Annotated in this window: 40 protein-coding genes (2 of these 40 running past the window's edge); 14 read left to right on the top strand and 26 right to left on the bottom strand. The window is 43.3% G+C overall.

The features are described from left to right. From ACNOGP_RS04175 to ACNOGP_RS04135, 9 genes are all read right to left on the bottom strand, one after another. Nucleotides 1-2103, bottom strand: partial view of a glycoside hydrolase gene (locus ACNOGP_RS04175; protein WP_418214142.1) — the 5' portion only. 171 nt of this gene lie to the left of the window's left edge; only the first 2103 of its 2274 coding nucleotides appear in the window; the start codon lies at nucleotides 2101-2103; its stop codon lies off the left edge, out of view. A 210-nt stretch (nucleotides 2104-2313) separates the two neighbouring features. Then, nucleotides 2314-5100 (bottom strand): triple tyrosine motif-containing protein, encoded by a 2787-nt coding sequence (locus tag ACNOGP_RS04170; protein ID WP_418214141.1) that lies wholly within the window; start codon nucleotides 5098-5100, stop codon nucleotides 2314-2316. A gap of 220 nt (nucleotides 5101-5320) precedes the next feature. Further along, nucleotides 5321-6553, bottom strand: a complete 1233-nt coding sequence (locus ACNOGP_RS04165) for a BACON domain-containing protein (protein ID WP_418214140.1) — start codon at nucleotides 6551-6553, stop codon at nucleotides 5321-5323. 57 nt (nucleotides 6554-6610) lie between these two features. Beyond that, nucleotides 6611-8269 carry a DUF5597 domain-containing protein gene (locus tag ACNOGP_RS04160; protein WP_418214139.1) on the bottom strand — a complete coding sequence of 553 codons (1659 nt, stop codon included), beginning with the start codon at nucleotides 8267-8269 and terminating at the stop codon, nucleotides 6611-6613. 5 nt (nucleotides 8270-8274) lie between these two features. Next, entirely contained in the window at nucleotides 8275-9894 is a 1620-nt protein-coding gene (locus tag ACNOGP_RS04155) for a glucoamylase family protein (RefSeq protein WP_418214138.1), read from the bottom strand. Between the two features lie 33 nt (nucleotides 9895-9927). Next, nucleotides 9928-11409 (bottom strand): RagB/SusD family nutrient uptake outer membrane protein, encoded by a 1482-nt coding sequence (locus tag ACNOGP_RS04150; RefSeq protein WP_418214137.1) that lies wholly within the window; start codon nucleotides 11407-11409, stop codon nucleotides 9928-9930. 17 nt (nucleotides 11410-11426) lie between these two features. Then, nucleotides 11427-14468 carry a SusC/RagA family TonB-linked outer membrane protein gene (locus ACNOGP_RS04145; protein WP_418214136.1) on the bottom strand — a complete coding sequence of 1014 codons (3042 nt, stop codon included), beginning with the start codon at nucleotides 14466-14468 and terminating at the stop codon, nucleotides 11427-11429. Between the two features lie 722 nt (nucleotides 14469-15190). Then, nucleotides 15191-16624 (bottom strand): sialate O-acetylesterase, encoded by a 1434-nt coding sequence (locus ACNOGP_RS04140; protein WP_418214135.1) that lies wholly within the window; start codon nucleotides 16622-16624, stop codon nucleotides 15191-15193. Nucleotides 16625-16648: 24 nt separating this feature from the next. After that, on the bottom strand, nucleotides 16649-18328 hold the full coding sequence (locus ACNOGP_RS04135; RefSeq protein WP_186966220.1) for a SulP family inorganic anion transporter: 1680 nt from the start codon (nucleotides 18326-18328) through the stop codon (nucleotides 16649-16651). 246 nt (nucleotides 18329-18574) lie between these two features. Between ACNOGP_RS04135 and rbr the strand changes: the two genes are divergently transcribed. Next, a complete protein-coding gene (rbr, locus tag ACNOGP_RS04130; RefSeq protein ID WP_005676804.1) occupies nucleotides 18575-19153 on the top strand; it encodes a rubrerythrin in 579 nt (192 codons plus the stop codon). 60 nt (nucleotides 19154-19213) lie between these two features. Further along, complete coding sequence (locus ACNOGP_RS04125; RefSeq protein ID WP_418214134.1) at nucleotides 19214-19678, top strand: PD-(D/E)XK nuclease domain-containing protein; 465 nt, start codon at nucleotides 19214-19216, stop codon at nucleotides 19676-19678. Nucleotides 19679-19831: 153 nt separating this feature from the next. Here the strand turns inward: ACNOGP_RS04125 and ACNOGP_RS04120 are convergent, their stop codons facing one another. From ACNOGP_RS04120 to nadB, 7 genes are all read right to left on the bottom strand, one after another. Continuing rightward, entirely contained in the window at nucleotides 19832-21073 is a 1242-nt protein-coding gene (locus ACNOGP_RS04120; protein ID WP_418214133.1) for a hypothetical protein, read from the bottom strand. Between the two features lie 28 nt (nucleotides 21074-21101). Then, a complete protein-coding gene (locus ACNOGP_RS04115) occupies nucleotides 21102-21320 on the bottom strand; it encodes a hypothetical protein (RefSeq protein WP_418214132.1) in 219 nt (72 codons plus the stop codon). 16 nt (nucleotides 21321-21336) lie between these two features. Beyond that, the gene (locus ACNOGP_RS04110) at nucleotides 21337-22746 is read right to left on the bottom strand and encodes a RagB/SusD family nutrient uptake outer membrane protein (protein WP_418214131.1); all 1410 of its coding nucleotides are present in this window, start codon (nucleotides 22744-22746) and stop codon (nucleotides 21337-21339) included. A 12-nt stretch (nucleotides 22747-22758) separates the two neighbouring features. Beyond that, on the bottom strand, nucleotides 22759-26082 hold the full coding sequence (locus ACNOGP_RS04105; RefSeq protein ID WP_418214130.1) for a SusC/RagA family TonB-linked outer membrane protein: 3324 nt from the start codon (nucleotides 26080-26082) through the stop codon (nucleotides 22759-22761). An 18-nt stretch (nucleotides 26083-26100) separates the two neighbouring features. Further along, a complete protein-coding gene (locus ACNOGP_RS04100) occupies nucleotides 26101-28404 on the bottom strand; it encodes a S9 family peptidase (protein WP_186966225.1) in 2304 nt (767 codons plus the stop codon). Then, the gene (locus ACNOGP_RS04095; RefSeq protein ID WP_287664509.1) at nucleotides 28401-29957 is read right to left on the bottom strand and encodes a S8 family serine peptidase; all 1557 of its coding nucleotides are present in this window, start codon (nucleotides 29955-29957) and stop codon (nucleotides 28401-28403) included. The genes ACNOGP_RS04100 and ACNOGP_RS04095 overlap by 4 nt, the downstream gene beginning before the upstream one ends. 280 nt (nucleotides 29958-30237) lie before the next feature. After that, complete coding sequence (gene nadB, locus ACNOGP_RS04090) at nucleotides 30238-31809, bottom strand: L-aspartate oxidase (RefSeq protein ID WP_007757178.1); 1572 nt, start codon at nucleotides 31807-31809, stop codon at nucleotides 30238-30240. A gap of 106 nt (nucleotides 31810-31915) precedes the next feature. Between nadB and ACNOGP_RS04085 the strand changes: the two genes are divergently transcribed. Further along, the gene (locus ACNOGP_RS04085; protein WP_022275818.1) at nucleotides 31916-32320 is read left to right on the top strand and encodes a PH domain-containing protein; all 405 of its coding nucleotides are present in this window, start codon (nucleotides 31916-31918) and stop codon (nucleotides 32318-32320) included. Beyond that, complete coding sequence (gene lpdA / locus ACNOGP_RS04080) at nucleotides 32317-33660, top strand: dihydrolipoyl dehydrogenase (RefSeq protein ID WP_418214129.1); 1344 nt, start codon at nucleotides 32317-32319, stop codon at nucleotides 33658-33660. The genes ACNOGP_RS04085 and lpdA overlap by 4 nt, the downstream gene beginning before the upstream one ends. 154 nt (nucleotides 33661-33814) lie before the next feature. Here lpdA and ACNOGP_RS04075 read toward each other — a convergent pair whose 3' ends face one another. From ACNOGP_RS04075 to ACNOGP_RS04050, 6 genes are all read right to left on the bottom strand, one after another. Next, entirely contained in the window at nucleotides 33815-36385 is a 2571-nt protein-coding gene (locus tag ACNOGP_RS04075) for a redoxin domain-containing protein (protein ID WP_418214128.1), read from the bottom strand. A 41-nt stretch (nucleotides 36386-36426) separates the two neighbouring features. Beyond that, entirely contained in the window at nucleotides 36427-37479 is a 1053-nt protein-coding gene (locus tag ACNOGP_RS04070) for a C39 family peptidase (RefSeq protein ID WP_186966229.1), read from the bottom strand. A 33-nt stretch (nucleotides 37480-37512) separates the two neighbouring features. Beyond that, nucleotides 37513-38994, bottom strand: a complete 1482-nt coding sequence (locus ACNOGP_RS04065; RefSeq protein WP_186966230.1) for a RagB/SusD family nutrient uptake outer membrane protein — start codon at nucleotides 38992-38994, stop codon at nucleotides 37513-37515. A gap of 18 nt (nucleotides 38995-39012) precedes the next feature. Continuing rightward, the gene (locus ACNOGP_RS04060) at nucleotides 39013-42492 is read right to left on the bottom strand and encodes a SusC/RagA family TonB-linked outer membrane protein (RefSeq protein ID WP_186966231.1); all 3480 of its coding nucleotides are present in this window, start codon (nucleotides 42490-42492) and stop codon (nucleotides 39013-39015) included. Nucleotides 42493-42523: 31 nt separating this feature from the next. Next, entirely contained in the window at nucleotides 42524-43699 is a 1176-nt protein-coding gene (locus ACNOGP_RS04055) for a FecR family protein (protein WP_186966232.1), read from the bottom strand. A 76-nt stretch (nucleotides 43700-43775) separates the two neighbouring features. After that, complete coding sequence (locus ACNOGP_RS04050) at nucleotides 43776-44339, bottom strand: RNA polymerase sigma-70 factor (RefSeq protein ID WP_186966233.1); 564 nt, start codon at nucleotides 44337-44339, stop codon at nucleotides 43776-43778. 214 nt (nucleotides 44340-44553) lie between these two features. On the opposite strand from ACNOGP_RS04050, the gene dacB reads away from it, so the two are divergent. After that, the gene (gene dacB / locus ACNOGP_RS04045; protein ID WP_186966234.1) at nucleotides 44554-45957 is read left to right on the top strand and encodes a D-alanyl-D-alanine carboxypeptidase/D-alanyl-D-alanine-endopeptidase; all 1404 of its coding nucleotides are present in this window, start codon (nucleotides 44554-44556) and stop codon (nucleotides 45955-45957) included. 25 nt (nucleotides 45958-45982) lie between these two features. Here the strand turns inward: dacB and ACNOGP_RS04040 are convergent, their stop codons facing one another. From ACNOGP_RS04040 to ACNOGP_RS04030, 3 genes are all read right to left on the bottom strand, one after another. Further along, entirely contained in the window at nucleotides 45983-47179 is a 1197-nt protein-coding gene (locus ACNOGP_RS04040; protein ID WP_195475911.1) for an ATP-binding protein, read from the bottom strand. Nucleotides 47180-47310: 131 nt separating this feature from the next. After that, complete coding sequence (locus ACNOGP_RS04035; RefSeq protein ID WP_186966236.1) at nucleotides 47311-48810, bottom strand: acetyl-CoA hydrolase/transferase family protein; 1500 nt, start codon at nucleotides 48808-48810, stop codon at nucleotides 47311-47313. A 54-nt stretch (nucleotides 48811-48864) separates the two neighbouring features. Beyond that, entirely contained in the window at nucleotides 48865-49239 is a 375-nt protein-coding gene (locus tag ACNOGP_RS04030) for a hypothetical protein (RefSeq protein WP_007762700.1), read from the bottom strand. A 335-nt stretch (nucleotides 49240-49574) separates the two neighbouring features. On the opposite strand from ACNOGP_RS04030, the gene miaB reads away from it, so the two are divergent. From miaB to folK, 8 genes are all read left to right on the top strand, one after another. Further along, nucleotides 49575-50957, top strand: a complete 1383-nt coding sequence (miaB, locus tag ACNOGP_RS04025) for a tRNA (N6-isopentenyl adenosine(37)-C2)-methylthiotransferase MiaB (RefSeq protein WP_418214127.1) — start codon at nucleotides 49575-49577, stop codon at nucleotides 50955-50957. An 815-nt stretch (nucleotides 50958-51772) separates the two neighbouring features. After that, nucleotides 51773-52672 (top strand): class I SAM-dependent methyltransferase, encoded by a 900-nt coding sequence (locus ACNOGP_RS04020; RefSeq protein ID WP_007762704.1) that lies wholly within the window; start codon nucleotides 51773-51775, stop codon nucleotides 52670-52672. A gap of 3 nt (nucleotides 52673-52675) precedes the next feature. Continuing rightward, nucleotides 52676-53557, top strand: coding sequence for a cell division protein FtsX (locus ACNOGP_RS04015; RefSeq protein WP_418214126.1), 882 nt, complete (start codon nucleotides 52676-52678; stop codon nucleotides 53555-53557). Nucleotides 53558-53652: 95 nt separating this feature from the next. Continuing rightward, the gene (locus ACNOGP_RS04010; protein ID WP_007757194.1) at nucleotides 53653-53895 is read left to right on the top strand and encodes a DUF3098 domain-containing protein; all 243 of its coding nucleotides are present in this window, start codon (nucleotides 53653-53655) and stop codon (nucleotides 53893-53895) included. Nucleotides 53896-53897: 2 nt separating this feature from the next. Next, on the top strand, nucleotides 53898-54752 hold the full coding sequence (locus tag ACNOGP_RS04005) for an undecaprenyl-diphosphate phosphatase (protein ID WP_186966238.1): 855 nt from the start codon (nucleotides 53898-53900) through the stop codon (nucleotides 54750-54752). Between the two features lie 51 nt (nucleotides 54753-54803). Further along, the gene (gene truB / locus ACNOGP_RS04000) at nucleotides 54804-55526 is read left to right on the top strand and encodes a tRNA pseudouridine(55) synthase TruB (RefSeq protein ID WP_143867246.1); all 723 of its coding nucleotides are present in this window, start codon (nucleotides 54804-54806) and stop codon (nucleotides 55524-55526) included. Nucleotides 55527-55543: 17 nt separating this feature from the next. Then, nucleotides 55544-56602, top strand: coding sequence for a tRNA preQ1(34) S-adenosylmethionine ribosyltransferase-isomerase QueA (gene queA / locus ACNOGP_RS03995; RefSeq protein ID WP_007762712.1), 1059 nt, complete (start codon nucleotides 55544-55546; stop codon nucleotides 56600-56602). Then, nucleotides 56602-57087 (top strand): 2-amino-4-hydroxy-6-hydroxymethyldihydropteridine diphosphokinase, encoded by a 486-nt coding sequence (gene folK / locus ACNOGP_RS03990; RefSeq protein ID WP_007757205.1) that lies wholly within the window; start codon nucleotides 56602-56604, stop codon nucleotides 57085-57087. The genes queA and folK overlap by 1 nt, the downstream gene beginning before the upstream one ends. On the opposite strand, the gene ACNOGP_RS03985 is transcribed toward folK, so the two are convergent. After that, nucleotides 57062-57250: a hypothetical protein gene (locus tag ACNOGP_RS03985; protein ID WP_007757207.1), complete on the bottom strand. Its 189-nt coding sequence runs from the start codon at nucleotides 57248-57250 to the stop codon at nucleotides 57062-57064. The genes folK and ACNOGP_RS03985 overlap by 26 nt on opposite strands. A gap of 230 nt (nucleotides 57251-57480) precedes the next feature. Here ACNOGP_RS03985 and metK point away from each other — a divergent pair, with 230 nt between their 5' ends. Further along, on the top strand, nucleotides 57481-57671 hold the 5' portion of the coding sequence (metK, locus tag ACNOGP_RS03980) for a methionine adenosyltransferase (RefSeq protein WP_007762720.1). The gene runs 1102 nt beyond the window's last position; the window shows 191 of its 1293 coding nt (coding positions 1-191); it begins with the start codon at nucleotides 57481-57483; its stop codon lies beyond the right edge, outside the window.

The raw sequence follows: 57671 nt of genomic DNA, 5'->3' as shown, positions 1-57671 counted from the left end.
CCAATTCAATTCGAGTAAATCCGGTCGTAAGGTGTATTCTGAAATTTGCTGATCGGACTGTGAAAAGCCATAAATACCGTGCAGTATGGCAATGATCGGAGGTACACCGTTTGCTCCGTGGCAGAGGCTTAGTCCGAACGGGCGTTCATAGAATGTCAGTTGTTTTTCCAATGGACTATTCAATGAGAAGTTTTCGGGAAACCGGGTATTTCCCTGGCGTAGCCAATCGCCCCAGACATCATCCAATAGAGCAAACATCTCTTTGATACGTCCGGCTTTTATGTATGCCAGGTACTCATATCCTTTCTCATAACTGATGTTTTCTTTATAGAATGGGATAGACGGGATTACTTTGTCGAATAAATACGGGTAATTCTCTTCCGGGTAAAGTCCTGTCAGCACTCCCCAATATTGTGCATGGTGCGAGATGCGGTCGTCTTTGCTTCCATCTGTCCGGTAGCCGTTGATGAAAGCCTTCCGTTCATTATCCCAGAAGTAAGTTATAATGTTTTTGCCCAGTTGTCCGGCTTTCTGTTCATAGTGGCGGGCAAGGGAATGTTCTTTCCAGAGACGGGCAAAGTAGGCAGCAATTTTAAAATTCTGATATAACATCATTTGTCCGTATGCGGCTATTCCGAAATCATCCGGTCCCATTTTACGGGACCACCCTGGGATAAAACCTGTGGTGGGAGGTGCAGCCGCTAAAAATCCGTTCTCATCCTGAATGGATTCATAAAGTGCTAGCTGTTGGAGAATACGGTCTTTAAACATCAGTGAAGTACTAAGGTCTCCATAATGTAGATAATCCTGTTTAAGTCCGATAAGAGCGTGTAAAGGATAGTCCACGATTCCCCAATCGGAAATTTTCGGATTGAAGGGCATCAGGGCAATGGAGATTCCATTGCGGGCTACTTGCCGGTCGCCAAATACATAATCACCACCCAATGCGCTGATTATAGCATCCATTGACCACGGCAGATAATCGCGTTTCACTCCATCCAGATAAAAGTTGTGCATGGATGTGTGTAAAGTAGCTATACCCGCTCTCCAAAGATTGTTGAGAGCTTCGTTGTCACTTTCAAATTGCATCCGGAATTCAACCGGCCACACTTTGGCATCGCAGCGGATAGAAGCCACTGTAGAGGGATGATCGCAGGAAATTTTCAAATACCTCAATGCACGTTCGGGCAATCTGATTTCCTGTATTTTATCAGTCAGAACATAAGTTTTAACAGCTTTCTGTTCAAGACTTCCTACATTCTCATTCAGAGCCTCTTCCGGCGATTCTCCTACACTGAAAGAGATTCTGCCACTACCGGAAGCCTGTAAAATGACACTTCCTACTTCCAAGTGGTGAAAATCTACCAGTAAACAACCATTTTTACCTATTTCTAATATACCATTTTTATGAGTCGCATTTCGTACTATGATGAATTGTTTTGCCGGGATAGATACTGTCAGTTCCTGTTCGTCATCAGGAGATTTTCCCGGTTTATTGTATCTTGCATCTGTTTCGGGCAGGTTCCAGTGCTGGTCGTCCAGGCTTACTTGCCATTTTTCTATATTTTCTGCATTTTCTCCTTTTACGATCAGTGCGGGAAGTTGTTTATCTGTTGTCACATCAAAAAGCAGCAAGTGTTTTCCAGGCATCAGTTTAAATGTTCCGGTTCCTACTGTCTGCCCTTTTCCGGTTGTATTTTGTTTTTTTCCGTTGATAGAAAAAGTTACATTTCCTGTTGCATTCCAACAGATTTCCGTTTCTTCAGAGAGCGTCAGTTCTTTCCGGAAAAACGTCCGGTATGCGTCTTTCGTAAAATTGCCGGGATAGCCTACGTTTACACAACGTTCGGCCGACTTTTCTTTTTGTATTCGCTGAAGATGTGCGCTTAATTGTCCCGGATACCACATATAACTGCTATTCCAGCTCGTGGCTTCTTCTACGGGAAGAATTTTACACGATGCATCCAATAAAGGATCGAATACTGTATTTTGTGCTATTAACGGCAGAAACGTGCAGCTCCATACTCCCAAGTATAGGAGCAAGCGGTTCATTTTTCGTCTACCGGTTGGATTGAATGGATAAGGTAGTCTGTTGTTTTTCATGGATTCCGTTTTAGAGTTCGGAAGCAAATGTAAGACAATCCATGAATACTATTTCTCTGAATCATTACATCAAACATACGTCACTTGTTTGTTTTAACAGAAAAGAAGATGATACAATCATACATCATCTTCTTCTAAGTGATTAATAATCAAAAGACTATTTCTTTAAATGTGGGTATGAGTGTTTAATCATACAGTTTATCCGGCGACCTAAATAGTAAGTATATAAGAAGTCAGACTGCTTTCCTGCTCCAGATTCAGTTTCCGTTTCAACCGGTATTTCTTCAGTTCAACAGACCGTAGAGCAATTCCCATAATAACAGATATTTCTTTGGTAGACAAATTTGCCCGTATCAGACAACAGAATTTTAATTCCGAGGGAGACAAATCGGGATATGCCTTTTGCATACGCAGCATAAATTCATAGTGTACTTCTACGAAATAATTCTCGAAGGACAATAACTTATCTTTCTCTGTGGCTCCTTCCTGAATGATTTTCATAAGCCGGCGGTAGAGTTTGTTGGGATAACGTTCTCCCAATTCATTCTTTTGTGTTTCCACTTCCGTAGAGATGGCATCCAATAGTTCTTGCTTCTGCGTAAGGAAACGCATACGGTTTTTCAGTTCGCTTTCCTGATTTCTTACCTTTTCCTGTAATTGCTCATAAGCCTGTTGCTGCAATTCTTCTGCATGTTTTTTCTGCTCTTCCTCGTATTTCCGGAGAAGTCTCTTCCGTTTGCGTTCACTGATAAACATTACTATACCGGCTGTGATAACCAGCAGTATGAGAACATACAGTGCAATCATCCATGTCCGTTTATAGAGAGGTGGAGAGACGACTATCGGAATAATCAGTGAATTCTGATTACTGTCTTTTATTTCAAGCTGATAAGAACCGGAGGGCAGATTAGTGAAATAAATGGTTCCCGAAGTCTGCCACGAGCTCCATTCATTGGTTACTCCGGGTAGCCGGTAAGAGATGGAAGTAGTGTGTGTACTCAATCCTGTAGTTACCTGAATGGTGATATTGGTGGCTGTATTGGGAAGTTCTATTTCTTGCTGGTGGAAATCTGCATAATGAACGATATTATTATTGTCGGTAAAGCAAAATGTTTCCATCTCCAGAGGAGCCGGATTGGCCGTGCAGCGGCTGACCATCTTATTATTTATAACGACCGTCCCTTCACAAGTGGAAACAAACGTGATGGAATCATTGATAGATTTAAGATTGTAGTGCTTGTCATAAAGCATCAGTTCGTTATCTACAAAAGGCCAGTGCATAACCGGTTCAGCAGATAAGTCTGCTATATGATACAGAAATAACTCTTCATCTGTTGCCACCCAGATATCGTTCTTGTATGCAGTTTTGACAGACTGGAGCTTGTCCAGATACAATATCTCTTTGCTTATGTTTTCCAGCCTGTTGAAATTCTTCCCTGAAATATCGAACTGATAGATTCCTTTCGGGGTGGCAAACAGAATTTTATCTTCAACTTTAAATAAGCTGATTCTGTTGTAATTGGCATATCCGTCAATCTCGGAGAAGTTATCAAATTCCGTAACTTCGGTCAATTCACGGTTGATGCGCAAACGATAAATACCTTTTTCGGGATGAATAGCCCATACAGTATGGAGATTCTCCGGCATGATACTCGCATAATCTCCAGTATTCATGAGCAAAGAACGGTATTTCCAAGTATTGTCTTTGTATTCGAGTAGTGCGATTCCGGAATAAGAACGTAGGAAGATGTATTCGTCCCCGTGGTCGGCTACGTATTCAAATTGCCGTACTCCGTTTATGTTGCAGAACGGTTCGAAACTGGAACGTTGCGGAGTCATTTTAAACAGTTGTGTCGTAGTGCCGCACAATAGTTCGTTTTTCAGATTGCAAAATTGCAGAGGATATATGGAAGTCGGTATTTTCTTTCCGTCTTCCTCATAAAGATAGATGCCCTGATTGGAGGCAACATACGTTTTTCCATTAAAATGAGCTGCATCAAAGAAAGTTCCTATGTCGGTATTGGTTTTCCAGAGGTAGGTTGCCGGTTCGAGGATAATGGATGAGATACCGTTGTCGAGTGAAAGCCAGAGGGAGTTTTCATCGGCAAAACACAGGCCGTGAATGTTGAGATCTTGCAGTTGTGAAGAATGGTAATGTGTCTGTCGGTTATTTTTCAGGTCTATCAGGAACAGTCCGTCACCTATCGTACCGACAGCAAGCAGTTCATCTTTCCAGATACTTCCGCAGTCTATCCGCACAGGAATGTGAGTCTCATTTTCCAATTGCATGAACAAACCTATTTCATTGTTTTTTAATGAATATATCTTTCCGTCAGATTGCCCTATCAGGTACTCGTTATCGGCTATTTGAAACATGAATTTGGTTTCGCCGTTCCCAAAGACTGCCTGATCGCAAAAAGTCTCGAGCTTACCTTTATGAATCAGCATGAGAGCTCCTCCGCACTTCTGGGTAAATAGTTTTTCTTTGACTTGGTAAAGAGAAACACAACAGTCATTCTTAAGCAGGTAATCCATGACTTTGCCGTCATAACAGATGATGTTGCCAAAAGAATGAAAGTAAACTTTGCCCTCGGTTTCACCAATACTCCAGAAAGTCTCTCCTTTCATTCCCAGTTTGTTAACCAGAGGCAAGAGAGAAGTATAAATGATTTTTCCGTTCGTATCGTATTCCCAGTAACCGATGTTGTTGTCGCCAGCCGTATAGACTCTGTTACCGATACAACGTACTGCACGTACGGTACTGCGCTCATCCGGTTCGAGAAGCGTCCAGTCATTTCCGTTATACCTTAGTAATCCATTGTTATTGCTGCTATAAAGAATCTGTTCGGAAGAGATCGTAATTCCCCAGTTCTGAATCCCGCCTTTGTAGTTTTTATAGTTATAGTTTGTGATCTGCACGGGAGTCTGCGCTGTACCCGGAGTGATACAGGCGAAAGGCAATATACAAAGCCAAAGAAAAATCCAGCAGTATTTCATTTGTATTATACTTAGCAGATGTGTACCGGTAACAAAGGTAAAAAGAAATTTTGAGCAGACAATTATCAAGGGTGGTTCTTCTTTGAAAAATATGGCTTGGCAGATTCTTAGAGGAATAGTTTGGTGGACATATAGATTCATTGTACTGTGTATATATGTCCACCGTGCCGGGTATATATGCCTATTGTGCTGAATCTATATGTCCACCAAATCGGGTGTGTTATTCCTCTACCTCGAATGTGCCACAGACATTATTGGTGCCATCCCATATTCCGTTTGTTCCGACGTATGTATAGGCACCCTCATCAATCCTGTAACGGAATGAATAATAGTATGTTCCCGCTTCGGGTATTTCGGAGGTAAAGCCTTGATAATACCATTCATTTCCCCAGTCACCACTCCAAGGGCAAGTAGTCCATATCCATTCGTCACTTGACGGGTCGGAACTTGTGGCAGAGTAGCCGATTTCGCATGTCAGATGCTTATTGCCGGAAGTGGCAGCTTCTTCCAGATCGGTTAGTCCTTTGATTTCAATCTTTGAACCTGCATTGAAAGCTTCCCCTTTCTTGGGAGAGTTGTCCTGACGCCATTGCAGATTTACCCAACTGATAACCAGTTTGCTGTAATCTATACCATCGTCATCATCGCCGTCATCACCCCCTCCGGATGCTTCTTTTACTTCGAATGTCCCGTTTATGTTGTCGATTCCATTCCATAGTCCGCCTGTTCCTGCGTATTTGTAAGGACCGGAGCCGTTACGGATGCGGAAAGTGTAATAGTAAGTACCGGCAGGAAGTCCGCTGATATGTCCCTGATAGTAGAAGTTATCTCCCCAATCTCCATTGAACCAGCAGTCGTCCGTACTTGAAGTCCAAGTCCAGTCCGGTCCGGACGGGTCCGTATCACTCAATGAATAGCCGATATCGGCTATAATTCCTTCTCCGGTAGTACTTTCCATAGCGTTGGTGATACCGTCGGCAAATACACAGGAACCGGCCTCAAAAGATTCTCCCTCGGTGATGGAAGTCGAAGCGGCCCATTGTAGATTAGCCCAGGTAATAGGAAATTCCTCTTCAGGTCTTTCTTCTTCATTTTGCTTGTCCTGCTTGATAATAAGAGTTGCTATTTCTTCATCCTGCAGGAAGAAAGTGATGCGGCCTTCACGTGGTTGTCCGGTTTCGTTGTCACTGACCGTCACTGCTACATTAGCGATAAAATGTTCGTTTGCTCCGGGATAATGATCGGGGCTTACGCTGATCCAGTAGTCGGACGGAATGGCGTTCCAGCGGCGGGTGGCATCCACTTTGACGGCCAGGCTACTTCTGAATCCGGTAAAGGATAACTCGTTATTATTAAGAGTTAAAGACGCCTGTGCTATCTCTTCGGAGTCTTTGCAACTCCATAAAGTAAGAGATACGCATAAGAAGATAAACAGGTTATATATGTGTTTCATACTTTCTAATTGTTTAATGTGAATCTTAGGACCTATTCATATATAAATAAGTCAGTTTTATCGGAGGTAAGTCGTCACACGATAGATGCCCGGACTCCAGATAGCCTGATACGACGAGGGCGAATAAACAAAAATCTCATCCGTATGGTCAGCATTGTAATCGTTAACCTTTTCCGATGTCAGAGTACGGCGTCCTTTGGCTATCAGTACGGCATTGTGGTAAGTCTCATCACCGTTAAGCAAACGGGTTGCTTTCCATTTGCCGTCGGTGTAACCACCTTCCCATACCTGTTTGATATAGCCAATCTTTTTGGGATTGGTAGAAGCAAAGTGCACTTTGAAGTTGATTCCGGCAACTATGAATTCATTCTTTTCATTCTGGATAATCATTCCATAGGCATCTTCGGCATCATAAGTGATACGTAGCTGATAATCTCCCATAGTGACTGTGCGTTCCGATTCATCTGCTGTCTTCATCACACCAATGATACGGTTACTTCCCTGATGTTTGGTGATGAATGGCATTAACTCATCCAATACCTTGTAGGATTGTGCGAAAGTGAAATTGCCTACCCCGTCTTCAATCCCGAAAGGTGAATAGCAAAGTGCACCATGTTCTCCGAACACCCAGAAAGCATTTGCCGGTTTCATGACTGATTCAGGAATCAACAGGGGATTGTCGGCCCGATGATAGTCTGCTACGATATTTTTGAAATCGGAAAGGTAGATATCTGGTGCCAGTACATCGACATGGGGAGCGGCGGCTTTCCATATATCCATTACACGGGATACCGGTCCGCCATTGGGGTAAACTCCCGGCATATCTTCGGCTTTCTGCACCAGCCAGCAGTTGCAAAAAACAGGCAGTGGATAAATCTCCTTTGCACTTGCAGCTACATAATCAATATAAGTCGCATATTGCCAAGTGGTATAGAAACTCTTGCTCCAAGCATTATCTCCAAAAACATCTTTCCAGGAACCTGAAGTTCTAGCTCCGTTTTCTTCCCAAACAGAAAGCAGCTCGCTACGCAGGTTCTTCCGGTTTTTCTTTATATATTGGATAAGTGCTTGCGGTACCTCTTGTTCGTAAACTTTGAGTGATGCTTTCGAGTAGTCCATATCCTGGAAGATACCTACTTCGTTTTCCGGTTGCAGGGCGATGACTGTTCCTGTTCCCCGGTCTACTTTCTTGATGTATTCTACCAATACTTTGAAGGCTTTTGCATCTGCTTTCATGGTGTTTTCGCAGAAAGGGGAAAGCGTTTCAATGTCTTTGCCGTCTGCATTTTTCACGCGGAAGAATCGTTTGGTATCTTCTTTCACCCATGTGGGAGCATAGCTCGATTCACCGTTTTTCCAGCTACCAAACCAAAGGATACCCAGTTTGAGGCCGTTCTTTCGTGCTCCGCTTATCAGGCTGTCTATCAGGGTGTAGTCGAATGTACCTTCTTGTGGCTCAAACTGCTCCCAGGCAATCGGGGCAAGCACCGTATTCAGATTCAGTGTCTTTAATGGCCCCCACAGGCTATTCAGATACTCTGTGGTAGAGGCGGAAGAATTATGCAATTCACCTGCCAGCATGATAAATGGTTTTCCGTTTACTATCAGTTGCCAGCTTCCGTTTTCATTTCTAATTAGTTTGGAGGGAACTTCAGCTTTAATTGAAATTCCTAGTAAAAAGGTAAAATACAGTATTGTTGTTATTAGTTTCTTCATTGTTGTTATCTTAAAGTTACAGGAATAGAATAAGATTGATTTGCACCGTCAGTTACTGTCAATGTATATTTCTTTCCGCGAAGGATGGAGTTATCAAAGAATGAAACGACATTGGTACCTGCTGTCAGCTCGATGTCAGTGTGATAAATCTTTTCATTTTGAGCGTTGGTCAAAAACAGTTGTCCGTTTCCGGAGGCTTTCGTGTAGAAGTCTATTTCATACTTCTCACGGTCGGGATGACGCATCATGTCATAGACACCCGTTGCGGTGTTGACCATTGCCAGATAAAAGCCCGGAGTATAATCGGGAACAGCTTTCATGCCGGCAAGTTGAAGCCCTTTCTGTACGTATTCGTTTTTCATCAGTAGTTTCCAGATAAGTCCCGAACGATAGTTTTCCATCATGATTGCCATTGGAGCGTGTTCCATTGCCAGATAATCCGTACCGACCGATTTATCCGCAGGACAATAAGAAATACTAAAACCGTAGTTGCCGTTGAGTTTAGGATAATTCTTCGACAAGTTCATCAGTACTTGGGCAGAGTAGAACGGAGTGAATGGGAATGCGCTGATAGCTGCAGTCGGTGCGATGATGCCATCATCGCTTTGAGGGTCGCGTGAAAGATATTCGGGGTGTTCACCACAACCACCGCAGGCGGTCAGTCCCCAGTCGGAAACAGAGTACTTGTGCGCTGCCGGAGCTTCATATACGCAGTAGTGACGGTTTATCAGGGTATGACTTAGGTTTTGTGTCCAGTAATAGGCATATTCATCTTCCATCAATCTCGGGTCCAGGCCGAGGAAAGAATACTGGGACAGGAATAACGGTCCACCGTATTCACTGCCTAACGGAAGCGGATAACCATAAGTTTTTCTGTTCGGGGAAGCGAAGTTATATCCTTGCCAGCAGTTCTTATAGATGTCCGTCGGGACTTTGTGGTTGTCCGGTGCTGCCATTGCCAGGATATATACGAGTAATGTTTCGTTCCATCCTACCAGAGGAAGTTCGTAGCGGTTTTCATCCTGATGCCATATCCAGTACAGTTTGCCATCCTTTATGAAATGATTCCATTCGATAGATTCCCAAAATTCCTGTGTTGTCCGGCGGATTTCTTTTTCTGCTTCGCTGTCTCCGGTGAAGTATTCGCAGGCAGTCAGCAGACCGCCCATCATGAAGGCCGTCTCTACAATTTCTCCGGCTTCTTTCTGGTCGCCGAACGGGGTTATTTTTCCATCGGGTTTGTACCAATGTGCCCAGGTCCCTTTGAAACGGTCGGCTTTTTTCAGGAAGCGTACTATCTTGAGGATTTGATTTGTTGCGTCCTCACGACTGATCCAGCCGCGTTCCGTACCTATAATGAGGTTCATAACTCCCATTCCACTGGCTCCGGTGGTCAGGGTTGTTTTATCCGTAGAACTGTTGCAGGCCATTCCGGTAGCTTGATTGGCTCCTTTGACGAAGTAGTTGACTACTTTTTGCTGTTGCTCGTTCATCAGTGATTTCATCGCCAATGGTGAGTAGGTATTATCGTTGACGGTAGTCGTATCTCCTATGGTAGATTCGTCTTCCACACAGTTGCACAGCATCAGAGCTGAAAACAGGGCGGCTGCTATATTTAATATCATCTTTGACATATTTATTTTTATTTGTTGATTCGGTTAATAGTTTGGATTCTGTTTCAGTTTGCCATTAGACTTATCTATCTCGGTTTGCGGGAGAGGATATAGTTCATGCTTGCCGACAACAAAATTGGCAATCTTATCCTTGGCGATTCCCCAGCGTACGAGGTCGAAATAGCGTTCAAACTCCAATGCCAGTTCAATGCGACGTTCGTGGCGTATCTTTTCACGCAATTCGTCTTTGTCGCTGGTGGTTATTTTAGGCAGTACCGACAGGCCGTTGCGTGCCCGTGCCCTTACCATCTCCAGTTTGTCTTTGGCCTCATCGAGATCATTTGTTTCACAGGCGGCTTCAGCGTGCATCAGCAGGATGTCTGCATAGCGGATGATACGCGGATTACACCAGTAACCATAACACCAGTCGGCACGTCCGTAAAGTGAACGTTCACTTTTGGGGCAATAGGTTTTCTTGTTGAAATATTTGTAGTCGCTTGCTACGATTACGTCACCGTCTATACTCTGACCGTTTTCCAGTATGGTGGCATCGAAACGCGGGTCGTTAGCTTCATAGTCGTCCATCAGGTCATCACTGGGAGCATTGTGTCCCCAACCTAAATTCGGGAAGCCACGGACACCATTCATCATACACCATTGATTGCCGTCACCTATGATAGAGACATTCTGGTCTGGTTTGAAGTCAGCGTTAATCTCCCAGATTGATTCGGGACCGAATTCATTCTTTTCCCAGAACATTTCGGCATAAGGAGTGGTGAGGTCATTGTCTTTAGAGTCGATAATCTGATGAGTGTAGACTAAACAGTTGGCATAGTCTTTCTCGTACAGGTAGGTCTTGGCAATGATAGCGCGGGCGGCATTTTGAGTAGCTCGTCCGGTATTACCCGAACTGATCTGTTCCTGACGGGTAGGCAGGTGGTTGATTGCCTGTATTAATTCAGGTAAGTACTTGTTGCGGATGGCTGTTGCGCTTAGCTGGTCGGCCATTTCTTCTTCTTTTCCCATCACTCTGTCCACGTAAGGTACTGCACCGAATGCTTGTGTCAGGCGGAAGTATGCTGTGGCACGGATAAAATATGCTTCGGCTTTCAGTTGTTCGGTATCGGTTGTTTTTCCGCTGTTGGTTTCTATCTCTTCTATTATTTTCAGTGCTTCGTTGGCTTTAGTGATGGCGTTGAACTGAAGGCTGTAATATGAAGAGAACATACCATTGGCTGCGGTGAAAGACATGGTAGGGAATTGATTGAAGTCTACTCCGCCATCGCCGGAAGGTCCTCCGGGATGACTGTTGTCTGCGGCGTGGCAGTGCATAGCTGTGACAGGCCAGCTCTGCTGGGCGAATGTGTTGTAGCCGTCCATCAAGGTGGCAAGGGCGAGAAGTTCCTGGCCGGTACTCATATCATAATTACCGCTATGGTAGGTGCCTTTGGGGGCAGTGTCCAGGAAACTGTCACTACAGGACGTGCAGGCAAATAATGCTGCTATTATATATGTAATTCGTTTCATGATTTGTTGTTATTAGTTTAGAAGTTGATTGATAGTCCTACTGTGTATATGGATGGTAGCGGGTAGGTGTCTCCTTGGTCCATACCACCTTGCAAGGCATTTCCTCCGATTTCCGGTGTGAATCCTGAAGTATGTTTGAAAGTTAGCAGATTTTGTCCGCTTACGTAAACACGTAATCCGGAAATACCCAGTTTGCTCACGGCCGTTTGTGGCAGAGTATAGCCTAACTGTATATTGCGCAGGCGAATATATGAACCGTCTTCCAACAGGTTGGTTGATGACAGATAGTTGTGTCCGCGTGATTTATCCAGAATGGGCTCTTTATTGGAAGTGCCCGGTCCATGCCATCTTTGAAGACTTTTTTCATAGAAATTAGTGGTAGTCCATGCTACGGTTTTCTTCAGGTCAAGGATTTTGTTTCCACTTACGCCATTGAAGTCGATATTCAAATCAAAGTTCTTATAGCCGAATGTGAAGTTAAATCCGTAAGTGAATGTAGGCATCGGGCTTCCGAGGAAAGTACGGTCGGCATCTGTAATTTTGTTGTCACCGTTCAGGTCTTTGTAGCGGATGTCTCCCGGTTTCGCATTCCATGTCATAGGATAATAGTTGTCGATTTCTTCTTGTGTCTGGAAAATTCCATCCTGTACATAGCCATAGTAGGAACCGATAGGATGTCCTACCGATGTACGATGATAATCGCCGGATATAATGTCGGCATTATTGTCGCCCAGTTCCGTTACTTTATTTTTCAATGTACCGCCGTTAACACCTATACCATAGGTAAAATCACCTATTTTATCCTGCCAGGAAAGAGTAAACTCAAAACCTTTGTTGTTGATGGAGCCTGCATTGGTGATGGCATACCCTGCACCGATGGAAGAAGATACGGATACATTGGCTAAAAGGTCGTTGGTTGTTTTGCTATAATAGCCGAGTTCTACTCCCAGACGGTTGTTGAATAGTTGGGCGGAAAGTCCGACGTCGATACCAGTCATTACTTCCCAATGAATATCTTTATCGATATCATAGTTGAGGGTAGGAATGAATTGTGTCACTCCGTTAATGATAACTTGTTTACCTTTTGGGTTAATGGTAGGATAGTACAGGTAATTCCCGATCTTGTCATTCCCCAGTTTACCCCAGCTTACTCTTAATTTGGCAAAGTCCACTACTTCTTTCAGTGGTTTCATAAAAGCCTCTTCACTGATAACCCAGCCCAGACCGACTGACGGGAAATATCCCCAACGGTGTGAGGGAGAGAACTTGGAAGAACCGTCAGCACGAAAAGTTGCTGTTAGTAGATAGCGGTCTTTGAATGCATAATTTACACGTGCAAGATAGGATATAAAGGCCTCTTCGTTCCACCAGTCACCTGCGGAGACGCGCTTTACAGAGCCCATGCTAAGCATCCACAGGTCTTCGGGAACTACTTTCATACCATTGGCCAAACTATCTACTTTTGCATTGAATCCTTCACTGGTGGCTTTGCGGGCGGTATATCCCACTGTTGCGTCGATGCGGTGATCGCTTATCATTTTCTTATAACCTAAAAGGAAATCTGCCTGGAAAGTACGCCCTTCGTCGCTCTTGCGATAGAAAGCTGTAATATCGTTTTTGTGGGCGGAGTGGCTGGTAGAGTTGTTCACGTCATAGCGCGGTGTGTATTGTTCACCACGATAAAGTCCGAGATCCATATAACCGGTAGCCTTGAAGGTAAAGTCTTTCAGGAAATTCCATTCACCGTAGATATTACCGATAATACGGTAGTCACGGTATTTCTCCGTATTTTTATAAAGCTCCATTTGTGCGACAGGATTGCCTACGTTGGACTGTATATCAGCCGATGGATGGAAAACTGAACCGGGATTCTCCGGATCGTAATCTTCTTCCGGGGCATAAGGTACATAAGTAGGGAGCGCCATTACCGCATTTTGAATTTTGGCGGATGCCGGTTTGCTGTCCATACGGGAGAGGTTGATGTTTCCCCCGGCTTTCAGATTCTTGGTAATATCGTAATCTTGTGAGAAACGTATATTGAAACGTTGGTAAGTGTTGTATTTCAATACTCCATCCTGTTTATAATATCCCACAGATAATAAAGATTTGCTGTTTTTCCCGGATTTGGATACGGTCAGGTTGTGATTGGTAACAACAGCTCTTTCTCTAAGTACTTTGCTTTGCCAATCCGTTCCTGTACCCAGCATTTCAGGAACCCATGAAGCAGCATTCGGGTCCTGGTTCTGTAGCATTTCATTATAGAGCATGGTGAATTCCGACGCATTAGTCAGACTTACACGGTCGCGTTTCCATACTGTCTGTGCACCGAAATAGCCGTCATAGCTGACAGATGTTTTTTCTCCTTCGGCACGTTTGGTTGTAATGATAATCACACCGTTAGCTCCTTGTACACCGAAGATGGCAAGGGATGAAGGATCTTTCAGAATTTCCATACTGGCAATGTCGCTGTTGCTCAAGAACTTAATGTCTGACATCAACATCCCATCCACTACATATAAAGGATTACTGCTGGCATTCAGAGTACCAATACCACGAATCTTGATATCCGGCTCTGCTCCTGCCGATCCGGAATTGGTCACCATAAGTCCCGGTACTTTTCCTTGCAGTGAGGACATTACATTATTAGTAGGCGCATTTTTGATATCCTCACCGGATATAGAGACGATGGCACCTGTCAAGTCTCTTTTGCGGGCAGTTCCATATCCGGTTACCACCACTTGATCTAACTGGTAATTGTCATTTTTCAGGTAAACCTTGATTTCCGTAGAACGTTCTTTGTTGGTGATCGGGATAATTTCGGTTTTCATTCCGATAAAGCTAACGGCAAGTTTATCTCCGACTTTCACGCCTTTCAGAGAAAAGCCTCCGCTCATTTCCGTCTGGGCTCCGTTGGTAGTGCCTTGAATCACAACTGCGGCTCCCATTAGTCCCATGCCGGTCTCTTCTTCAAAGACTGTACCGCGGATGGTAAAATCCTGTGCCTGCGCCATACAGGTACAAGATAAAAGGAATAGATACAATACTACATGTTTTATCATTCTCTTAAGATTTTAAAGTTAATGAATCTGCTATCGCCAACAAAAATAGATGCAGAGAATGGGACTTTCTAAAATTCCTCCCCTACAAAGCTTTCAATACTTTTATCTGATACCTGATAGCAGCACATCAAATATACATCATATTTCAAATTTGGAATATAGATGTTTGTATATTAACAATTTACATTATATGTAAATTTACAAATATGTTATATGCTTTTGGGCGGTAACGAGAATTTAATAACTTCTTTATGAATGTTTCTCTACAGTATCAGTTGTTTTGTTTATAGCATATTTTCATTTATTCATAAGGTAGCATTTATAATTTCTTCTGCATAGATTAATAACTTCTCCCCATCAGTTAATCAATTCTTCTATATGTATTCGTTGAATGCACTTGAGCAGCTGTCTTGTTACATAAGTGCAACAAGGCGGCTGCTCAAGTCTGTTCGGGAGAATGCACAAGTGCAAACAAAGATATAAATATGGGGAGCAATATGCCAGTAAATAACATATTGCAAAAAATGCAGTTTTCTCACGGAAAAAAGCAAAAACAACCTATTGTTTTCTGTGAACTTTTCTTAAAATAAGGGCCTTTTTAGGGTTAAGTAATTGATTATTAGTTCTGTGACATTTTTGTTTTTCCCCCTATAATACTTAAAATAAGAGCAAAAATGTGGCGGATGGTTTTTCCTCCTTGTTTCACATAACTTTTCTGTTTTTTATTTCACATCATCCCATGTATCTGTTCTGAATGGGAAAGCACTCAATCCGAAAGTATTCCGTAAGGTAATATTGCCTACATAATTACGGAAAGCATATCGTACGGCTACCGGTTGAGGAACCTGTTCGCTTTGTACTTCTACCTTGTTGCTACGTCCTACAACCTTAGCTTTTGCCGGATAGAATTTTTTGTCAGCTCCTGCTATTTCGAATCCTTCCAATTGTTCGAACGTGGGGAATAGTCCGGCACGGGCATTGTCGAATGCTACTATTGCTTTGCCGTCAGTGTATTCCACGTTAGTCATCATAGGTCCGGTGGATGGCAGTTTGCGTACTCCGTAAGTTTGAGTTAACGCAAGAGTAGCAAGGCGGAGACCCACCGGCTCTTTTTGGGAAGGGTGGATGCAGAACTCGTTGCCGATATCTGTGGTAGGAACAATACCGGAATTCGGGATTGTTTTCAATGCGTTCACTTGAGCTTCGCGCAGTAAGGCAGCTTCTATATCACGACTGTTCTTATATTTATAAGGGGCAATCTGAACGTAATAGAAGGGCATATCCGGTGCTTCCCATACATTACGCCAAAGCTGTACCATAGCTGTCATCATCGGAGCATAGAACTGATAGTTGGATATGTTCGATTCTCCTTGATACCAAAGGAATCCACGTGCAGTGAAATTCTTAACAGGCCATAACATCAAGTTGTATAAACATTCCAAGCGTTGGCGTACATCCCGTTTCGGACTTTTGGCAGCTTCTATATTCATGCCTTCGATGGTACTTAATGTTTGTTCGTCCATCCATGCTTCGATTGCCGAACCTCCCCAACTGTTGATAACCAATCCTACCGGAAGATTGAGACTTTGGGTTAACTGTTTGGCAAAGAAATAGCCTGTGGCACTGCAATCAATAGTTGTTTCCGGTGAAGATACTTCCCATTTTTTTCCTTCGAAATCTGTCCGCTTTTGAATGTCTTTGATTCTTGGTACGGTGATAAAGCGGATACGATCACGATAGTTGCCTGCATTCAGAATCGTTTCGAGCGAGTTGTCAACAGGTTGTGCTGAATTTCCCATCATGCGCATTTCCATATTCGACTGGCCGGAGCAGATCCACACTTCTCCAATCAGTATATCCGAAAGAGTGACTGGAGTTCCATCACTGATTGTTATGGAATAAGGAGTATATCCTCCGGCAGGAGTGTCTACTTTTACCAGCCAGTTTCCGTCTTTATCGGTAGATGTCCGATAAGTCCGGTTATTCCATGAAGTGGTGATAGTTACCTTTTTACCGTCTGCCCGACCCCATAGTTTTACGGAACTATTTTGTTGGAGTACCATGTGGTCTCCCATCATTGCAGGAAGTTTAACTTTACCTTGTGCAAAAGGGAGAAATAACAGTAGTAAGGCGGGAATTAAAAGCTGTCTTTTCATGTTGTTATTTATTAGATAAGATTATTACTCTACAATTTCTTTCGCTCTGTCCAATGCTACATTGATATTCGGACAGATATTTTCCTCTCCCAATAGTTCATAGAATCCGGATTTCTCCAATACTTTATGAACTTTCTCGTTGACTCCGGAAAGGATAACGGTAATCTTCTCCTTCTGCGACATCTCACAAAGAGTGGTCAGGTTATGGATACCCGTAGAGTCGATAAACGGAACTTTACGCATACGGATGATACGTACTTTCGGACGGTCACCCAATTGTGCCATTGTCTCTTCGAACTTTGTGGCGATGCCAAAGAAGTAAGGACCGTTGATTTCATATACTTCCACTCCTTTGGGGATTATCAGATTCTCTTCGTGTACGGCGATATCGAGTTCCGAGTTCGGATCAATCTCGTCCGTGATAACAGAAATCTCGGTAGTCTCCATAACACGCTTCATAAAGAGTACACAAGCGATGATAAGTCCGATTTCGATGGCAACTGTCAAGTCGAAGATAACAGTAAGGAAGAATGTGATCAGAAGTACTGTTACATCCGATTTTGGATTTTTCAGTAAAGCCTTGAATACGCGCCATCCGCTCATATTATAGGAAACAATGACCAATACTCCGGCAAGGCATGCCATCGGGATATATTGTGCAAGCGGCATTAGGAAGAGAAGAATCAGCAGCAGGACGACTGCATGGATGATTCCGGCTATCGGTGTCTTACCTCCGTTGTTGATATTTGTCATAGTACGGGCAATGGCTCCGGTAGCGGGGATACCGCCAAACAAAGGAGCTACGATATTCGCTGCACCTTGTGCAATCAGTTCTGTGTTGGAATCGTGGCGGTCGCCTATCACACCATCGGCAACGGTGGCGGACAACAGTGATTCGATAGCTCCCAACACGGCAATCGTGACGGCAACCGGGAATAAGTTTTTAATGGCTTCCCAATTCAATGTGGGTACAACGGCATCGGGTAGCTCGGAATTGATTGTAAAGCGGTCGCCAATGGTTGGGATGCAGTCAATTCCGCCGTACATCTTCATCAAGTAAACGGCAACTGTCACCACGATGATAGCAATCAGTGAGCCGGGAATTTTCTTGGAAAATTTGGGTGAGATGGCGATGATGATGATACTGATAATGCTTACGATGGTATTCCACCAGTTCACCGTGTCGAAATGGCGGAAATAAATCAACCATTTTCCAATAAAGTCACCCGGAACTTTCTCGTCTCCAAACGACAGGCCGAAGATATCGGCTATCTGTGTGGTGAAGATGGTCACAGCGATACCACTGGTGAAACCTACGATAATCGGGTAAGGAATGAACTTGATAACGGCTCCTAGCTTGAATACTCCTAATAATATAAGGAGAACACCTGCCATGAGCGTTGCTACAATCAGTCCGGCCTCTCCATATTGTTGGATGATTCCGTAGATGATGACGATAAAAGCACCTGTCGGTCCGCCGATCTGGACTTTGCTTCCGCCCAGCAATGAGACGATAAATCCGGCAATAATAGCGGTAATGATACCCTTTTCGGGTGATACGCCCGAAGCAATACCAAAGGCAATGGCTAACGGCAACGCAACGATACCAACGATGATACCTGCCATCAAGTCTGCCATGAATGTTTCTTTTGAATAATTTTTTAGGCAAGAAACCAATTTAGGTTTGAATTCAAATAGTTTCATTTTCTATGAGTTGTTACGTGATCGTTTGTCTTTTGTAAAGTAGAGGTTGCAAAATTATATAAAATAATCGAAAGAAGTATGTTTCTCGACATACTATTTGATTTCTGATAGGTTTTATCAATGAGGGCATAGATTTTATTAATGAGAAAAGTAGGGCGTTTTATGAACAAATAGCTTATATTTGCGTTATAAATAATACGACAAGTTACGTGTGGTAATCAACCAATTTAAAATATAATAAGAATTATGGCTAAGAGTATTAAAGGAACTCAGACAGAGAAGAATCTGCTGACTTCATTCGCTGGAGAATCACAGGCAAGAATGCGTTACACTTATTTTGCAAGTGTGGCTAAAAAAGAAGGTTACGAACAGATTTCGGCTATTTTTACTGAAACGGCCGATCAGGAAAAGGAACATGCGAAACGTATGTTTAAGTTCCTGGAAGGTGGTATGGTAGAAATCACTGCCAGCTATCCGGCAGGTGTAATCGGTACTACACTCGAAAATCTTCGCGCTGCCGCTGCTGGTGAACACGAAGAATGGTCGCTGGATTATCCTCATTTCGCAGATGTGGCAGAACAGGAAGGTTTCCCGATGATTGCCGCTATGTATCGTAATATTTCTATTGCTGAGAAAGGTCACGAAGAAAGATATCTTGCTTTCGTGAACAATATCGAGAATATGACTGTATTCGCTAAAGAAGGTGAAGTAGTATGGCAATGCCGTAACTGCGGTTATATCACTGTAGGTAAGGAAGCTCCGGAAGTTTGCCCGGCTTGTTTGCACCCGCAGGCTTACTTCGAAGTGAAGAAGGAAAACTATTAAAAGAGGATTTCTGATTAGAAGATAGTTGGTTCCACGTCGGGAAGCTTTTCGTTTCCGGACGTGGAACTTTTTGTTCCGGTCTATCGGCGTTTTATTGACGATCGTCAGTTGAAACCTGTTATTGAGAACTATTTCAAGGAGTATCTCGGACAATTTCCTGCTCAGGTATTTGATAAGATCAATGAGAATTTCGTCCGTTGTTCTTGCTATGAGGTGATGAGCCGATATCTAAGCAATTGCTATACCTTTGCTTTGGAACAAAATTTGCCCAATGGGCGTGCAGACCTTGTGTTGACCGGTATTCCAGGCTCTACTTTCCATAATGATTGCCGTGTCGTTGAGTTCAAATATTTCAAGGCTAAGGATGCAAGTATGGTTGAAAGCTTGAATGCTCCACGCGTGGAAGATGTGGAGCAGGTGAACAGTTATGCTGCCGATATTAATCACCAATTTCCCAACTACCGGATACGTACGTATGTCGTATATCTGGCAGCAGGAAAGGTGTGTAAGATATGGGAAACCTAAGAGCCTTAACGTAGGGTATTAATAAGCTACGTTTGAAAATCTCTCTATAAAAGGCAGGAAGAAATTATTAATCCCTTTGTCCCGTATCAAATCAACGGAACAAAGGGATTAATAATAAATTAGGAAAAGCTGCTTTATTGTGCAGCCCTAGTTTTATTCTATTTTGCTAAAGTGAATACGAAGAGGGGCCCATGTCATATCTTCCATCATGCTATAAATCATGGCTCCAAAATCTTCTCCTTGCGGTTCATAATCATCCAATGTGCATTCCAATACTTCTTTGCTATCCACTGTGATTAGTCGGAAACCGACAAGAGCCGGGCGGATGTCTTTGTGGGTAGTAGAGAAATTGACGTTTACATCAGGTATTTCCAGTATGGATATTTTTACGTTTGCACCGTTATTCTCTTGGAACATCTTATTTCCTTCTTCTTTGAAAGTGATTTTACGGGGAGATGTCCCGAAATAATTTTTCAGGTCTCCGGATAGATCGGGAGTGAATGTATATTCTAAGTAAGAGTCACCTTCAAATGTTATTCGGTCTGAAGGTGTCCCTTTGGGTGCTTTGCTGATATCTTCTCCATACATCTCGAACAAATCAAGATTTGTTATTTTATCAAATGCCCAAGTTCCGGTAAATATATCCGGTCCGCTTATAGTGACAGTAAGTGTGCCGTTACTACCTATAGCATACCCGTCTTTATTAGCTAAACGGAGGATAAGTTTATCTTTCCCTTCTTCTTTCTTCAGGTATTTGATAGAGAAACTTCCTGTATTCCTGTTGATAGGAACAACAACTTGGGCTCCATTTACGAATTCATAGTGTACCCCTTCTATTGCGGTAGAACTTTCATCTACTTCAATATCGAAGGTTGTCGCTACTTTTACCTTATATGCTCCTCCTTTCATATTAGTCAGTTTGATAGAGAAGTCAGCACTGAATCCAATTTTTCCTGTACTGTTCTCAAAGGACATTATGATTCCATTATTATTTAATAAGTTTACAGAAGCATAATTCATCAATCCTAACGAGAAACCTTCCGGAGCTTTTTGTAGATTAACATATAATTCTTTATTTTCATCACCGATACTTTCTTCAATACGGGTTAATGTAAAAGTAGCTTCTGTTTCACCTGCTTTCAGTAGGATGGATGATTCCGATGCAGTGAAATCTACACCTTCAACAGCCGTTCCGGCAAACAGAATAGGAATAGAGACGTCCGTTGGAGGAGCTTGGTCAGCCTTTATTTTCAATTCTATACTCCCTTTGGCCAATGTATAAAATGGTTGGTCGATATAGATTTGAGGTAGGCGCTGGTTATCATCAGATGAACAGGAAGCAAAAATCAATGTCATGCTCATCAATATACATAGATAATGCCCTAATTTCTTCATAACATTTCTTGGGTTTTTGTGGTTATTGTTATTGATTTATACTGCTTTCATATTCTGCTTTTATCGCATTATATTCCGCTACTTCTTCAGTAGTCAACACAGTAGGATTGGGTAATTTATAGGTTTTATTTATGAAATTAGTATCTGATTGCGGTGGCAATTCATCTATATCTTCGCAAGCTGTGTAAATTGCTCCGGATAATGCGAGGGAGATCATAAATATCCCGCTATATATTTTCTTTTTCATATTTAAATCCTCCATTTTATTTATTTTGTATCTCTTTATATCCAGGATTTTGTATCAATCCGTTCTCTAAATCCAAATCGTGCAAAGGAATTGGAAAGGTATACATATATTTTTCTGTCACATACTTCAGGCCATTGAGTGCTGTCCAATATTCCGGTGAGCCATTCCGTTTTTGCTCAAAGAAACGGTCTCCTTCCAGAAATAACTCTTTTCTGCGTTCTTGCAGAATGAATCCCATTAGTGGGGTTAGAGCATTACCCTCTACATCCGTTTTTATGACTTCCTTGTCTGAGAGAGCTGGTAGTTTGTCAACTGTCAGGTCGGTATAATTATTGATGCGATGCGCCCGCAGTTCGTTGATGGATTTCAGGGCTTTGTCTTCTTGCTTCATGTGATAATGACATTCCGCTTCCATCAGCTTGAATTCGGCTGCTCTCATACCACAAAAGAAAATCTTTTTTGCTTGCCGTTCGGTGTTTACCCAAAGTGCATAGCGGATATCGCTTGTTTTTTCTTCTTCGGAGAAAGTACTTAAAAAACGCAGGCTGACGGGGCGATATTTAAGGGTGGTATTTACTCCGGACAGATCGTCGCTGCCGGTGGCTGTGACAGCAAGATATGATTTTAAAAGCTGGTTGCCCGTCAATTCGTATGCGTTAGTCATCATAGCTTTGTATGCCTCACCTTCCAATAAGGGATATTTATTCAATAAGTCTTGGGCTATCGGAAGTGCTTTGCTCCATTGCCGTGTCCAGAAATACATACGAGCCTGATATCCTTTTACGACATCTTCCGTGAAGCGGTAGATCTTATCATTGATATGATAGCTGGCAGCCTTTTGCAGATCGGATTCTATCTGATTGATAGTGGCTTGCATGGTACTGCGGAGTGGCTTTTCTTCCATATCAAATGTTGTCACAAGTGGAAGCCCGAGCTGGGTGTCGAATTCTCCCGTACGGGGTACTTCGCAGAATATCCGTAATAATTGATAATATGCCGCACCTCTTATGGCATAGGCTGTCCCTCGAATTTTATTAGATTCTTCTGTATTGCTTTCTTCCATTTCATTCAATACGATATTACAGTCGCGAATAAATTCATAAAGAGATTGGTAGTAATTGGCATATTGATTTTGTCGGATAATATCACCTACGTATGTTGCTAAAGCACGTGCGCCCGATCCGGTTAGACAAGTTTCAAAATTATCACCGCATACGGCATCCCATGTCATCCATTGATTGGCATTACCTACCAAATAGCTGTCTGAACCGGCGTCAATACTGTTAAGGCGTGTGTGAATAAGTGCTGAGAACTCTTCTGCCGTCTTAGGGATGGTACGTCCGTAAGGCTTTATATCTAAATAGTTGCTACACGATACGCATAATAATGCTAGTATCGCAATACTTATTATATTTCTTTTCTTCATAGTGCTCTGTTCTTAAAATCCGATAGAAACTCCCATAGAGAAGGTACGTGGAGTAGGATAAACTGCTCCTGGGGTTTCGGGGTCAATACCGGAATAGTTGGTTATTATAAATAAATTGCTAACACTGAATGACAATGCCAATGAACTGATACGTGCTCTTTTAAGCCATTCGTTTTCAAAGTTATAGCTTAATAATAATGATCCGAGTTTGAAATAAGATACTTTCTCCAACATCGAGGCACGGGTGATCTGGCTACTGATTGTCATGTAATTATCCAGTCCGAGATATTCTCCATACGCATCAATGATACGCGGGTATCCATTGGTTATCGGATTGTCTTTTGTCCAACGATTCACGCGGTCTTTTGTCACGTTCAGGAAATTGGTATACAGGTCATTTTCTTGTGTAGGAATACTTTCAACGGGTGAGGATGATTCATTCAGCATAGTGTAGGATACCGGACAAGTGATATTGTTCAGTATTTTTCCTCCTAAAGAATAAGAACCTCCTAAACTCAGGTTTATTTTCTTGTATGATAAAGAGATGGAATACCCTCCGTTGGTAGGTGCATTACTGGTTCCTAAATAGAAAGCATAGTTTTTAGCTTCACCACGGTCTGCTTCCGTAGACATTGTAACGTCCGGACGGGTGGCATAAGCATAAATTCCTAATTTCTCATCAATGCCTATTACTTTTCCACTGACAATAGAACTTAATGGGTAGCCTACGTAGTTAGAATTGAAAATGCTTCCATTAGGCGAGGAATATTTTAGCAACTTATTACGGTTGTAAGCAATATTGGCAGTTAATGAAAGATTCCAATCTTTAGTTTTCAATACATTTGCGCTTATTGTCACTTCTGCTCCTTGATTCAGCAGCTCTGAGGTGTTATAACTTTGAGATGAAAATCCTGTAGTGTAAACCACCGGTACATTGGTCACGGCATCTCGTGTACGTCTGTCATAAAGTTCACCTTGCAGGCGCAGACGGTCATTCAGAAAACCTATATCCATAGAGATTTTCATATCGCGTGTTTTTTCCCAGCGTAATTTGGCGTTCGGGGCATTCCGTAATGTTCCCATGCGGTAATAATCATTGTCGGCTTTGCGGAATGAGGTTTCATAATCCATTACCAATTGGGGATAAACAGACTTATTAATGTTTCCTGTATATCCGAATGCAGCTCGTAAAGATAAAGTGCTGATAATAGGTTTTAAAGGTTTCATGAACTCTTCCTGATCAACATTCCAAGACAAACCGACAGAGCCGGTAGGGTTGAATTGTTCATTGCTACCGAAATTATTCGAGCCATCGGTACGTCCTGTCAAACTGAGAATATAACGTTGCTTGAATACATAGTCTAATGAAAGGTAAAAAGAAGCGAAGGCGTCTTCTACAATACTTTGACCGGATAGCTGATCAACGATGGCTGCATACGAAATCAGGTTGTTATAGCCTATATCCATACTTTCCGGATATATAGGGATAGAAGAATTACCGGATATGGGATCATATCCATATCGTTTTTCGTAGATGCTTTTGGAATATTGTCCTCGTATCTCCGAGCCTAACAATGCGCTTATATAATGGTCGCGACCGAAGGTGTTGAAATAATGGAGCTGGCCGCGTAAATTGTAATTGGTGTTATAAGCATTGGTCTGAGTAATGGAACCGTATGTACGCTTAGATATACTACTAGCACTACCTTCAAATGGGCGGTCCTGCCAAGCGGCGTATGTGTTTTTGCCATTGATATTATCGGAGGCATTTGTTACATATCCGTAAGAGGCCAATCCTTCGAAACTTAAATTGTCTAAGATGTTAACACTTAGATTAGCGATTAATGATGCGGACATATTCTTGGTCTCGTTGGATGTTTCATTGATTTCCCGGAAAATATTGTATCCACCATCCGGTAATAATTTGTCATAAGCACCATTAGCATGAGTTATACTGTAATATGTATTGTCTGCTGCATATGATCCGTCTTCGTTGTATATTCTTTCGTATGGATTGGCAAAATAGGCATACTTGAAAGGGTCAACATTCAGTGATGGTGAAGTGGATTCCTGTATAGCCATATCAGCAGAGATACCTAGTTTCACCCGTTTGTTGGGCTTCATATCAAGTTTGGCACTTACATTGTAGCGTTCGTAATCGGTCTTTTTTACTAGTCCATTGTTTTTCGAATATCCTAAGGAAACGTAATAAGAGTTTTTTTCCGATCCTCCGGAGAGAGAAAGATAATGGCTGTTTGAAACTGAATTTTGAAATAATTCGTCAAACCAATCAGTTGTTTGTTCGCCAAGACGGGCTATTTCCGCATTTTGCTGTTCTAAGGTCATATTGGCGTATTTCCCGTATCCGGATCGAATCATGCCGACCGCGCCAATAACCGGATAGTGAGCATTATCGGCAAAACCTTTGGCAGAGAATTCATTCCACAGCTCTTGCTCCCAGGCCAGTTTCTCACTGGAGTTCATTAGATTAGCGTTGCCCGGAGGTCTTGTGACGATAGAAACATTGGCTGAATAATTAATACTCATTTTCCCTTCTTTTCCTCGTTTGGTTGTTACCACAATAACGCCTCCTGCTGCACGAGAGCCATAAATGGCTGTTGCTGAAGCATCCTTCAATACTGTGATAGATTCAATGTCGTTTGGGTTAATTCCGGAGATACCATTTGCAAAGATTTCATTGAAATCACCTGCACGGATTTGGCTGCTTGATATGCTTGGAATATCTTTCTGCAAAGGTACCCCGTCTACCACCCACAATGGTTCTGCATTACCTGTAATTGTGTTTGTACCACGAATACGTATTTTGGCCGATTCTCCCGGGCGACCGGAAACAGCTTTCACGTCCATTCCGGCAACTTTTCCTTGCATCAACATATCCAGATTGGCTGTAGGGGCTCCTTTCAGGTCTTTGGCTGTCAGTGTTGCCAGTGAACCGGTAGTACGGCGTTTGGTCGTACGTTGGTATCCGGTGACTACTACCTGGTCTAGTTCGGAGGTTTCATCTTCTAATGTGATATAGCCGGACAGTGGCTTGGTTACTCGCATGAATAGCGGTTTCATACCCACATACTTAAATTCAATCTGGGTGTTCCGGTCTACCCACAGAGAAACTTCTCCTTGGTCGTTAGCCACTACTCCCTGTGCCTTACCGGTAACTTTTACTGTTGCACCGGGCAAGGGATTCTTGTCTACGTCTACAATGGTTACTTTCACTAGAATGGTCGCATCGCCTTGCGGCTTTTGAGCGAACAGGATTGTAGCCATGCAACAGAGACAGACAAACACGAATGCTTTGAATGTTTTCTGATACTTCATAAGCTTTTTGAGTTAGGGTTAATTATGATTGATGATATCAATATGTTGCTTTACCGGTTGAATGAGATTCTCTACAAAGTAGTAGCGGATCAAATTCTGATAATAGGGACACATTACTCCATGGTCTTTCCCCGGCAGGATAAACATATCGAAACGTTTGTTGGCTTTTATCAGAGCGTCTGCCAGACGATAGGTAGATGAAGGCGGGACATTCTTATCTACATCGCCGGTGATAAGCATCAGATGGCCTTTTAAGTTCTTTGCCAGTTCCATATTGGTCGGAATCTTGGTGGAAAATACCGTTTTTCCAGTCTTTGGATCAGTCTTCTCGGTCAGTCCGTGAAATGCTTCTCCCCACCATTGGATATAGATATTGTTGTCATGGTTGCCCGAAGCAGCTACCGCTACTTTATAAAAGTCGGGATAAGTGAGGATGGCGGCTACTGTCTGGAATGCTCCTCCGGAGTGTCCGTAAATACCTACACGGTTAAGATCGATGAACGGGTATTTCTTTGCTAACTGCTCAATTACGCTTTTATCATCAGCCAACGGATAATCACGCAGATTACCGTAGCCGAAGTTATAGAAATCGTGTCCACGCAAAGGAGAACTTCCACGTGGAGCCACATTGATGACTATAAAGCCAAGCTCAGCCAGCGATTGGTTACCATTATCGTCAAGTGTGAATGATTGCGGAATCTGGTCATCTTGGGGACCGGGATACACATTGCTGATAATAGGATACTTTTTGTTTTTATCCAGTTGAGACGGTAGATACATGAGCCCGTAAAGATCTGTTTTCCCATCGGCCGCTTTCAACTTTAACAGTAAAGGCGGTTGCCATCCTGCTTTTCGCAACAGGCTGTCGTCCATGCGATTTACCTCAAAATATTGTGTGGGACGGTCGATAGACAATACATTCATTACAGGCGCCAAGTCCATACGTGAATATGTATCGATGGCATATCGTTGGTCGTCGGACAGGGTTAATTCGTGGTTACCGTTTCCCGGAGTGAGCAGCGTTTGTTTTTTTCCGTCAAAATCGGCCTTATAATAAAAGGTATAATAAGGGTTAGTATCAGGTTCGTTACCATATCCGGCAAAAATAATATTTCTTCGTAAGGTATCTATATGTACGATACTGCCTGCTACGAGGTTATCACCATGTGTGATGCGGTTTAGTAATCGTCCGTCACTATTGTACAGATAATAGTTACCTTTTCCTGTACGTTCCGACCACCAAATGAAATATTTTCCTTTCTCTATAATGCGATAGCCCGATAGGGTCAAGTTGATGTGCGGAGCACATTCTTCCGAGATAAGCTCAGTGACTGTGCCATCTGTCACGTTGATACGGCAAAGGTCTATTTTATCACCCTTACGGCTTCTGCGCGTGAAAAAAAGAGCTTCGGGAGAACGGAAATAGTCCAAAGTTACTACTTGGTCAGGATATTTCCCAATCGGTAGCATCTTCCCTTGTTCATGGTCGGCATCATACCAAAACATACGGTATTGACGCACTCCGGCATCACCGGGCATAGGCATCTTGAAGGTATTTGTTGTCGGACGTTGCCGTGCAAGGGAGTTGATAAGGCTGATTTCTTTTACTTCACTCATATCCTGCATTAGGCAGACATAACGGTGTCCCAGCCAGAATCCTTTGGTGTTAGACTCTATTGTGTCTTTAGAGCAACGGTAAGTATAGGACGCATCCTCTTTACCGTCTTTTGTCAGACGGTGTATGATTCCTGTACGGTTGTTACGTATATAGAGGTCATATCCGCATCCCAACATAGTGAAGAGTGAGTCAGAGCTATGGTACGATGGTTTGAGAACAGGGCGTTCCTTCTTTTTGTTTTCTGCCTTTATCTGTGTCAGTATTCCGGTGCGCATGTCATACACCATAGACTTTCCTTTTTTATCAAGATAAAAGCGGTTGAAGTCATTCTTCTTAAATCGATACCCGTAAAGCTGTATATTCCTTGCGTTGAGTGTGTCACCCGTGATTCTTGCATATTGTTGCACGAATTGCAGGTTATCCTTTATCATATTGCGTTTTTTACCATTCTTGGCATTAACCAGATAGTAAGAAACTCCATTATCTTCTTTTACATTATAGTAAAAATAAGAACTACCTTCAATCCAGTTGGGATAAGGTCTTTTACCTTTTATATATTGCTCCAGTGCATCAGAGGAAAATTTTTCAGCACGTGCCCAGTCCACATCGTTTACAGTACTGTTTACCGATGTGGATGTTCCTTGTGCTTGTATGCATAAGCAAAACAGCAGGCCTATAAAACCTATGACAGTATTTTTTCTCATCTCTTCTTATATTCGGTTGCTAATTTGACTGCTTGTAGTGCGTCAATGATTCCTCCGCTTGTACAACGATCTTTTAAATTGTCAGCCGGACGAACGCTCTTTATTAATATCTCTTTGATTTGTGTGGCCGTCAGCTTTGGGAAATGGGCACGTAACATTGCCGCTACACCACTTACTATGGGGGTGGCTATACTGGTTCCTTGTGATACCATGTATTTGTTGCCTACCGTTACCGAGGTGATTTCTTCTCCAGGAGCGAATACATCTACTTCTTTTGCTCCATAGTTGGAAAACTGACTTAGTTGCCCTTTCTTGTCAGAAGAACCGACTCTCAAGTAATTAGGGAATATCTTTCCTTGCGCATCCTTTGCTGAAGGAAAATAGGTGATGAGATCGATATTCCGTTTGTTATTGCCTGCCGCTTGGATGATAAGTACGTCTTTTTTGAGAGCATATTCAATAGCCTTATTTACCATGTCGGCATCGGGTGAGGTGTATTTTCCTAAACTCATGTTTATAACCTTAGCGCCATTATCTACTGCATAACGGATAGCGGTTGAAATGTCTTTGTCGTATTCGTCACCGTCAGGAACGGCACGTATGATCATCAACCGCGCTTGAGGCCAGACACCGGTAATGGCAGCATTATTGATTCCTTGTCCGGCAATCACTCCTGCAACGAAAGTACCATGGTCGCATCCTTCTGCTTGTAATAACGAATTTCCGTAAAAACGGTCTGAAGGATTTTTTAAGTCGTCGCCCATTAATAACCTTTTGTCAGCATCATGCTCGATACCATATAATCTTTTCTGCATCAAAGCAAATGTGTTGCGGTGTTGCTTATGAACATCTTTCCATAATGATTTTTTTCCACTCTTGAACATATCGACAAAAAGTGTTTGGCAGGCGTTGCCCCATGCCGGATCTTCAATAGGAAGATGAGTTAATCCATTGACTGTAAGTGTGTCTATATTTATTCCGGGAATAGTAGTCAGCACAGAATCTATCAGCTGATATGCTTGGTCTTTTGCGGCCGTATAACCCACATATTTTATATAACTCATGATACCCGCCTTCTTTTTCATCTTTTCGTAGTAGGCATATTCAGTAGTATCTTGTATATCTGCCGGATCGATATTTTTATATTTGGGATATAACCGTTTGAATTCGCGGTACTCTTCAGTTCCGGCACTGGTCATGTTGAATGTCCCGTCTTTAGTTCCGAGAAAGTTCCATCCGTGCAAATCGTCCGCGTATCCGTTTTTATCATTGTCTTTTCCGTCGATTTTTTCTTTTGGATTACGCCAAAGTGCGGGTGCTAGATCGATAGAGGTCGTATCTATACCCGAATCGATGATACCCACGATGACTTGCCGGTGGGGTTTTAGCTTTTTTTCTTGTAGAAAGTGTAGGGCTTTTTCCATATTTATGCCCTGCAATGTATCATTATACACTTTGTACCAGTTTGAATACGCTGTTGTTTGTCCTTTGAGATTGTTTACGGATATCCCTATAAGGATGAGCAAAAAGATTGGTAGTTTGAATTTTCCCATGCTTTCATGTTTTTATATTTGCCATATCTGTGGCAAATAGGATGATGGCACAAAAATACAATATAATAATTAAAAGACAATAAATCCAGCCTGTAATTTAATAAAAAGAATAAATATTCGGGAATAGCTGTGAAACCCTGTATTTATAGACTTGTATGTTAGGAATGTGATATGAGATAGGTATAGAAGACTAGAAACGCGTAAAAAGAACAAGGTAATCGTTCTTTTTACGCGTTTTTTAATATTCTACTTACACTTTGTAAGTTGTGGAATGTTCCTGTTAATCTTTTTTATGCGGATAATCAATCGTGTAATGCAAGCCTCGACTCTCTTTACGTTCCATAGCCTGTTTTGTGATGAGATAACCCACATTGATCATGTTACGCAATTCGCACAGCTCACGGGTAGCTTTGCTGCTCTTGAACAGCCGTTCGGCTTCTTCATAGAGGATGTCCAGTCGGTTCCATGCACGTATCAACCGGGTATTACTGCGGACAATGCCAACGTATGCTTCCATGATCTGGTTAACTTCCTTCATACTTTGGGTAATCAGTACACGTTCTTCATTGGAGATGGTTCCTTCGTCGTTCCATTCGGGGATATCTTCGTTAAAGTCATAACGTTCCAATACACTGAGCGCATGTTTGGCGGCAGCGTCGGCATAGACAATAGCTTCTATCAGCGAGTTGGAAGCCAGACGGTTGCCTCCGTGCAGACCTGTGCAGGAGCATTCTCCTAATGCATATAGGCGACGGATACTGGATTGTCCGTCCAGATCGACCGTGATACCGCCACAAAGATAGTGTGCTGCGGGTGCCACAGGGATGTAATCTTTGGTAATATCAATGCCGAGACTGAGACATTTCTTATAGATATTGGGGAAGTGCTTCTTCGTCTCTTCCGGGTCTTTGTGTGTCACGTCGAGGAATACATGGTCTTCCCCACGTTGTTTCATTTCATTGTCAATGGCGCGGGCCACGATATCACGTGGAGCCAGTGAAAGCCGTGAGTCATATTTTTGCATGAACTCTTTGCCGTCTTGTGTACGCAGTACGGCACCATATCCACGCATCGCTTCCGTGATAAGAAAAGCAGGGCGGTCCCCCGGATTGAAGAGGGCTGTAGGATGGAATTGGATAAACTCCATGTCTTTCACTGCACCTTTGGCACGATAAACCATAGCAATACCGTCTCCTGTAGCTACCAAAGGATTGGTCGTATTACGGTAAACAGCTTCACAACCACCTGTTGCCATCACGGTTACTTTGGAAAGGAAAGTATCCACTTCGCCTGTTGCTTCATTCAGCACGTATGCGCCGTAGCATTTGATACCCGGTGTATAACGGGTGACGATAATTCCCAAATGGTGTTGCGTGATGATCTCTACGGCAAAGAAGTTCTCGAATACTGTGATATTAGGGTGCTTTTTTACTGTTTCTATCAGACTCTCCTGAATCTCGGCGCCTGTATTATCTTTGTGATGAAGAATACGGAATTCCGAGTGTCCGCCTTCTTTATGTAAATCAAACTCTCCGTCTTCTTTCTTATCGAAATTTACTCCCCAATGAATAAGTTCGTTGATCTGTTCGGGAGCATTGCGGACTACTTTCTCCACAGCATTTCGGTCGCTGATCCAATCTCCGGCAATCATTGTGTCTTCAATGTGCTTCTCGAAATTATCTACTGCAAGATTGGTTACGGAAGCTATACCGCCTTGTGCAAAAAAAGTGTTGGCCTCTTCCAATCCGGCTTTACAGATAAGTGCAACTTTACCTTTGTGCGCTACTTTCAGTGCAAAACTCATACCGGCAATTCCGGAGCCGATGACGAGGAAATCGAATTTTCTTACCATAGTTTTGTTATTTCTCACCGCAAAGCTACAAAATAAGTTACTTCGTTGTACTTTTCGTTGTCACTAATTCATAAAATTGCTACCTTGCGGGCAAAAATCTGACAAAATGAATCGAATTTTCCATGCACGTATTGCTTGGTACCAATATTTCCTGTTGGTAGTACTTACTGTGAACGTTGTCGGTGCATTGTGGTGTAAGTATATCTTGCCGGCGGTGTTGCTGATACTTATGCTGATTGTTGTGATCGAGCAGATTATCCATACTGTCTATACGGTTACTCCTGACGGGATTCTGGAGATATCTACCGGGCGTTTTATCCGTAAAAAAGTAATTCCTATCTCTGAGATTACCGCTATAAGGAAATGCCACTCTATGAAGTTCGGACGTTTTTCGGTGACGGAGTATGTGTTGATAGAATATGGAAAGGGTAAGTTCGTCTCTGTGATGCCTGTCAAGGAACGGGAATTTGTCGAATTGCTTGAAAAAAGATTAACTGATTATATACTATGAAGTATCAACTAATTATTATTGGTGGCGGTCCTGCCGGATATACAGCCGCCGAAGCTGCCGGTAAGGCCGGTTTGAGCGTATTGCTTATCGAGAAAAATAATCTGGGTGGTGTTTGTCTGAATGAAGGATGTATTCCGACCAAGACATTATTGTATTCGGCAAAGACGTATGACGGTGTCCGCCATGCGTCAAAGTATGCGGTGAATGTCTCCGAGGTATCTTTCGACTTGGCAAAAATCATTGCCCGTAAAAGTAAAGTAGTGCGTAAACTGGTATTGGGAGTAAAATCCAAACTGACTTCCAACAATGTTACGATAGTGGCGGGAGAAGCACAGATCATTGATAAAAATACGGTTCGTTGTGGTGAAGAAACCTATGAAGGGGACAATCTGATACTTTGTACAGGATCTGAAACCTTTATCCCTCCTATTCCGGGAGTCGATTCCGTAGATTATTGGACGCATAGGGAAGCATTGGACAATAAGGAGCTGCCCGCTTCACTTGTCATCGTTGGCGGTGGAGTGATCGGAATGGAATTTGCCTCGTTCTTCAACAGTCTTGGAGTACAGGTGACGGTTATAGAGATGATGGATGAGATTTTGGGCGGTATGGATAAAGAACTCTCCGCTTTGTTGCGTGCTGACTATATGAAACGGGGAATTAAGTTTTTGCTTAGTACGAAGGTCGTTGCTTTGTCACGGACAGAGGAAGGCACCGTTGTCTCATACGAGAATGCGGAGGGGAGCGGAACAGTTGTTGCGGAGAAATTACTGATGAGTGTCGGCCGTCGTCCTGTGACGAAAGGTTTCGGACTTGAAAACCTGACTTTGGAAAAGACAGAGCGTGGTGCCGTCAAAGTAAATGAGAGAATGCAGACATCCCTTTCTAATGTCTACGTTTGCGGTGATTTGACCGGATTCTCTTTGCTGGCGCATACGGCTGTCCGCGAAGCGGAAGTTGCCGTACATTCTATTTTGGGAAAAGAAGATACTATGAGCTACCGCGCTATTCCGGGAGTTGTCTATACCAATCCGGAGATTGCCGGAGTGGGCGAAACGGAAGAATCGGCTTCTGCAAAAGGCATTCAGTATAAAGTAGTAAAACTTCCTATGGCCTATTCCGGTCGTTTTGTTGCGGAAAATGAAGGAGTGAATGGTGTTTGTAAAGTGCTGTTGAATGAACAAGAACAAGTGATTGGCGCTCACGTATTGGGAAATCCCGCTTCGGAGATTATCACCCTTGCGGGGACTGCCATTGAACTCGGACTGACAGCAGCGCAATGGAAAAAGATTGTTTTCCCGCATCCCACGGTAGGAGAAATTTTCCGGGAGACATTATAAAGTATCCAAATAAGCCGTTTTGGATCATCAAGAAAATAGGATGTAGTGGAATCTATTCATGGGGTTCCGCTACATCCTGTTTTGATTCTTCCATTTCTGAATAGAAATAGAATATCATCCGGGATTATGGATGATATGAGTTAGTGATATCAATTTATTGGAGAAGTTTGACCATCGCTTTGATTTCTTCTACAGTTTCATCTTCTGAACCGGAGAAACCTACGAGTTTGAACCGGATATTTCCTGCTTTGTCAATGATGAATTTAGCAGGAATACCTTTGGCTTTGTAGCTCTCCATTACAGGATATTTTTTTGTGGCTGTATCTTGAGTGTCAAACAGTACATTAAAGTCATATTGATGTTCGGTCATGTATTTGCTGATGATTTCTTTCAAATTTTTCTTGCTTTCAAGTGTATTGATGAAAAGAAACACCACGTCATTGTCCTTTGCAAAATAGGAAGCGGCTTTTTGCATAGCGGGGAAAGAAGCTTTGCAAGGACCACACCAGGTTGCCCAGAAATCGAGTATCACTATCTTCCCTTTCAATGATTCCAAAGATACGGTTTCGTCATTCAGGTTTTTTAGAGAGAATACCGGAGCGGTTTCTTCCACCATCTTTTGAGCCAGTCTTGCTTTCAGTTGTTCTTGGAAGGTATTCTTTAGTTTCTCCAAATATTTTTCAAATCCTTTTTCGTTTCCTTTTTGAGCTACATATGCTTCTTTTAACCAGTTGATATTTTGCGTATTGCTTCCTCCGTTTTTAATTAATTCTTCCAGAATAGGAGTTACTTCTTCATATTTTTTCTCGTAAATTAATACAGTGGCATAGTTCTGATTCATTGTAAAGTCCCTGTTCGTAGCATGTTCGTTGGCAAGCCTGATATAAGGGGCTGCCTCGGGGATATGCTTGTTTTTTATCAATACATCTGCATACATACCAAATACTACGGGATATTTCTGAATTTCTTCTTTAGTCAACGTTTTTCCCTCATTGAGTTTTAATGTCATTTGGGCAGCTTCTCCCATTAGTCGTTCTGCTGTTGCTAAGTCGTTGTTTTCAAAACATTTGGCACCTGACATAAACAGAACATCCCTTTTAAATTCCGACTCCTTTAACTGGTTGGCATATTTATCCGCTTTTTCCGTTTGCCCTTCCACGTATAGAGCCTCTACAGTGAGTGACATCATCATATTGATCATCGGATAGGCAAAGTTAGCTTTTTCCTGTTGCACCTTTTTTATGAATGATCGCATGATTTCTTCTTTCTGTGCAGCTGTCTCAGCGCGAGATACTGCCATCATGGTTTGTGTAGCTTCCTCTTTGGTGAGTGCCGTACCTGTAATTTTTCCATCCAATAGCTCCAGTAACTGTTGCCGTAGTTTGGGGTCGGACGGACGGCGGGCAAATGCATCTACAATTTTTCCTTGCTGGTCAATGATGACAATGCGTGGTACTGAACGGATACCGAAATATTTGGCCAATTCGGATTGGAAACCACCGGGAATATTAAGTTGTAATGTCGGACCAATTTTCTCTTTTACCAATGATTTCCAAGCTTTCATTAACTGCTCTCCGCTATCTAGTGACAGACTGAAGAATTGGATGTTACGACCTTTGAGTTCGTCCGCTAGTTTTTCCATATAAGGGATTTCCGCTTTGCAAGGTATGCAACCGCTGAACCAGAAATCGAGTACCATTATTTTGCCTGTATAGTTAGTTGAAGAGTATGTCTGTCCGTCGGCATCCACTCCGCTGAATGTAGGAGCCGGATTACCACGTGTGATAGTGGTGTATTTTGAACGTAGCTCGTTGTAGCGTGTTTCTAACTCTGCCAGTTGGCTGATGAATGTACTATCCGGATTATTCACAGCCTTTCGAACTGCGGATTGGTAAATAGGGAAATCCTCGGAATAACCGGCTGCTAATATTTGGTCGAGAGAACGCAGTAAGAAAGCAGCTTTTACTTCTTCGTTACTTATGTGTGTGGCATATTGGGTAAGAAAATTCAGGTGATGAGGCGGTATGTCTCCTTGCTTCTCTCTAAGTTCCATGTCGCCACGCATTAGTGTAAACCATTTTGGATAATATAAGATGGCAGGATTATCATATTTGTTCTTTTTCAAATCATCGTAAAAGCCGGCAGGTAATTCTTGTGCTTTATTGAGGAAAATACGCATTGACTGTGGACCATTGATCAGTTGATACAGATAACTACACTGATAGTACATGCTGTGTATATGTATAAATTCTTCAGGAAGTCCGGATGTACGTAACTCTTTTAATAACTGGTCGATGGCCTTACGTTGATATTCTAGCCATTCCTGTGAATAGAGAGCCATTTCCTTTGGCGTGGTGATGACGCTGGAATGTGCCTGTATATAACGGTTGATTGCGGCATTATCACCTTCGAATGTCACTTGCCCGTTATTTTCGATAATTTCAGTTTTTGAGCCCGGTGTCAAAAACACAGTATAAAATCTGGATCGACTGTCCACATAATAATAGTAGGCGGCTTTGTCAAGGGATAAAGTCAAAGTCTGTCCCGGTTTTACTTCTTCATACCCTTTAACCAGATCACTTTCGGGTTGGAAGAATACTTTCTTGTCCGTATGGGCATTGAAAGTTACAGTTGTCTTCTGGTTCGTGGAACCGGAGGCAGTTATTCTTTGGCATGGAAATATCACCAAAGCGATTGTTGTTAGAATGATTAGGATGTATTTCATCGTTTATAATTGATTGATGTTTATAATGAAATTGTCTAGACTTAGTTTGTTACGGTTTTGGATGTAACGGTAATAACCGATCCCAAATATCGTCCTTTAATTGATAGGGCAAGATCTGAAATTGTATAGTAACGGTCTTTTCCTTTGTATGTTCCGTCAGAATAGGTATAGCCTTGACTCCAAGGGTCATATACTTCCGCCCATGTGATTCCGTCTACTATCCGGTATCCTTTGATAATGATAGCATGATTGCCTTCAGCCCCTTTATAATAGGTGTTTGTATGTGGAACGGGTACTGACTGGTCGTGAATATAAGTAATGTCTTGCATTCTCATTGACATGATGATGATTTTTCCTTCATCAATCAGTTTTTTGACGAGTTCTCCATATCCCCTTGTGATCTCTTCTACTTCCAGCGACCAACTTATGAGGTCGAGATCATGTACTGCGTGGGTCGTTCCATAACTAGCCAGGCATTGGACTATAATATCGTCCGTCCATAACTCTATATCTTTATTGAATGAACGCGCCATTTCTACTGTCATTTGGGCACGTGGATTTGCCCAGTTGATAGCCATCGCTGCACAAGTGGGAGCACAATTACTGTTCGGGAATGTCGTGCTGTTATGTTGTTCCAGATATACCTCCCGTTCGGCATTATTACTTTTACTATCGGTTAGTATTTTACCTAGTCCATAAGCAGAAGTATATCCGTTATTATCTGCATAAAGTACCCAATGGGCTCGATTACTGTTTTGTGCCGTAACGATTAGTTTTACCCCTTTCGTCAAGTCGAGGGAAGTTTCTCCGTTCACTATCGTTTCTCCTGTTTCTTCCAAGCTGACGGTAGCTCCTTCTGAAGCGTTGATGTTCAGTTTGACGTTACTAAAATCTGTATGTTCGGGGAGTATGACAGTGATAGTCTGGTTGTTCTTATCGATGTTATTTCCTGCATCGGTTCCGGGGACGGAAACGGAAGTGATGTCTGTTCCGTCAAACAACCCTTCTTCTTCATCGGAACAGGCTGTGAGAATAAGCCCGATACAGCAAACGAGACAGATACCTTTGAGTAATTTCTGTATGGAAGTTTTCATCTTTTCATTATTTTAATGTAGGGTTATCAAAAATTATTTGCTGTTCTGTATCAGGTTACTGTTCTGCATGGCAGCGATGGGGAACGGGTATGTGAGCAGATGTGATTCCGGCTTCAGTGTATAGGTATTCCCGTCATATTCACGTGTCAGTGTTTCGTTGAATTCTGTACAGAAACGGCGCATATCGAAGAAGCCGTTACAGGTTAACAGCAGTTCGCGTTTACGTTCGTCGCGGACAATCTGCATGGCTTCGTCTGCTGTGTCGGCAGTGAGGTCGGCATAATATTTGCTTATGATGCGGTTCTTACGTATATCGTTTACGTATTTCATGGCATTACCTTTGTCTTCTTTACGGGCATAACATTCGGCAGCCATCAGGTATACTTCCGACAACTTGATACCGCCGCAGTTCCACCTGATCATCATATTGTTAAGCATGACGCTTCCTGGTTCTGCTGTAGGACGGGTAGGAGCGCTTCCCATATTGAATGTATAGCGCAGATCCTCTTTAGGGACAAATAGGTCCATGATAGGTTTGCGCACCATTGTCGGATGTGGAGACATATTGTTTAGTCCATGTTGGTAGAACAGATTTTCGGAATCATTGTAATCGTGAGTGAAATAAAGATTCATAGCTGCTGTACGAAACATACTATACATCCCTCCTCCGTATTCGAACATTGATTCGGGCATTATACCTTGATACATCTCATTCATTACATAATCCAATCCTGCCTGATATTCTGTATTCATATTCCATAATTTGTGTCCTCCTGCTGTTTCAGCCTCTTTGATACAGTCCAATGAAGCTTGCAAAGCCTCGTCAATCTCTCTTTTAAACAAGTGGACTTTAGCTTTCAGAGCGTAGCCGAATGATTTGTCCGGGCGAAACACATTGAGGGATTTGTGGGGCAGGTTGGGTAGTGCGTCTTCAATATCCTGCTGGATGAGGCGGTAGGCTTCGGCAATTGTGCTTTGCACCCCTTCCGCTTCCAAGTCAAACTCTTTGCGCAAGATGATTCCCCGTTCCTGTTCCGCGGTTTGCGGATCATAAGGTTTGGCGTAGGTATTGATCAGGTAGAAATAATTGTATGCACGCAAGATCTTCGCCTGTGCCATCCCAGAAGTTTTGTCTTCATCGTTTCCTTCGGATTCATTAATGTTTTCGATGATGATATTACAGTTGGCTATCTTACTGTAGCAGGCGGAATAAAGGTCGTTGGAGCCGGTATCTGTCATATAAGATGCACGGTCGAAGTCTTCATTCCAGAAGTAAGCAGCTGAATTCAGCGGATATGTATAATTTTTGATGATGCTCATATCGTGTGAGGTGACTTCCCCACACAGATACCATTCGGTTTGAAGCGGGTAGCCGTACATATCTTCCAATAGTCCCAGATAGTCACTGGTTTTGTTGAGTACAGCTTCGCCTTTGGGGACGATATCCAGATAGTCATCGCAAGAGGAGAATGTGAACGTTGCGGCAATGCAACCTAAAATTATGATTCGTTTCATAAATAGTTACTTTTTCGATTAGAAATTAATGTTTATACCCAGAATATAGCTCGGCATCAGTTTGCTTGTGCGGGTTCCGCTGTTGGCATAAAACGATTCCGGGTCGATGTCACGGTTATTGGCAGCCCAGTAACACGGGTTGTTGATCTGTGCACGCAGACTTATGTTTTTGAATCCGCTTTTTCCCAGCCATTCTTGAGGTAGGGTGTAGTTTAACCCGATATTTCGTATTTTAATAAAAGAAGCGGTGACTACATTATAGTCCGAGTATTGCCAGTGGTATTCTCTTTCTCCTGCCGTACCATAGACATTCATTGATGGGATGTCCGTATTGGTATTGCCGGGAGTCCAACGGTTGGCTATATCTTCGTGGATGGCTCCGGTAGCGGCAAGAGTACTGTTGCCTATACCGGTATAGAGAGGTGTAGCGTCTGCACGCAGGCTATGACCGGTGTAGTAGATTATCTTGGTGAAGAAGTTCAGGGATTTCCACGATAGGGACAAATCGAAAGCTCCATTCCATTTCGGATCGAGTTGCCCTGCCACTATTAATGCATTGATATCGCGTACAGGCTGAATAGATACCACGTTTCCTTCCGTATCGTATATGGATGGATTCCCATCCTCTGTTAGTCCGGCATAGCGATAAGCGTACAACGAGTTGTAGGCGTCACCTTTCAAGTAATAGTTGGTTGGGTATTGCATCATATCAATGGCATCTGTAGGTATATAGCCCACTTCTTTGATTTTATTCTTATTGTAAGCAGCGGTCAGCGTGGTGCTTAATGACCAATCCCGACTTTTCAGCCAGTCGTATGTCAAACTTAACTCTATACCTGTATTCCGCATGGCGCCATTGTTTACCCTTGCTGTTGTGAATCCGGTAGAGGGATCGAGGCTTTTGTCGGCCAACAGGTCGGAGCTGTAACGTGAATAGAAATCGAAACTACCGCTTAACTTTTTAAGCAGGATAAAGTCCAATCCCAAGTTGAATGTAGAAGTCTTTTCCCAACGGAGCAGTCGGTTAGGGGGTGTTTGGATACTGGTCAGATTGGAGCCGCTGTAAGGGGAAGTCAGGTAAGCACCCAGAAGGTAGGGCGAAGTACTTTGGTCAACGTTACCTGTGATGCCATAAGTGATGCGGAACTTCAACATATCCATCCAGGTAATCCCTTTCATGAATGTTTCGTTAGTGATATTCCAGCTTGCTCCTACCGACCATAGAGGGCGGTAACGATATTTTGGATCAGTGCCAAACAGGTCGGCCTGCTCTACACGCACACTTCCATTGAAGGAATAACGGGAGTCGTATGAATAGCCGGCGTTAAAGTAGGCGGATACATAGCGGTGATGTGTGTCCGATACTTGCAGCAGTTCGCTCAATGTCTGGCGGTTGGTGCTTAACTGTCCGACTACTCCCTGCTGTAATGTGGCGTAATCCATTTGTTGATATGTTAGTTTACCTTCGTCATATCCGTAGCGTTCGCCGAGCGTCCGACGATATTTATCTTCACGTATCTCACTACCTAGTAGAGCTGTGATATCATGTTTATCGTTAATGGTTATATTGTAGTCTAGTTGGGCACGGAAATTCAGGTATGACCATCGTGCATGATTCTCCTGCATATGACCAGCTTGCGGGACATTGTAGGTAAATCCGTTTGCACTTGTTTCGGCATATTTATTGACCAGTTCTCTCATGTAATAAGAATCGGCCTCATCGTACTGTTCCATGTTTTGTGCCCGGTTTTCATACTGAAATTTCAATCCTAAATCCAGTCCCTTCCATAATTTGAAGTTGGCATGTGTAAACATCTTCCAATACAGATCATTTGTTTTCTGCATATTGTTCATGTCCTCTTCAATAGCGTTGTAAGTCATAGAATTTAGTCCTTCAGTCTCTCCCACTGTCTGTGAGGTATAATAGTTATAGGGATATAGATAGGCAAGTGTACCGTCATCATTACGAAGTCTGTCATAAGCCATCGCATTGGTATATCCTTGGTATTTGGCTTGTCCGTATTCAGTGTTACCGATGGCGGCATTAGCTCCTACAGTCAGGTTGAACCAGTCAGTGAGGTCGAATTCATTCTTTAGGTAGAATGTATATTTGTCACTTCGGTCATTCTTGTTGTAAGAACCATTGTTTTCGTAACGGGCGGAGAAGAACATATTCGAACGTTCACCACCTTTGGATATAGAGAGATTATAATCTTGTGTAAACTTCATCTCTTGTAGAGCTTTGCGGTATTCTCTTCGGTAATCATTTTTGCGCAAAGCGTTCACGCTGCTATCCACCTCCCGTTGTGTGATTTTTCCTTGTGCCATTTCGTAGTAAAGACGGCTTATTTGGCTCATGTATTGAGGTGACTTGATGTCATTTTTATTGTTGAAATAGCTAAGAGGGTCATCCAGGTAGGTCGGATCATTGGTCATGTAGTCTATTTCATAATCGATGATGTCACTGGTAGATGCATAATGCTGATAGCTAAGTGACGGAAGCGGGGTGAGATAGAAGTTAGCGTTGATGTTGATATTCGCTTTCTTCGTTGTTCCCCGTTTGGTAGTGACTACGATCACACCGTTTGATGCTCGCACACCGTAGAGTGAGGTGGCTGCCGCATCTTTCAGTACAGTGATTGTTTCGATATCGTCTGGGTTGATTTCGTTGATACTGACACCGGTGACGGGTTGTCCGTCGAGTACCAGCAATGGAGTAGAGTTGACAGAAAATGAGGAGATACCCCGGATGCTCATGTCGCCGTTGTAGATGGTAAGTCCCGGTGTGCTACCTTCCAGTTTACTTCCCAAATTGGGTGCTTGGATTTTTTTCAGATAGTCGTTGTTGACAATGGTAGCTGAACCGGTTGCCCGTTCACGCGAGATTGTCTGGAAACCGGTGACGATGACTGCATCCAGCTGTTGCACGTCTTCTACCATGACAACCTGCAGTGTCTTTTCGCCGCTATAAACTACGTTGGTACTCTTCATTCCTATTGATGAGAAGGTAAGCACTGTGCCGTATTCCAACGGTTTCAGAAAAGAGAAACGTCCGTCAATATCAGTTACCGCCCCTTGACTTTTGTCTTGGGTGAAAATAGTAACTCCCGGAATGGAAGTTCCTTCGCTGTCTGTCACATGTCCGTTGAGTAGTGTTTTGCTGACAGACTTTTGTGGAATAGCCGTGATGACAATAGTCTTTCCTTTAATCTGATATTGCAGTCCGGTACCGGATAAAAGTGCTTTCATTGCTTCGTGTATATCCGTATTCTGCAAAGAAACGGATACGTTGATCCCTTTTAATAAGGAAGAATTATAGAAAAACTGGTAATTGTACTGTTTACTCAATTTCTCCAAAATGTTTTCTAGTGATTTTTTGTTTGCTGTAATTGTAACCGACTCCTGTTGAGTTGTCTGCGCATATATCAACGGAGAAAAGCAGGACAGCATGATTGCAATCGCCATCATTGTCCCTTTGTAGATAAACCTGCTTGTCATAACGGTGTGGAGTTTATATTTGAATTTACTGTTAATTCTTTTTTCTTATCACGTCTATTTTCTTGTCCTGATGGACCTTGAAATCCAGTTCGTGAGTTAATTGCAAGGCATCCAGTATCTCGATGAACGGTTGTTTGCGTGATAGTATACCACTGTAGCATAAATCTTTGATGTCATCGTTTACGACCATTTCAACATTATACCAGCGGGAGAGTTCTTGCGTGATATTTTCTATCTTCTCATTGCGGAAAACGAATTTCCCTTCCGTCCAGCCTGTCTCGGCCATTATATCGGCTTCGGTAGTACTGTATTCATCTGTCGTTTTACAGTATATGAATTTATGGCCGGGTATTAGTGTAGCGAGTACTTCTTGTCCTCTGCGGATATTGACGGAGCCTTCAACAAGCGTAATGTCTATTTTGTCACTTTCTTCATAGGCTTTCACATTAAAAGAAGTTCCTGTAACCTGTACGTTCAATTTGTCTACCATTATATGAAACGGACTGTCCGGTTTCGTTTTCACCTTGAAATAAGCTTCCCCTTTCAGTTTTACCTGACGTATGTATTTCTTGAAGTGCGTAGGGAATAGAAGTTCGGATGCCGCGTTTACTTGAATGGTTGTACCGTCTTCTAATGTCAACTGATATTCACCGCCAGCAGGAACTGATAGCTTATTGAACTCGTTGTCTGTATTCAAGTGGATGGCAATAGTCTCTTTTCCCTCCCGGGAATGGCTGACTAACTTTTCACCGGAAACTATAAGGTTATTCTTATTCAGTTTGACTGTTTTATTTGCTGATACGATCAGAGAAGATTCTGATGTTTCGGGAATAGAGGATATCCAATTAGTAGCTACAGGTTTCCGGACGTCATTCACCTGTGTCCATAAGGTTGCCAGACCTATTCCTGCAAGTATCAGGAAAGAAGCCGCTATGCTTGATATGATGTAGAGGCGATATTTATTGGTCCGTTTGGCTGGAAGAGTGATGCGTTTGTTAATGCTCTCTAACTCCTTGTCTACATCAATTGATTCATGGAAGGCTATTTCCTGTAACAATTTCTCCTGTGATCGTATTTCCTTATAGAGTTCGGATGAGCCTTTTTTCCACTGTTGGGCGGAAAGTGAATCCGATTCCTTTCCTGTGCAGATTTCCTTAGCCAGTTCTTCTGCTATCTGTATGCTTTCTTCTATTTTATTAATTGTCATTGATACCTTTGATTTTGCGTTATTTTATAAGTAAAACAACACAAATAAAATATGGTATGATATAAAAATCGTTTTTTTATAAAATAAGTAGTAAAAAACGTAATTCTTCCAGCTCCGTACGCAAACGGGCATAGGCATGCATCTTATGAGTTTTTACTGTAGGGACGGATATCGATAACAAATCTGCTATTTCCTGATTTGATTTATTTTGTAGGGAAAGAAGAATAATTTCACGCTCTCTAGGTGTTAATTCTTTCACTTTTCGGCGGACGATGAGAGAAACTTCTTCCCGGATAATATTTTCCTGGATGAACTCTTCGCTTTGCATTTCCTGCAGCTGTCTTTCGGCATACCTGCTTTTCACATCTTCGTGTTTGAGATGATTGAGACAACGGTTGGATATGGCACGATAAAAGAAAGCTTTGATTGTGAGGATGGAATTGAAATGCTCCCGTTGTTCCCAAAAAGAGGTAAAAACATCCTGCACGATATCGCGCGCTTCTTCCGTATTCAGGCGATATCGGCAAGCAAAAGAAAGAAATAGCGTGTAGTGGCTTTTGAAGAATAGATCAAATTCTTTCTTGCTGTTTATTCCTTTCTCTACTAGTTTCTCAATATTATTTTTTGGGAACGTTATCATTACCTTAATGGCACAAATGTATGGATTTACTTTGAGTTATGAAACAATTTTTCGGGTTTTTGCAAAAAAAACTTCTCCAAAGGCAGTTATTGTTTTTACAAACTTTCTATTTGCTACCTCCATTTTCTTTTTTAGTTATGCTTTAAAAGGAGGAATAATCGGAAAATAGTTTATATTTGTAACTTGTAATCATGTCGTTATAAATTATTCTATTATGAAAAGATTTCTTTTGCAGGTTGTAGTATCTTTCTGTTTTCTTCCCCTATGGGGACAAAAGGACTTCTCCCAAATAGATTCGCTTATCAAGCAACTGCTTCCCGAATCATCCGAAGTCGGCATATCCGTCTACGACCTGACGGCTAAGAAACCGCTTTATGACTATCGTGCAGAGAAGCTGTCCCGTCCCGCCTCTACCATGAAACTGCTGACTGCCATTACCGCCCTCTCCCGTCCCGAAGCCGATGAGCCTTTCCGTACGGAGGTGTGGCACGACGGAGTGATAGAACATGATACATTGCAAGGAAACCTGTATGTTGTGGGTGGATTCGATCCGGAGTTTGACAGCCAGGCAATGGATTCGTTGGTTAAGAAAGTGATCAGTTACCCGTTTTCTGTGATTAACGGGCAAGTGTATGGGGATATTTCGATGAAAGATTCCCTTTACTGGGGGCATGGATGGGCATGGGATGATACTCCGGCAGGTTATCAGCCCTATCTCTCTCCGTTGATGTTCTGCAAGGGAACGGTGCGGATATCGGTAGTTCCCTCTACCGTGCAGGGGGATACGGCAAGCGTCTCCTGCCAGCCCGTATCTTCTTATTATACTTTGACAAACCGGACGAGAACACGCGCTTCCTCCGCCGGAAAGTTCTCTTTCACCAGAGATTGGCTGACGAACGGGAATAATCTGACTGTTTCGGGCAATGTCACTTCGATCAGAAAAGATGATATCAATATTTATGACTCTCCCCGTTTCTTCATGCATACTTTTCTTGAACGTCTTCGGGTAGAAGGAATCGCCGTTCCTCCGTCGTATGATTTCGCCGAGTTGCCCCGTGACAGCGTGAAAGTGGAGCAGATGGCGTGCTGGAATACTTCCGTGCAGAAAGTGTTGAACCAGTTGATGAAAGAGAGTGATAACCTGAATGCGGAAGCCTTGCTTTGCCGTCTGGGCGCGCAGGCTACGGGAAAGAAACAGGTGGCGGCCGAAGACGGGATTGTCGAGATTATGAAGCTCATCCGTCGGCTGGGGCACGACCCGAAAGACTATAAGATTGCGGATGGTTGCGGACTGTCCAATTATAATTACCTCTCTCCCGCCCTATTGGTCGATTTCTTGAAATATGCCTATTCGCGGACGGATATTTTTCAGAAGTTATACAAGTCTCTTCCCGTTGGCGGGGTAGACGGTACGTTAAAAAACAGAATGAAGAGTGCGCCTGTATTTCGAAACGTTCATGCCAAGACGGGATCGTTTACAGCGATTAATACGCTTGCGGGTTATCTGCGCATGAAGAACGGGCACGAGGTGGCATTCGCCATCATGAACCAGAATGTACTTTCGGCTGCTAAGGCAAGAGCTTTTCAGGATAAAGTCTGCGCTTTCCTCTCTTTATAAGGTCTATGGTGATGTCATCCCTCCGTTAATACATTAATCCGAACAACCAAAGTGGAATCTCGTTATTGAATCCAATTTCTATGTTGTCAAGAGCCAGATATCCGTTCTCCACTCCTGCTAATTGTTTTTGAGTTTTGTTTTTACCGCCAATCTCGAAATTGTATGTCTCATTCAGTGTGAAATCTATTTGAGAGGAATAGGTAACTTTATGTTTTACGGCTGTTTGATTGAAGAAGAATGTTTCGCGGACATTTCCTATGTCTGTTTTTTCTCCTCCCAGTGCATATGCATAGTTTGTATTACCTAAATAAATCTTTTCCGGTTTTGCCAGTTGTTTGATGCCGGAAGCTTCTTTGTCGAGCAGCAAGAGGGCTTGGGCTTTTTGGAGATAGGATAGATAATTCAACAGACTGATGCGACTGACTTCTATTTCTTTGCTGAGCATTGATATATTGGGAATATATGGCACAAGTCCTGCGAGGATGGAAAATAGCTTTTTTATTTTACCAATGGAATAATAATCTATTTTTTCAGTAGAAGGTAAGTCTACATCTAGAATTGTATTCAAGGTGGCTAATAACCTCTCGTGGTACAATATTTTATCTTCTTTATAAAAAGGGAAATAACCGTAAGTTAAGTATTCGTTGAATGCTACAAGCGGTTTCAACTGTTTGCTTACGTTCATGGCCAGTTCTATATGCTTGGTCAATATATCGGAAAGCGGGAGCGCTTCCATTTTATATCCATATTCAAATTGCAGGAACTCACGGAAAGAAAGTCCGTGCAAATGATAGGTAACGGCTCTTCTTGAAAGATCGGCTTCACCTTTATGTATTTCGAGCAAAGAAGAGCCGGTGAATACTATTTTTATATCCGGAAAACTGTCGTAGATATTCTTTATTTCTCTTGACCAACTTGGGTATTTATGCACTTCGTCCAAAAACAAAGCTTTCCCTCCCATTTTCTGAAACTCATCCGCCAACTCAAATAGAGAGTGGGTAGTAAACCAAATATTGTCCAATGAAACATAAAGTGTATCATTGTCATAACCAGGGTAATGCTCTTTTATATATTGAAGCATGAGGGTTGTCTTCCCCGTTCCACGAGCGCCTGTTATGGCTATTAACCGGTTGTTCCAACGAATCTCATGATACAGATATCTTACGAAGTCTAATGAGACCCGTTCTCTTAGTTGATAGAATGTGGCAAATAGTTGTTTCATAGGAGTGGTTTATTAATTCCTCTACAAAAATACAATTGTATTCTCTAATAAACAAAAATAACCGGATTTTGTTTGCCAGAGAATACAATTATATCTATTTGGCCTAGAATACTGTAAATCCTATATTCTATTTATTTAGCGTATTCAGCCCAGTTCGTATTCTTCATATCACCGCTCTTAGCCAGTTCCGCGTGCATTCCGAGTGCAGCTTGGATGGCGTGTGGAGTCTGGGCTTTGCCGCCGGCCAGTTTGAGATAATCCCAAAGCAACTGTTTGTAGTCGGGATGCACACAATTCTCGATGATGGCCTGCGCACGTTCTTTCGGACTCTTGCCACGAAGGTCGGCAACACCCTGTTCGGTGATGATGATATTTACAGAATGCTCGCTGTGGTCGAGGTGAGACACCATCGGGACGATAGCGCTGATTTTGCCTTCCTTAGCCACAGACGGACAAGTGAAGATAGAGATATAAGCGTTGCGGGTAAAGTCGCCCGAGCCGCCGATACCGTTCATCATCTTCGTGCCACCGATGTGGGTAGAGTTCACGTTACCGTAAATATCCGCCTCAATAGCCGTATTGATGGAAATTACACCGAGACGGCGAACCACTTCGGGGCTGTTTGATATTTCCGACGGACGGAGCACCAGCTTGTCGCGGAAGAAATCCATATCGTTGTAAATACCTTCAAGGCAGTCGTTGGTGACAGTCAGTGAGCAGGCGCTGCCGAACTTGATACGTCCTTCGCGGATCAGACCGATCACGGAGTTCTGAATCACCTCAGTGTACATTTCGAAAGGGGGAATTGTTTTGTCGCGTCCCAATGCGCCGAGTACGGCGTTAGCGATGTTTCCCACGCCCGACTGCAACGGAAGGAATGTAGCCGGAATGATACCGCGTTTCATATCCGCAGCAAGGAAGTCGGCCACGTTCTGCCCGATTTTGTCGGTCAGCGGATCGGCGGCGGCGAAAGAACGGGCTTCGTCCGGCCAGTTGGTTTCCACCACACCGACAATCTTTTTCGGATCTACCTGCACGTACGGCAGTCCGATGCGGTCACTCGGCTTGTAGATCGGAATCTCGCGACGATAAGGAGGATCCAGAGGTTCGTATACGTCGTGCAGTCCCATACCGGATTTACTGTGCGCACTGTTCAGCTCGATAATAATCTGGTCTGCCAGGCGACAGATGGTCGGGGCGATACCGCCGGCGGCAGTCAGGTAGATCTTTCCGTCCGGAGTCACCTCGCAAGCTTCGATGATGGCAACGTTCACTTTGCCCATGAATCCGTAGCGCACCTCCTGCGCCATCTGTGAAAGATGTATGTCGTTGTAGGCAATTTCTCCGTTGTTCACAGCCTTGCGGAAATCGACGTTGGTAGTGTAAGGAGCGCGGTAACGGATGGCTTTGGCACGTGATAGTATGCCGTCACAAGATTCTCCGGTAGATGCACCTGTAAAAATTCCTACTTGAAACGGGTTTCCTTTCGCGTGTTCCGCTTCAGCGATTTTTGCGAGTTCGGCTGTGACAGCCTTGGCCGTTCCGGCGGGAGTAAATCCGCTAAGGCCGATGTTGTAGCCATGTTTGATCAGGCTTGCAGCTTCCGCTGCCGAGATACGATTTAGTGGCATAAATAGTACAATTTCGTGTTAAAATACAGTTGATATTTTAGGGTTAATTATCGCTTAATATTTTCGTTGAAGAATTTCTCCCCAGATAATGGCGCGTCGGGCTTCTTCCGCCGAGCGGATTGCGAAATCCTGTTCGTTGCCGGGAGACGACTCGTCGGGAGCGTTGTATTGGGAGTTTTGCCGGATATTGCGTTTGTCCTGTGCGGCGCTGTTCGCTATGGAGGCGGCTACGGATACTTCTTCCCGTTTCTTTTTCCGTTTGGGGTTACTCCACGCTTCGGGCATAGGAACTGCGTCCGGTTTTATTTCGTCGGACGATGGCATAGGGGAAACGGGGCGTTTGCCGGGCTTTTTATTCTTATTCACCTCTTTAAATATTCCCACAAGAATGACACCTGCTATCAAGAGAAATTTTAAGAAATCTTCCATTGTGTTTCACTGCTATTTAGTTATCTGCCAAAGTTACGTATTAAATCTGATTCAGGATAACTTTTCAGTATGAAAAAAGGGCAGCTTCACAGCTCCCCTTAATTTTTTTAACCTAAACCTTAACTATGAAAAAATCTAATGTTTCTTTCATTGCACAAATGTGAAAAATAAAATTAAAATTGCCAAGAATACTGCCGGAAAATGTTTATTCCCTTAACATTAATTACAGGTTATGTGACTTAATCGTAAGTTTTGGTGTTATTTTTGCGCTGATTTGTATCTTATTAAAAGCGAAGCCGTATCTTTGCAACCGGATTTTTAATTTAGATTTGAGTATGAACGAATTAACGGGAGCGGACTTTAAATCCGCAACTGCTGATGACAGCAAAAAGCTGTTTATCGAGACTTACGGCTGCCAGATGAATGTGGCCGACAGCGAGGTGATTGCCTCAGTGATGCAAATGGCGGGTTACTCTGTGGCGGAAACGCTTGAGGAGGCCGATGCCGTGTTTATGAACACTTGTTCTATCCGTGACAATGCGGAGCAGAAAATCCTGAACCGTCTGGAGTTCTTCCATTCGTTGAAGAAAAAGAAAAAACACTTGATTGTGGGCGTACTGGGATGTATGGCCGAGCGGGTGAAGGACGATCTGATAACGAATCATCACGTAGACCTCGTGGTGGGGCCGGACGCTTACCTGACATTGCCCGATCTGATTGCCGCCGTAGAAGCCGGAGAGAAGGCGATCAATGTGGAACTCTCCACTACCGAAACTTATCGGGATGTGATTCCGTCGCGTATCTGCGGCAACCATATTTCCGGATTCGTGTCCATCATGCGCGGTTGCAACAATTTCTGTACCTACTGTATCGTGCCCTATACTCGCGGGCGCGAGCGTAGCCGTGATGTAGAGAGTATCCTGAACGAAGTGGCTGACCTGGTGGCGAAAGGTTATAAGGAGGTGACATTGCTGGGACAGAACGTCAACTCCTACCATTTTGAGAAACCGACGGGCGAGACAGTCACTTTCCCGATGTTGCTGCGTACTGTGGCGGAGGCGGCTCCGGGTGTACGTATCCGTTTCACGACCTCCCATCCGAAGGATATGAGCGACGAAACGCTTGAAGTAATCGCACAGGTTCCCAATGTGTGCAAGCATATCCACTTGCCCGTGCAGAGCGGTAGTTCCCGCATTCTGAAGCTGATGAACCGCAAGTATACCCGCGAATGGTATCTGGACCGGGTGGCGGCTATCAAACGTATCATCCCCGACTGTGGACTGACAACGGATATCTTCTCCGGTTTTCATTCCGAGACGGAGGAAGATCACGCCATGTCGCTCTCTTTGATGGAAGAGTGCGGATACGATGCGGCTTTCATGTTCAAATATTCTGAACGTCCGGGGACGTATGCCTCGAAACATCTTGAAGACAATGTGCCCGAAGAGGTGAAAGTGCGTCGCCTCAACGAGATTATCGCCTTGCAGAACCGTCTGTCCGCCGAGTCCAACCAGCGTTGTATCGGAAAGACGTACGAAGTCCTCGTGGAAGGAGTCTCCAAGCGCTCGCGTGACCAGTTGTTCGGCCGTACGGAACAGAACCGTGTCGTAGTGTTCGATCGGGGCACACATCGTGTCGGCGACTTCGTGAACGTACGTATCACGGAAGCTAGTTCGGCTACACTGAAAGGAGTGTGTTGCAACGCTGACCTCTCATAGAGTTTTAAAATTCTCTTTTTATTATCACTTGTCACTTTTCAGACTTAATTCTCTGATAATCAAATGCAATTTAGTGACAATAGCCAGTGATAATAAGGTGATAATAGGAAAGACGAAGCTTTTTATTATCACCTTATTTATTACTACTATGCAATTTATATATCTGATTACTAATAGCTTGGTTTATAATCCGACCATTAATTTCTTTATATTAAGAATGCCCTTTTTGACCGTAAGATTGCGTTTTCGCAGTGTTTTCCTTCCGGTAAAGTTGTTGTTGGACGGCTATGTTCTCTGCATATGGTGTGGGAATTAAAACAAAATCCGGTAGGCTTAACAAACAACAAGGCACTACTAATATGTTTTGTAGGCACTACGTTCCCGTTTCACGTATGTGAAGCATTTGGATGACGTACGTAGACTTTCCGGTTCTCGCAGGTGAACCGAATGGTTCATGTACGTCAAACGAATACTAATTGCCGGAAAAATACATTAAACAAGGCGCATGATTATATTAAGTAAGCCGCATAAACAATTTAATAATGCGGCTTATATCTGGTTAGGAAAGTATATCAACCGATAAACAACCGCAGGAGGATTAGATACTCATTGGTATACTTCTTTCTCCCAACAGGCTGCTTTATCATTTTATCTCTCAAGATTTAGCAAAATCATGCAGGGTTTATATTTCTGATTTCTATTAAAAGTCCTTAACGAAAGCCCAATCCATCACTTTTTATTTGTTTCTTTGCACCAAATTAGGGTATAGTGTTGCTTCTTGCATTGAGGCAGCACTTAATTTTGTTTTAGGATTGATGGAGAAACTCAGTATAAATGCTTGTCCGGTGTGTGGTTGTACGCACTTGAAACGCGTCATGACTTGTACGGATTTTTATGCTTCGGGCGAACAGTTTGAGCTGTATTCGTGTGACGATTGCAGCTTTACGTTCACGCAAGGAGTTCCGGTAGAAGCAGAGATAGGCAAGTATTATGAGACTCCCGACTACATCTCCCACACTGATACGCGCAAGGGCGCGATGAATAATATCTATCATTACGTACGTTCCTATATGCTGGGCCGCAAAGCGCGTCTGGTAGCCAGAGAAGCGCATCGCAAGACGGGACGTTTGCTCGATATAGGTACGGGAACCGGTTACTTTGCCGATACGATGGTGCGTCGTGGTTGGAAAGTGGAGGCGATAGAGAAAAGTCCGCAGGCACGTGAATTTGCAAAAGCGCATTTCAATCTGGACGTAAAGCCGGAGTCGGCACTGAAAGAGTTTGCTCCCGATAGCTTTGATGTCATTACCCTTTGGCACGTGATGGAGCATTTGGAACATCTCAGTGAGGTGTGGGAACGACTCCGTGAGCTGTTGACGGAAAAAGGAGTATTGATTGTGGCAGTGCCCAACTGTTCTTCGTACGACGCCAAGCGTTATGGCGAATATTGGGCGGCATACGACGTTCCCCGCCACCTTTGGCATTTTACTCCGGGCACTATACAGCAGTTGGCTTCCCGTCACGGTTTTATTATGGCAGCACGCCATCCGATGCCGTTCGATGCGTTTTACGTATCTATGCTGAGCGAGAAACATCGTGGCAGTTCGTGTAGTTTCCTGAAAGGGATGTATGCAGGCACGCTGGCTTGGTTCAACGCTTTGGGACGAAAGGAACGAAGCAGTTCTATGATTTACGTATTCCGAAAAAAGAGATAACGCATGGGAAATAAAAACAAGTATAAGTCAGGTTCGATTTTCGACATGCAGTTCATTACGTCGAGTATCAGTACGACACTGGTGTTGCTGTTGCTGGGACTGGTCGTCTTTTTCGTGTTGACGGCACACAATCTTTCCGTCTATGTTCGTGAGAATATCAGTTTCTCTATTCTTATCAGTGACGATATGAAGGAGGCCGACATACTGAAACTTCAGAAGAAGCTGAACGGCGAGTCTTTCGTGAAAGAGTCCGAATACATCTCTAAGAAGCAGGCTTTGAAAGAGCAGACGGAGGCGATGGGTACTGACCCCGAAGAGTTTTTGGGTTATAATCCTTTCACCGCTTCTATCGAAATCAAGCTCCATTCCGAGTATGCGAATTCCGACAGTATCGCGAAGATAGAGAAGAAGATCAAGAGGAATACCAACATACAGGATGTGCTCTATCGGAAGGAGCTGATTGACGCGGTGAATGATAATATACGGAATATCAGTCTGGTGCTGCTTGCGTTGGCGGTAGTGCTTACCTTTATCTCTTTTGCATTGATAAACAATACGATAAGGCTGGCCATTTACTCCAAGCGGTTCCTCATTCACACCATGAAACTGGTAGGTGCGAGTTGGGGATTTATTCGTGGCCCATTCCTCCGGAAGAATGTGTGGAGCGGAGTGTTGGCGGCGGTTGTGGCAGATACGGTATTGATGGGAACTGCTTATTGGGCGGTGACATACGAGCCGGAGCTGCTCCAGGTCATCACGCCCGAGGTGATGTTGATTGTATGTGCAAGCGTATTGGTGTTTGGAATTGTGATTACATGGTTCTGCGCCTATGTGTCAATCAATAAATATCTGAGAATGAGGGCGAACAGCCTGTACTATATTTAGCGGATAATGAGTGATAAGTAATAAGTTGAGGTAGTGAGACACGTCGTTTGCGACTTTGATTTATAATTTTTAATTTATAATTTTTAATTGAAACTATGTCTGACAAGCAGAAATTTGCCTTTGATAAAGTGAACTTTATCTTGCTAGCAATAGGAATGGCGATTGTTATCATCGGGTTCCTGCTGATGGCGGGACCTTCGTCGTCCGAAACAGCCTTTGAACCGGATATTTTCAGTGTACGTAGAATAAAGATAGCACCTGCTGTTTGCCTGTTTGGCTTCTTGTCTATGATATACGCTGTGTTACGCAAACCTAAAACTCAAAAGACAGAGAAATAAAGATGGGGGATCTGACTACATTTGAAACAATTATCATCGCTATTGTAGAGGGGTTGACGGAGTTTCTTCCGGTTTCTTCTACGGGACACATGATTATAACACAAAACATACTGGGAGTAGAGAGCACGGAATTCGTGAAGGCTTTTACAGTTATTATTCAGTTTGGCGCGATTCTTTCGGTTGTCTGCCTTTATTGGAAACGGTTCTTCCGGTTGAACAACACTCCGGTGCCTGCCGGTACTTCCTGGCTGAAGCGTTTGCTGCATCGGTTCGATTTCTATTGGAAGCTGTTGGTCGCTTTTATCCCTGCGGCTATATTGGGCTTCTTATTCAGTGATAAGATAGATGAATTGTTGGAGAGTGTGACGGTGGTGGCCGTTATGCTGGTGATTGGCGGAGTGTTCATGTTGTTTTGTGACAGAATATTCACGAAAGGAAGTGAAGACACGGTGCTGACGGAGAAGAAGGCATTCAATATCGGCTTGTTTCAGTGTATTGCCATGATACCGGGCGTTTCGCGTTCGATGGCTACCATTGTGGGCGGTATGGCGCAGAAACTGACACGTAAGGAAGCAGCCGAGTTTTCGTTTTTCCTGGCGGTGCCGACGATGTTTGCGGCAACCGGATATAAGGTGCTGAAACTCTTTTTGGATGGAGGGACTGAAGTACTGATGAATAATATGCCGGCACTTATCATTGGTAATGTAGTGGCTTTTATCGTCGCTTTGCTTGCTATAAAGTTCTTTATAAACTTCGTGACCAAATATGGCTTTAAGGCATTCGGTTGGTACCGGATTATCGTGGGTGGAGCTATTCTGGTGATGTTGTTGATGGGATATAATCTGCAAATAGACTGATGGGCTTTGGATGAGTGGTCACAGAAGCGGATGAGTTATAAATAAAGGCTGATGAATTTTAAAAAAGGAGAAGTACTGTTTTTTAATAAACCTCTCGGGTGGACTTCATTTAAAGTAGTGGGACATGCCCGCTATCATATCTGTCGCCGGATAGGAGTGAAAAAACTGAAAGTCGGGCACGCCGGTACGCTGGATCCTCTTGCAACGGGGGTGATGATAGTATGTACGGGTAAGGCCACGAAGCGGATAGAAGAGTTTCAATATCATACGAAGGAGTATATCGCCACGCTTCGGCTGGGGGCTACTACGCCGTCGTACGATCTGGAACACGAGATAGATGCTACCTACCCTACCGGACATATCACGCGGGAGATGGTGGAAGAAGTGTTGACACATTTTATAGGTACGATAGAACAGGTTCCCCCTGCTTTCTCCGCCTGCATGGTGGATGGAAAACGTGCTTATGAGTTGGCACGGAAAGGCGAGGAAGTCGAACTAAAGGCGAAGCAGCTTGTTATCGACGAGATTGAATTGCTGGAATGCTGTCTGGAGACACCGGAGCCGATGATTCGGATTCGTGTGGTATGCAGCAAGGGAACGTATATCCGTGCGTTGGCACGCGACATTGGCGAAGCACTCCACAGCGGAGCGCATCTGACGGGATTGATTCGTACACGTGTGGGCGATGTCCGTCTGGAAGACTGTCTGGACCCTGAACACTTTAAAGAGTGGATAGACCGGCAGGAAATAGAAAATGAGGAAGAAAATAATTAACGTAATAAGGAATAGATATGAAATTATCACAATTCAAATTTAAGTTACCCGAAGACAAGATCGCGTTGCACCCGACGAAGTATAGGGATGAATCGCGTTTGATGGTATTGCATCGTAATACTGGTAAGATTGAGCACAAGATGTTCAAGGAAGTTCTGGAGTATTTTGATGATAAGGATGTGTTTATATTCAATGATACGAAGGTGTTCCCGGCTCGTTTGTATGGTAACAAGGAGAAGACTGGTGCCCGTATCGAAGTGTTCTTGTTGCGTGAGTTGAACGAAGAACTACGCCTGTGGGACGTGTTGGTGGATCCGGCCCGTAAGATCCGCATCGGTAATAAGCTGTATTTCGGACCGGACGATTCGATGGTGGCTGAGGTGATTGACAATACTACTTCGCGTGGCCGTACGCTCCGTTTCCTTTATGACGGACCTCATGATGAGTTCAAGAAAGCTTTATATGAATTGGGCGAGACTCCCCTGCCCCATACGATTATCAACCGTCCGGTAGAGCCGGAAGATGCGGAGCGTTTCCAGTCTATCTTTGCGAAGAACGAAGGTGCGGTGACTGCCCCGACTGCCAGCCTGCATTTCAGCCGTGAGCTGATGAAGCGTCTGGAGATCAAAGGAGTGGACTTTGCTTACATCACTCTGCACGCCGGTTTGGGCAACTTCCGCGATATCGATGTGGAAGACCTGACAAAGCATAAGATGGATTCGGAACAGATGTTTGTGGATGAAGCGGCTGTGAAGACTGTCAACCGTGCGAAAGATAATGGAAAGAATGTGTGTGCGGTAGGTACGACAGTGATGCGCGCGATTGAAAGTGCGGTCAGCACGGACGGACATCTGAAGGAATTTGAGGGTTGGACTAATAAGTTTATCTTCCCTCCGTATGAATTCACCGTAGCCAATTCAATGATTTCCAACTTCCATATGCCGCTTTCTACCTTGCTGATGATTGTAGCTGCCTTTGGCGGTTATGAACAGGTGATGGATGCTTATCATGTAGCGCTGAAAGAAGGTTACCGCTTCGGTACGTATGGAGATGCAATGCTGATTCTGGATAAATAATGGCGAAAGTGTATGTAGGACTCGGCACTAACTTGGGAGATAAAGAACAGAATCTTAAGGTTGCCGTGCAAAAAATAGAAGAGCAGATAGGAAAAGTCGTTTCCCTGTCTGCTTTTTACATAACTGCCCCTTGGGGCTTTACCTCTGAGAATAGTTTCCTGAATGCGGCGGCTTGTGTGGAAACGGAACTGTCTCCTTTGGATGTGTTGCAGAAAACGCAGTCGATTGAACGCGAACTGGGACGCACGAAGAAGTCGGTCAATGGCGCTTATAGCGACCGCCTGATTGATATTGACCTGTTGCTTTATGAGGATCTGATTCTCTCTGCAGTCACTCCGTCCGGAGCGGAATTGAATCTCCCCCACCCGCTGATGGCGGAACGTGACTTCGTGATGAAACCGTTGGCGGAAATAGCTCCGGAACTGGTACATCCGGTATTGGGGAAGACGATGCGGGAACTTATTTCTTCTTTTTCTCCGCAATAAATACCGGCAAATAGGCAATGCAGCCTATCAATATTGCATACAGCAGATGGATCTCCTGGAACGGTCTGTCAATGAAATGGCAGACAATGGCATAGATGGCAATCGTGAAGCCTATATAAAGCGCCAGGACTAAGAGCGTTTTTAATTTCTTATTTAGAATCATTTTAAATCTATTTATGTGTTAAATACGGGTCAAAGATACTCATTATCTCCGAAATCTCTTTATCTTTGCACCCGAAATGAAAGTGTGGACAGATTTGAGTAGCTTGCAACCACGGAAAAAAATGCTAAAACACGTCTTACCGACGCTTTGCGGTTTAATCCTTGCAGCACTCACCTCTCCTGCTCTCTCTCATTTTTTAATTTTCAATTTTTAATTCTTAATTTAAAAAGATGGGATACTTATTTACATCCGAATCGGTGTCAGAAGGACACCCCGACAAGGTAGCCGATCAGATATCGGATGCCGTGCTTGACAAACTGTTGGCTTACGACCCCAGTTCGAAAGTAGCTTGCGAAACACTAGTGACTACCGGACAAGTGGTGCTAGCGGGTGAAGTGAAAACAAAAGCGTACGTTGATCT

It is taken from the genome of Bacteroides difficilis (genome assembly GCF_048319815.1).
Lineage (GTDB): Bacteria > Bacteroidota > Bacteroidia > Bacteroidales > Bacteroidaceae > Bacteroides > Bacteroides zhangwenhongii.
This window is presented reverse-complemented; position numbering and strand designations above follow the sequence as displayed.

Excerpts from the sequence above, each read along its gene's own strand:
- ACNOGP_RS04010 (WP_007757194.1), top strand. The coding sequence starts at position 53,653 with ATGTCTGACAAGCAGAAATTTGCCTTTGATAAAGTGAACTTTATCTTG.
- rbr (WP_005676804.1), top strand. The coding sequence starts at position 18,575 with ATGGCTAAGAGTATTAAAGGAACTCAGACAGAGAAGAATCTGCTGACT.
- ACNOGP_RS04070 (WP_186966229.1), bottom strand. The coding sequence starts at position 37,479 with ATGAAAACTTCCATACAGAAATTACTCAAAGGTATCTGTCTCGTTTGC.
- ACNOGP_RS04085 (WP_022275818.1), top strand. The coding sequence starts at position 31,916 with ATGAATCGAATTTTCCATGCACGTATTGCTTGGTACCAATATTTCCTG.
- truB (WP_143867246.1), top strand. The coding sequence starts at position 54,804 with ATGAATTTTAAAAAAGGAGAAGTACTGTTTTTTAATAAACCTCTCGGG.
- ACNOGP_RS04060 (WP_186966231.1), bottom strand. The coding sequence starts at position 42,492 with ATGACAAGCAGGTTTATCTACAAAGGGACAATGATGGCGATTGCAATC.
- ACNOGP_RS04075 (WP_418214128.1), bottom strand. The coding sequence starts at position 36,385 with ATGAAATACATCCTAATCATTCTAACAACAATCGCTTTGGTGATATTT.
- ACNOGP_RS04035 (WP_186966236.1), bottom strand. The coding sequence starts at position 48,810 with ATGCCACTAAATCGTATCTCGGCAGCGGAAGCTGCAAGCCTGATCAAA.
- ACNOGP_RS04165 (WP_418214140.1), bottom strand. The coding sequence starts at position 6,553 with ATGAAACACATATATAACCTGTTTATCTTCTTATGCGTATCTCTTACT.
- ACNOGP_RS04005 (WP_186966238.1), top strand. The coding sequence starts at position 53,898 with ATGGGGGATCTGACTACATTTGAAACAATTATCATCGCTATTGTAGAG.
- ACNOGP_RS04145 (WP_418214136.1), bottom strand. The coding sequence starts at position 14,468 with ATGATAAAACATGTAGTATTGTATCTATTCCTTTTATCTTGTACCTGT.
- folK (WP_007757205.1), top strand. The coding sequence starts at position 56,602 with ATGGCGAAAGTGTATGTAGGACTCGGCACTAACTTGGGAGATAAAGAA.
- ACNOGP_RS04135 (WP_186966220.1), bottom strand. The coding sequence starts at position 18,328 with ATGAAACTATTTGAATTCAAACCTAAATTGGTTTCTTGCCTAAAAAAT.
- ACNOGP_RS04120 (WP_418214133.1), bottom strand. The coding sequence starts at position 21,073 with ATGAAGAAATTAGGGCATTATCTATGTATATTGATGAGCATGACATTG.
- ACNOGP_RS04100 (WP_186966225.1), bottom strand. The coding sequence starts at position 28,404 with ATGAGAAAAAATACTGTCATAGGTTTTATAGGCCTGCTGTTTTGCTTA.
- ACNOGP_RS04150 (WP_418214137.1), bottom strand. The coding sequence starts at position 11,409 with ATGAAACGAATTACATATATAATAGCAGCATTATTTGCCTGCACGTCC.
- ACNOGP_RS04020 (WP_007762704.1), top strand. The coding sequence starts at position 51,773 with ATGGAGAAACTCAGTATAAATGCTTGTCCGGTGTGTGGTTGTACGCAC.
- ACNOGP_RS04030 (WP_007762700.1), bottom strand. The coding sequence starts at position 49,239 with ATGGAAGATTTCTTAAAATTTCTCTTGATAGCAGGTGTCATTCTTGTG.
- ACNOGP_RS04160 (WP_418214139.1), bottom strand. The coding sequence starts at position 8,269 with ATGAAGAAACTAATAACAACAATACTGTATTTTACCTTTTTACTAGGA.
- ACNOGP_RS03985 (WP_007757207.1), bottom strand. The coding sequence starts at position 57,250 with ATGATTCTAAATAAGAAATTAAAAACGCTCTTAGTCCTGGCGCTTTAT.
- queA (WP_007762712.1), top strand. The coding sequence starts at position 55,544 with ATGAAATTATCACAATTCAAATTTAAGTTACCCGAAGACAAGATCGCG.
- ACNOGP_RS04050 (WP_186966233.1), bottom strand. The coding sequence starts at position 44,339 with ATGATAACGTTCCCAAAAAATAATATTGAGAAACTAGTAGAGAAAGGA.
- ACNOGP_RS04155 (WP_418214138.1), bottom strand. The coding sequence starts at position 9,894 with ATGATATTAAATATAGCAGCCGCCCTGTTTTCAGCTCTGATGCTGTGC.
- ACNOGP_RS04055 (WP_186966232.1), bottom strand. The coding sequence starts at position 43,699 with ATGACAATTAATAAAATAGAAGAAAGCATACAGATAGCAGAAGAACTG.
- ACNOGP_RS04105 (WP_418214130.1), bottom strand. The coding sequence starts at position 26,082 with ATGAAGTATCAGAAAACATTCAAAGCATTCGTGTTTGTCTGTCTCTGT.
- miaB (WP_418214127.1), top strand. The coding sequence starts at position 49,575 with ATGAACGAATTAACGGGAGCGGACTTTAAATCCGCAACTGCTGATGAC.
- dacB (WP_186966234.1), top strand. The coding sequence starts at position 44,554 with ATGAAAAGATTTCTTTTGCAGGTTGTAGTATCTTTCTGTTTTCTTCCC.
- ACNOGP_RS04170 (WP_418214141.1), bottom strand. The coding sequence starts at position 5,100 with ATGAAATACTGCTGGATTTTTCTTTGGCTTTGTATATTGCCTTTCGCC.
- ACNOGP_RS04040 (WP_195475911.1), bottom strand. The coding sequence starts at position 47,179 with ATGAAACAACTATTTGCCACATTCTATCAACTAAGAGAACGGGTCTCA.
- ACNOGP_RS04110 (WP_418214131.1), bottom strand. The coding sequence starts at position 22,746 with ATGAAGAAAAGAAATATAATAAGTATTGCGATACTAGCATTATTATGC.
- ACNOGP_RS04095 (WP_287664509.1), bottom strand. The coding sequence starts at position 29,957 with ATGGGAAAATTCAAACTACCAATCTTTTTGCTCATCCTTATAGGGATA.
- lpdA (WP_418214129.1), top strand. The coding sequence starts at position 32,317 with ATGAAGTATCAACTAATTATTATTGGTGGCGGTCCTGCCGGATATACA.
- ACNOGP_RS04065 (WP_186966230.1), bottom strand. The coding sequence starts at position 38,994 with ATGAAACGAATCATAATTTTAGGTTGCATTGCCGCAACGTTCACATTC.
- ACNOGP_RS04140 (WP_418214135.1), bottom strand. The coding sequence starts at position 16,624 with ATGAAAAGACAGCTTTTAATTCCCGCCTTACTACTGTTATTTCTCCCT.
- ACNOGP_RS04015 (WP_418214126.1), top strand. The coding sequence starts at position 52,676 with ATGGGAAATAAAAACAAGTATAAGTCAGGTTCGATTTTCGACATGCAG.
- nadB (WP_007757178.1), bottom strand. The coding sequence starts at position 31,809 with ATGGTAAGAAAATTCGATTTCCTCGTCATCGGCTCCGGAATTGCCGGT.
- ACNOGP_RS04115 (WP_418214132.1), bottom strand. The coding sequence starts at position 21,320 with ATGAAAAAGAAAATATATAGCGGGATATTTATGATCTCCCTCGCATTA.